At 40.5% G+C, this 57,671-nt stretch carries 47 protein-coding genes, 1 tRNA gene and 1 pseudogene (2 of these 49 running past the window's edge); 27 read left to right on the plus strand and 22 right to left on the minus strand.

Features of this window, described 5'->3' with window-relative positions:
• The 3 genes in view from H9N25_RS00540 to H9N25_RS00550 are tightly spaced (at most 10 nt apart) and all read right to left on the minus strand, a layout consistent with a single transcriptional unit that may run on beyond the window.
• On the minus strand, positions 1 to 171 hold the 5' portion of the coding sequence (locus H9N25_RS00540) for a DUF2147 domain-containing protein (RefSeq protein ID WP_190327576.1). 264 nt of this gene lie to the left of the window's left edge; the window shows 171 of its 435 coding nt (coding positions 1–171); the start codon lies at positions 169 to 171; its stop codon lies beyond the left edge, outside the window.
• A gap of 10 nt (positions 172 to 181) precedes the next feature.
• Positions 182 to 964 carry an SDR family oxidoreductase gene (locus tag H9N25_RS00545; protein WP_190327577.1) on the minus strand — a complete coding sequence of 261 codons (783 nt, stop codon included), beginning with the start codon at positions 962 to 964 and terminating at the stop codon, positions 182 to 184.
• Between the two features lie 3 nt (positions 965 to 967).
• Entirely contained in the window at positions 968 to 1,141 is a 174-nt protein-coding gene (locus tag H9N25_RS00550) for a hypothetical protein (RefSeq protein ID WP_190327578.1), read from the minus strand.
• A gap of 61 nt (positions 1,142 to 1,202) precedes the next feature.
• Between H9N25_RS00550 and H9N25_RS00555 the strand changes: the two genes are divergently transcribed.
• The 7 genes from H9N25_RS00555 (at position 1,203) to H9N25_RS00585 (ending at position 11,094) form a co-directional block, all read left to right on the plus strand.
• The gene (locus tag H9N25_RS00555) at positions 1,203 to 1,796 is read left to right on the plus strand and encodes an RNA polymerase sigma factor (RefSeq protein ID WP_190327579.1); all 594 of its coding nucleotides are present in this window, start codon (positions 1,203 to 1,205) and stop codon (positions 1,794 to 1,796) included.
• An 86-nt stretch (positions 1,797 to 1,882) separates the two neighbouring features.
• Complete coding sequence (locus H9N25_RS00560; protein ID WP_190327580.1) at positions 1,883 to 2,902, plus strand: FecR family protein; 1,020 nt, start codon at positions 1,883 to 1,885, stop codon at positions 2,900 to 2,902.
• Positions 2,903 to 2,939: 37 nt separating this feature from the next.
• On the plus strand, positions 2,940 to 3,653 hold the full coding sequence (locus H9N25_RS00565) for a carboxypeptidase regulatory-like domain-containing protein (protein WP_190327581.1): 714 nt from the start codon (positions 2,940 to 2,942) through the stop codon (positions 3,651 to 3,653).
• Positions 3,566 to 6,532, plus strand: a complete 2,967-nt coding sequence (locus tag H9N25_RS00570; protein WP_190329057.1) for a SusC/RagA family TonB-linked outer membrane protein — start codon at positions 3,566 to 3,568, stop codon at positions 6,530 to 6,532. Before H9N25_RS00565 ends, H9N25_RS00570 begins: the two co-directional genes overlap by 88 nt.
• An 11-nt stretch (positions 6,533 to 6,543) precedes the next feature.
• Positions 6,544 to 7,941: a RagB/SusD family nutrient uptake outer membrane protein gene (locus tag H9N25_RS00575; RefSeq protein ID WP_190327582.1), complete on the plus strand. Its 1,398-nt coding sequence runs from the start codon at positions 6,544 to 6,546 to the stop codon at positions 7,939 to 7,941.
• A gap of 67 nt (positions 7,942 to 8,008) precedes the next feature.
• Positions 8,009 to 10,009 carry a TlpA family protein disulfide reductase gene (locus H9N25_RS00580; RefSeq protein ID WP_190327583.1) on the plus strand — a complete coding sequence of 667 codons (2,001 nt, stop codon included), beginning with the start codon at positions 8,009 to 8,011 and terminating at the stop codon, positions 10,007 to 10,009.
• Positions 10,009 to 11,094, plus strand: coding sequence for an alpha/beta hydrolase family protein (locus tag H9N25_RS00585; RefSeq protein ID WP_190327584.1), 1,086 nt, complete (start codon positions 10,009 to 10,011; stop codon positions 11,092 to 11,094). The genes H9N25_RS00580 and H9N25_RS00585 overlap by 1 nt, the downstream gene beginning before the upstream one ends.
• A gap of 241 nt (positions 11,095 to 11,335) precedes the next feature.
• Here H9N25_RS00585 and H9N25_RS00590 read toward each other — a convergent pair whose 3' ends face one another.
• Positions 11,336 to 11,845, minus strand: a complete 510-nt coding sequence (locus tag H9N25_RS00590) for a GNAT family N-acetyltransferase (RefSeq protein WP_190327585.1) — start codon at positions 11,843 to 11,845, stop codon at positions 11,336 to 11,338.
• Between the two features lie 244 nt (positions 11,846 to 12,089).
• On the minus strand, positions 12,090 to 12,650 hold the full coding sequence (locus H9N25_RS00595) for a Crp/Fnr family transcriptional regulator (protein ID WP_190327586.1): 561 nt from the start codon (positions 12,648 to 12,650) through the stop codon (positions 12,090 to 12,092).
• Positions 12,651 to 12,763: 113 nt separating this feature from the next.
• Here H9N25_RS00595 and H9N25_RS00600 point away from each other — a divergent pair, with 113 nt between their 5' ends.
• The 3 genes from H9N25_RS00600 to H9N25_RS00610 all read left to right on the plus strand — a co-directional run bounded on the left by H9N25_RS00600 (position 12,764) and on the right by H9N25_RS00610 (position 15,146).
• A complete protein-coding gene (locus tag H9N25_RS00600) occupies positions 12,764 to 13,096 on the plus strand; it encodes a DUF2147 domain-containing protein (RefSeq protein ID WP_169501910.1) in 333 nt (110 codons plus the stop codon).
• 53 nt (positions 13,097 to 13,149) lie between these two features.
• Positions 13,150 to 13,692, plus strand: a complete 543-nt coding sequence (locus H9N25_RS00605) for a hypothetical protein (RefSeq protein ID WP_208398845.1) — start codon at positions 13,150 to 13,152, stop codon at positions 13,690 to 13,692.
• A gap of 104 nt (positions 13,693 to 13,796) precedes the next feature.
• Complete coding sequence (locus H9N25_RS00610; RefSeq protein WP_190327587.1) at positions 13,797 to 15,146, plus strand: Dyp-type peroxidase; 1,350 nt, start codon at positions 13,797 to 13,799, stop codon at positions 15,144 to 15,146.
• 187 nt (positions 15,147 to 15,333) lie between these two features.
• Here the strand turns inward: H9N25_RS00610 and H9N25_RS00615 are convergent, their stop codons facing one another.
• Entirely contained in the window at positions 15,334 to 16,218 is an 885-nt protein-coding gene (locus H9N25_RS00615; protein ID WP_190327588.1) for a response regulator transcription factor, read from the minus strand.
• The gene (locus H9N25_RS00620) at positions 16,200 to 19,397 is read right to left on the minus strand and encodes a ligand-binding sensor domain-containing protein (RefSeq protein ID WP_190327589.1); all 3,198 of its coding nucleotides are present in this window, start codon (positions 19,395 to 19,397) and stop codon (positions 16,200 to 16,202) included. Before H9N25_RS00620 ends, H9N25_RS00615 begins: the two co-directional genes overlap by 19 nt.
• 316 nt (positions 19,398 to 19,713) lie before the next feature.
• Between H9N25_RS00620 and H9N25_RS00625 the strand changes: the two genes are divergently transcribed.
• The 6 genes from H9N25_RS00625 (at position 19,714) to H9N25_RS00650 (ending at position 29,177) form a co-directional block, all read left to right on the plus strand.
• Positions 19,714 to 20,982 (plus strand): glycoside hydrolase family 88 protein, encoded by a 1,269-nt coding sequence (locus tag H9N25_RS00625; protein ID WP_190327590.1) that lies wholly within the window; start codon positions 19,714 to 19,716, stop codon positions 20,980 to 20,982.
• Between the two features lie 127 nt (positions 20,983 to 21,109).
• Complete coding sequence (locus tag H9N25_RS00630; protein ID WP_190327591.1) at positions 21,110 to 24,259, plus strand: SusC/RagA family TonB-linked outer membrane protein; 3,150 nt, start codon at positions 21,110 to 21,112, stop codon at positions 24,257 to 24,259.
• A gap of 19 nt (positions 24,260 to 24,278) precedes the next feature.
• Positions 24,279 to 25,970: a RagB/SusD family nutrient uptake outer membrane protein gene (locus tag H9N25_RS00635; protein ID WP_190327592.1), complete on the plus strand. Its 1,692-nt coding sequence runs from the start codon at positions 24,279 to 24,281 to the stop codon at positions 25,968 to 25,970.
• 68 nt (positions 25,971 to 26,038) lie between these two features.
• Positions 26,039 to 26,764 carry a glycosyl hydrolase family 28-related protein gene (locus tag H9N25_RS00640; RefSeq protein WP_190327593.1) on the plus strand — a complete coding sequence of 242 codons (726 nt, stop codon included), beginning with the start codon at positions 26,039 to 26,041 and terminating at the stop codon, positions 26,762 to 26,764.
• On the plus strand, positions 26,728 to 27,627 hold the full coding sequence (locus H9N25_RS00645; RefSeq protein WP_190327594.1) for a DUF4955 domain-containing protein: 900 nt from the start codon (positions 26,728 to 26,730) through the stop codon (positions 27,625 to 27,627). Before H9N25_RS00640 ends, H9N25_RS00645 begins: the two co-directional genes overlap by 37 nt.
• A gap of 74 nt (positions 27,628 to 27,701) precedes the next feature.
• Positions 27,702 to 29,177 (plus strand): sulfatase family protein, encoded by a 1,476-nt coding sequence (locus H9N25_RS00650; RefSeq protein WP_223833522.1) that lies wholly within the window; start codon positions 27,702 to 27,704, stop codon positions 29,175 to 29,177.
• A 559-nt stretch (positions 29,178 to 29,736) separates the two neighbouring features.
• Here H9N25_RS00650 and H9N25_RS00655 read toward each other — a convergent pair.
• Both H9N25_RS00655 and H9N25_RS00660 read right to left on the minus strand, forming a co-directional pair.
• Complete coding sequence (locus H9N25_RS00655) at positions 29,737 to 31,338, minus strand: RagB/SusD family nutrient uptake outer membrane protein (RefSeq protein WP_190327595.1); 1,602 nt, start codon at positions 31,336 to 31,338, stop codon at positions 29,737 to 29,739.
• A 10-nt stretch (positions 31,339 to 31,348) separates the two neighbouring features.
• Complete coding sequence (locus H9N25_RS00660; RefSeq protein ID WP_190327596.1) at positions 31,349 to 34,396, minus strand: SusC/RagA family TonB-linked outer membrane protein; 3,048 nt, start codon at positions 34,394 to 34,396, stop codon at positions 31,349 to 31,351.
• A 903-nt stretch (positions 34,397 to 35,299) separates the two neighbouring features.
• Between H9N25_RS00660 and H9N25_RS00665 the strand changes: the two genes are divergently transcribed.
• Positions 35,300 to 36,124, plus strand: coding sequence for a hypothetical protein (locus H9N25_RS00665; protein ID WP_190327597.1), 825 nt, complete (start codon positions 35,300 to 35,302; stop codon positions 36,122 to 36,124).
• A 414-nt stretch (positions 36,125 to 36,538) separates the two neighbouring features.
• Here H9N25_RS00665 and H9N25_RS00670 read toward each other — a convergent pair whose 3' ends face one another.
• From H9N25_RS00670 to H9N25_RS00690, 5 genes are all read right to left on the minus strand, one after another.
• Positions 36,539 to 37,342 (minus strand): helix-turn-helix domain-containing protein, encoded by an 804-nt coding sequence (locus H9N25_RS00670; protein ID WP_167292866.1) that lies wholly within the window; start codon positions 37,340 to 37,342, stop codon positions 36,539 to 36,541.
• Between the two features lie 6 nt (positions 37,343 to 37,348).
• Positions 37,349 to 37,996 carry an NAD-dependent epimerase/dehydratase family protein gene (locus H9N25_RS00675; RefSeq protein WP_190327598.1) on the minus strand — a complete coding sequence of 216 codons (648 nt, stop codon included), beginning with the start codon at positions 37,994 to 37,996 and terminating at the stop codon, positions 37,349 to 37,351.
• Complete coding sequence (locus H9N25_RS00680) at positions 37,993 to 39,045, minus strand: SDR family oxidoreductase (RefSeq protein ID WP_190327599.1); 1,053 nt, start codon at positions 39,043 to 39,045, stop codon at positions 37,993 to 37,995. Before H9N25_RS00680 ends, H9N25_RS00675 begins: the two co-directional genes overlap by 4 nt.
• A 536-nt stretch (positions 39,046 to 39,581) precedes the next feature.
• Positions 39,582 to 40,343, minus strand: coding sequence for a leucine-rich repeat domain-containing protein (locus H9N25_RS00685; RefSeq protein WP_190327600.1), 762 nt, complete (start codon positions 40,341 to 40,343; stop codon positions 39,582 to 39,584).
• Positions 40,344 to 40,355: 12 nt separating this feature from the next.
• Positions 40,356 to 40,952 (minus strand): prealbumin-like fold domain-containing protein, encoded by a 597-nt coding sequence (locus H9N25_RS00690; protein ID WP_167292870.1) that lies wholly within the window; start codon positions 40,950 to 40,952, stop codon positions 40,356 to 40,358.
• A gap of 231 nt (positions 40,953 to 41,183) precedes the next feature.
• On the opposite strand from H9N25_RS00690, the gene H9N25_RS24235 reads away from it, so the two are divergent.
• Complete coding sequence (locus tag H9N25_RS24235; protein WP_255524534.1) at positions 41,184 to 41,330, plus strand: SDR family oxidoreductase; 147 nt, start codon at positions 41,184 to 41,186, stop codon at positions 41,328 to 41,330.
• Positions 41,331 to 41,357: 27 nt separating this feature from the next.
• Here H9N25_RS24235 and H9N25_RS00700 read toward each other — a convergent pair whose 3' ends face one another.
• Positions 41,358 to 41,705, minus strand: coding sequence for a winged helix-turn-helix transcriptional regulator (locus tag H9N25_RS00700; protein ID WP_167292871.1), 348 nt, complete (start codon positions 41,703 to 41,705; stop codon positions 41,358 to 41,360).
• Between the two features lie 96 nt (positions 41,706 to 41,801).
• Here H9N25_RS00700 and H9N25_RS00705 point away from each other — a divergent pair, with 96 nt between their 5' ends.
• The 7 genes from H9N25_RS00705 to H9N25_RS00735 all read left to right on the plus strand — a co-directional run bounded on the left by H9N25_RS00705 (position 41,802) and on the right by H9N25_RS00735 (position 50,119).
• Entirely contained in the window at positions 41,802 to 42,188 is a 387-nt protein-coding gene (locus H9N25_RS00705; protein ID WP_190327601.1) for a DoxX family protein, read from the plus strand.
• On the plus strand, positions 42,185 to 43,072 hold the full coding sequence (locus H9N25_RS00710; protein ID WP_190327602.1) for a pirin family protein: 888 nt from the start codon (positions 42,185 to 42,187) through the stop codon (positions 43,070 to 43,072). The genes H9N25_RS00705 and H9N25_RS00710 overlap by 4 nt, the downstream gene beginning before the upstream one ends.
• 252 nt (positions 43,073 to 43,324) lie before the next feature.
• On the plus strand, positions 43,325 to 43,648 hold the full coding sequence (locus H9N25_RS00715; protein WP_190327603.1) for a nuclear transport factor 2 family protein: 324 nt from the start codon (positions 43,325 to 43,327) through the stop codon (positions 43,646 to 43,648).
• Between the two features lie 113 nt (positions 43,649 to 43,761).
• Positions 43,762 to 44,757: a hypothetical protein gene (locus H9N25_RS00720; RefSeq protein WP_190327604.1), complete on the plus strand. Its 996-nt coding sequence runs from the start codon at positions 43,762 to 43,764 to the stop codon at positions 44,755 to 44,757.
• Positions 44,758 to 44,785: 28 nt separating this feature from the next.
• The gene (locus H9N25_RS00725; RefSeq protein WP_190327605.1) at positions 44,786 to 45,913 is read left to right on the plus strand and encodes a Gfo/Idh/MocA family protein; all 1,128 of its coding nucleotides are present in this window, start codon (positions 44,786 to 44,788) and stop codon (positions 45,911 to 45,913) included.
• Between the two features lie 682 nt (positions 45,914 to 46,595).
• Positions 46,596 to 47,594: an AAA family ATPase gene (locus H9N25_RS00730; protein ID WP_190327606.1), complete on the plus strand. Its 999-nt coding sequence runs from the start codon at positions 46,596 to 46,598 to the stop codon at positions 47,592 to 47,594.
• A 5-nt stretch (positions 47,595 to 47,599) separates the two neighbouring features.
• The gene (locus H9N25_RS00735; protein ID WP_190327607.1) at positions 47,600 to 50,119 is read left to right on the plus strand and encodes a S8 family peptidase; all 2,520 of its coding nucleotides are present in this window, start codon (positions 47,600 to 47,602) and stop codon (positions 50,117 to 50,119) included.
• Between the two features lie 1,042 nt (positions 50,120 to 51,161).
• On the opposite strand, the gene H9N25_RS00740 is transcribed toward H9N25_RS00735, so the two are convergent.
• Positions 51,162 to 52,124 carry a hypothetical protein gene (locus H9N25_RS00740; protein ID WP_190327608.1) on the minus strand — a complete coding sequence of 321 codons (963 nt, stop codon included), beginning with the start codon at positions 52,122 to 52,124 and terminating at the stop codon, positions 51,162 to 51,164.
• Between the two features lie 394 nt (positions 52,125 to 52,518).
• Between H9N25_RS00740 and H9N25_RS00745 the strand changes: the two genes are divergently transcribed.
• Positions 52,519 to 52,707: a hypothetical protein gene (locus H9N25_RS00745; protein WP_190327609.1), complete on the plus strand. Its 189-nt coding sequence runs from the start codon at positions 52,519 to 52,521 to the stop codon at positions 52,705 to 52,707.
• 420 nt (positions 52,708 to 53,127) lie between these two features.
• Here H9N25_RS00745 and H9N25_RS00750 read toward each other — a convergent pair.
• A pseudogene (locus H9N25_RS00750) lies at positions 53,128 to 54,042 on the minus strand (AbiTii domain-containing protein).
• A 199-nt stretch (positions 54,043 to 54,241) separates the two neighbouring features.
• Between H9N25_RS00750 and H9N25_RS00760 the strand changes: the two are divergent.
• On the plus strand, positions 54,242 to 55,165 hold the full coding sequence (locus tag H9N25_RS00760; protein WP_190327611.1) for an AbiTii domain-containing protein: 924 nt from the start codon (positions 54,242 to 54,244) through the stop codon (positions 55,163 to 55,165).
• A gap of 2 nt (positions 55,166 to 55,167) precedes the next feature.
• On the opposite strand, the gene H9N25_RS00765 is transcribed toward H9N25_RS00760, so the two are convergent.
• From H9N25_RS00765 to H9N25_RS00785, 5 genes are all read right to left on the minus strand, one after another.
• On the minus strand, positions 55,168 to 55,869 hold the full coding sequence (locus H9N25_RS00765) for an AbiTii domain-containing protein (protein WP_190327612.1): 702 nt from the start codon (positions 55,867 to 55,869) through the stop codon (positions 55,168 to 55,170).
• 211 nt (positions 55,870 to 56,080) lie between these two features.
• Positions 56,081 to 56,473: a hypothetical protein gene (locus tag H9N25_RS00770; RefSeq protein ID WP_190327613.1), complete on the minus strand. Its 393-nt coding sequence runs from the start codon at positions 56,471 to 56,473 to the stop codon at positions 56,081 to 56,083.
• A gap of 92 nt (positions 56,474 to 56,565) precedes the next feature.
• A tRNA-Met gene (locus H9N25_RS00775) sits at positions 56,566 to 56,639 on the minus strand.
• 301 nt (positions 56,640 to 56,940) lie between these two features.
• Positions 56,941 to 57,345 carry a hypothetical protein gene (locus H9N25_RS00780; RefSeq protein WP_190327614.1) on the minus strand — a complete coding sequence of 135 codons (405 nt, stop codon included), beginning with the start codon at positions 57,343 to 57,345 and terminating at the stop codon, positions 56,941 to 56,943.
• A gap of 10 nt (positions 57,346 to 57,355) precedes the next feature.
• Positions 57,356 to 57,671 carry the 3' portion of a hypothetical protein gene (locus H9N25_RS00785; RefSeq protein WP_190327615.1) on the minus strand. It continues 107 nt past the right edge of the window, so the window shows 316 of its 423 coding nt (coding positions 108–423); the start codon falls outside the window, past its right edge; it ends in the stop codon at positions 57,356 to 57,358.

Genomic DNA, 57,671 nt, shown 5'->3' on the forward strand with positions numbered 1-57,671 from the left:
CATCACCTTTGACCATAAGAGCTTGGCCGAGTACGTCTTACCTGCTTTGAATACCTCGATCTTATAATCGTCACATTTCCAGATCCCTGTAATTTCATCAGCAGGGAGTTTCTGTGCGAAAGTGGCCAGTGATAACAGCAGCGCAAACATTGCTAATATTGATTTTTTCATAACGGATTGTTTATTGTTTTTTATTGAGTTGTTTAAATTTTTCAAATTCCCTGTGGCCTAACTTCATCAATTGCTTAGGCATCAGGCGGCTTAAAAATTTGATTACCTGAACCAGGAACGGCTTGATCTCGGGTGTGTCGTTCCGCAATCCTTTAATGGCTACACTAACCAGTTTATCCACGTCCATCATTTGGCTGGGATTAGGTGGCAGTATCCAATCATTCTGGAGATTGGTATTTACACCCGGAGGGATCAGCTCGAATACCTTGACACTGGTTTTGTTCAACTGCAAACGCAAGGCCTGGGAATAGGCATGAACACCTGCTTTTGAAGCGCTGTAAACCGGAGCCGTTGAGTAAGGCATAAAAGCAATGGCAGAGGAAACATTCACAATTGCTGCCGTACGCTTTTTAATCAGGTGGGGCAAAAACTGATGCACCATCCGGATTGTTCCGGTAAGATTGATATCAATCTCACGTGTGATGTTTTCCAGGCCCTTGCTGGCGTCCTGAACATCAAGCAACCGCATCTCCCCTGCGTTGTTAACAATGATATTCAGATCAGGGAATTGTTGGGTCACCTCTTTATACAGGCGCTCAATATCCTGCGGGTTACTTACATCGCTTTGAAAGAGGTGTATATTTGGGAAACGCCTTTTGGTTTCATGTAAGGGCTCTGGTTTACGACCTGTAACAATGATTGTTGATCCTTGTTCGGTAAGTTGTTTAACAAGCTCCAAACCTATACCGCTGGTCCCTCCTGTGATCAGGATGGTGCTATTCTTTAAATCCATATATTACTCACTATTGTTGATACAAAGTTCGGCCAATGGGGGTAAGCCAATGTATCCAAAAGTCGCAAGGTTGTAGTCAAAAGGAAGATGATCGGCTTCGGCAACAGGTAATACCGTATGCCTGAGATCGGTACATACACATTGTTTCCTGTTTGGCGGTATGAAATAAAATAGCATATTCCCATTTCAAATTCTGTTTTGAGCTATTTTTTTTGGTTATTTGAATATTCTTCTCTAAGTGGCAAACGATTTAAATGATATAGACCTTTGGGGCAACCTGGTAAAGGGTAACAGAATTGCCTTGAATAGTATCTATTCGAGATATTTTTCTTCCCTTTATCAGTATGGTATGCGCATGTTGCAGGATGAAGACGCGGCTCGCGACTGCATTCAAAACCTTTTTGTGCATTTATGGGTGAACCATAAAAAACTCCCGCCGGTAAACAACCTAAGGGGTTACCTGATCTCTGCGCTAAGAAATAACATGATCAATTTTAAAAATGTTGAAGGAAGATTTCAAAAAGTAGACCTGGAAGCCAACGAGGTTTTTGATTTAAAATTTTCGGTTGAATCGGCATTTATCCAAAAGGAAGAGCAGACCGAGCAGGTCAGGCAGCTTTCTCTGGCCATGAATAAACTCACTCCGAGGCAAAAAGAGATCATTTACCTGCGGTATTTTGAAGAATTAGACTATGCTGAGATCTCCACGATAATGGATTTAAGCATAAAAGGCACTTACAAACTTAGCGCCCGGGCTTTAGAGGCACTTCGCGAAGTTTTGAATATTGATAAAATGATGCTTTTAGCCATCTTGCTGAGCTTAAAGAATTAATTTTTTAAAAAAAAATAAAATTCCGTGGGGTAATTTCATTTTTTTTCTTGTCTTCATATTGAAAGACCTAAGAGGGGATGATCAATATGACCAGCAAACTTTACCATTCATTTCAAACAGGAGATTTTTTAGCTGACGAAGACTTTTTACGGTTCGTAAAATATAGTTATCCTGATGACGTAATCTTTTGGAGTAACTGGACGGAAAAATCGCCTGAAAACATTCAGGAATACCGAAGTGCGGTGATTCAGCTCAAGCTTATTTTAAGCGATAGCGAAATCGGTGTTTCTCCATCTTTTCGCGAAAATCTTTTAATGGATATAAATGATTCAATTAATGAGTTCGAGCGAAAAAGAAAGAACAAACGGATAAGAACAATCTGGCTTTCGGGTGCTGCAAGCATCATCCTGATGGCAACCTGTTTTTCCTGGTACTTCCTTTCTACTATTGTAGTCCGGGCAGATTACGCTGAAGACCTCCTGGTGCATTTACCTGATGGTTCTGAAGTGAGGATGAACAAAAACTCTACCTTAAGTTATGCCCGGGCCTTTAACTGGAAGGCAAGAAGGGAAGTTCGCCTGGATGGTGAGGCTTATTTTAAAGTTAAACACCTCAATTTAACACCAGACCAAATTAAACGGGGCGAACTTTTCGTAGCGGTTACCAATGGTGTGGCGGTGCAGGTTTTAGGTACAGAGTTTAACCTGAAAGATCGTCATCACAAAACCAATGTCACACTTATAAAAGGCAAAATTCAGGTACAATCTAAAAAGACAGGCAGAAAGTATATGCTTCGTCCCGGAGAACTGCTTGATTTTGATGAGAAGGGAATTGCTGTTCAAAAGATGCAAACCGCTGAAGTCCAGACAGCCTGGTTGAGTGGTAAGATCATCGTAAACCAAACAAAGGTTAGCGATATCCTGCAAGAATTTGAGGATCTGTATGGCTATAAGGTCATTGTCGATAACCCTGCGCTCCTGCAAAAGAAAATAGACGGTGCCATCTCGATCAAGAGTGAAGAAAGTCTGCTCTTTACGCTCAAAAATATCTTAGATGTAGATGTCAAAAAAGAAGGAAAAACAATCTATCTGAAAAACAGGAATTAACTGTTTTATTAATATATCAACTAACAACCAAACAAAAATGAAAAAAAGATTTACCCGATTACTGGGCTGGATTTATCTGTTGTTTATGTCTGTGATTTTTGTTGCGCCGGCAATGGCGCAATCGGGGAAAACCATTTCAGTAGAAGCAGCACTAAATTCGATCTCAAAAAAATACAATGCTAAGTTTGCCTACGAGCACGAAATTGTGCAGGGCAAAACAACGGATGTAGAAAACTTAAAGGCAAAAAATCTTGATGAGGTACTGAAACGTGTATTGTATCCCAATAATCTGTTGTTTCTATATGTGAGTGAAGGTAATTATACCATCGTAAGCAGAGAAACTACAATTTCTTCCAATCAAGGTGGAGCAATAAAACCTAATCCAGCTCCAGGTGAACAAGAAATTTTTGTCCAGGGACAAGTAACGGATGAAAATGGAGACGCGCTTCCCGGAGCAACTATAAAGGCCAATATGTCTAACCGTTCGATCAGCGCTGATGCCAACGGAAAGTTTTCGATGTTGGTGCCAAACGGTACAACTGAGGTTTATGTGAGCTATTTAGGTTATGAAAGCAAAGTCTTCGGTGTTGCCGAACTCCAGAAAAACAGAAGCATTAGCCTAAAACCTGCCTCTTATTCTCAACTGGAAGATGTCAACATTGTATCCAATGGTTATCAGTCCCTTCCAAAAGAGCGCTCAACAGGTGCTTTCAGCACTGTAACCGCAGAGGACTTGAAGAAAACCCCGTAGCCAACTTAATACAGCGTTTGGAGACAACTACTCCAGGTGTGAAAATCAGTTTAACTTCGGGTGATAATAGCTTTGTATATGGTAATAGTCAGATTGCTATTGGGGGTGATACCCGTACGGTAGGCAAGAGCGATTATAATATGCAGGTACGTGGAACAAGTACCTATTTAGGTGAAAGCTTTCCACTAATTGTTGTGGATGGTGCCATCACCCAGCTGGACATATCTACTATTAATCCAAATGATGTAGAAAACATTACATTTTTGAAGGATGCTGCCGCGGCATCAATCTGGGGAACACGGGCTGCCAACGGAGTAATGGTTATTACAACCAAACGTGGAATAAATAATCAGGCGCCAACGGTAAGTTTTTCGGCTACGGCCGCGATATCAAGCGCTCCGAATCTTGACTACCTACGTACAATGAACTCGGCTCAGACCATTGAGTATGAGAGAGAATTAGTGGACAAGGGTTTAATTGCTACACCAAATGCTGCAACGGCACTTGGACAGCCAATTGCTGATGCTACAGATCTATACTTTAAACTAAAAGCAGGTACTATTACCCAAGCCGCTTATCAGGATGCAATTGATCAATATACCTCTAGAGATAGCCGCGATCAGATCAAACAATATTTCTTGCAGCCTTCAGCCAACCAACAATATAATCTAGCAGTTAGAGGTGGTGGCAATGCATCCAACTACTTCTATTCTGCCTCTTACAGTAAGGAAAGACCATATGCCGTAGGAACCCAAGGTGAGCGTTTAACCATTACCCTGAACAATACTTTCAAGTTATTTAAAAAAGCTACCCTGACTACGAGTATCAAAGGTGCCTTTTTCAATCTAAAGAACAATGGTATTTCGCTGAACAGCTTTTACAGTCCAAGTGCCGTGACTTTCATGCCTTACAACCAGGTCGTAGATGATAATGGAAACCGTGTTCAACGCTCTAACCGTTATTATTCTGGATGGCAGAACACGCTTCCCAGTAAAGGTTTTCTGAACTGGGGATATAACGCGCTTGATGAACTTGACAATGCTGACAATACCCAAAAAGATAATAATTATTCGGCCAACATTAACCTTAATGTTCCTATTGTTAAGGGTTTATCGGCAACAGGCTTTTTTGGAACAGAACGCACCTTTAGTAAAACGCGCCGTTATTATAATGAAAACAGTTATTATTACCGCGACCAGGTGAATCTTTTCACGCCGCTTCCGGCAGCAGGTGCAACTACAACGACCAATTCCATAGGTCTTGTACCGGGCGCTGGTATCTTGTCACTGGTCAATACTACCAATAACAATTATAACGCCCGCGCGCAGCTGAACTATGATGATAAGATCGGAACGGATCACCAGGTTACTGCGCTCGCTGGTACAGAAATCCGCCAAACTATAGTTGGACAGGGATTAAATACTTATTACGGCTACAATATGGGAACTGGTATATCACGTGCAGTAAACTATTTTACTCCTTATGCAACAGTTCAAGGGTTTAATCAAAGCCTTTCGGGCGCGCCAACTCAAGGGGACAAAACACGTCGCTACCTATCGTATTTCGCTAACGCTGCTTATACTTATAAACAAAAGTATTCCCTCACAGCCAGCGCAAGATATGATGATTATAACAACTTTGGCGTGGACCGTAAGTTCAGGGCTACACCGCTTTGGTCTGGAGGATTCAAGTGGGATGTGAGTAAAGAATCCTTCTTAAAGAACGAAAGCTGGATATCTAATTTAAGCCTGCGCACCACTTATGGCGTGAACGGAAACATCTCAACCACGCTTTTCCCTTTCACCTATATTTCAATCGGCAATGTGGATTCACCTACAGGACTTCCAACGGCTAGCATTATTGCGCCGGCCAACCCGGAACTGAGATGGGAAAAGACCTATGTTGCTAATATTGGTTTAGATTTCGGCTTTTTCAAAAATCGTTTGAATGGTACCGTGGATGTGTACAATAAAAAAGGAAGAGATTTATATTTTTCTTTCCCACTGAACGGAACTTATGGCTTTACAACACTAACCAGAAACTCTTCTAGAATGACCGGAAATGGTGTCGATTTGGGTATTGGCGGAACCATTATTCAATCTGGTGATTGGGAGCTAACCTCCAGACTAAATTATTCTTATAACACCAATAAAGTGGAAGATGATCGTATGGTAGCCAACTCTCAAACATTTTCAAGCCCAGCATTTTCTCCTACCATCTCGGGATATCCCACTGATAGGCTTTTTGTTTACCAGAATGCTGGACTGGATGCCAATGGATTGACTTTGATTTATGATGAGACCGGAAAGAAAATTCCAGCTAACCAAAACATTACTTCTTTAGCTGCATTAAAATATGCTGGCAGAACAACTGCCCCTCACTTTGGTAGCTTAAATACCGCTCTAAGATATAAAGACTTTACCTTGATGGCGATTGCTACTTATCAGTTCGGAAGCGTATTCTTAAAACCCACCATCTCCGGGTACCCTACATTGCGTAACGGAACCAAATATGATTTGAGTGAAGATGTTGCACTTCGGTGGAGAAAAGCTGGTGATGAACTGACTACAAATGTTCCAGGTGTAGCCGGCACTTCATCTCCAGTAAGCTTAACCAGATATATGCAATCTGATATCAATGTGCTTAAAGGAGATTATATCCGTTTACGTGAGCTTTCTTTAAGTTACCGTATTCCGGTTGATAAGATTACTAAGGCAGTAAAAACTGCGGATTTTGGTTTTGCGGTTAGAAACCTTGGCCTATTGTGGACAGCAAACAAAGAGGGGATCGATCCTGATTTTACAGGAAACTTGAGCTCCACTACGCTTGGCCTTCCTGCAACAGTATCTTATAGCTTTTCATTGAACGTTAACTTTTAATCCAGCAGAACATGAACCTTAAATATTCTTACCCATTGATCATTGCCGGATTATTGGCTTTCTCCGGCTGTAAAAAATATGTGGACATTAAAACCCAGGGAAACCTGGTTCCAAAAGAAACTCAGAATTACCGCTACCTGTTAAACGCTTCGTCGAGTCTCGAACGTAGTCCGAGTCTTTTTGAGCTGGCATCGGATGATATTAATATCGTCGATGCCAGTCAGTTGAATTCTTTGAACTCGCTTTTTTATGGTTATTACCTCCGTGCATATTCTTGGCAGCCAGTAATTTATCAGGTGGGGAACGTAAGTTATGAACAGGACGATAACTGGAATGCAGAATACAGCTTAATTTTTTATTGCAATACGATCATCAATGAGCTTCCAGCAAGTAATGGTACAGATAATGAAAAGGCCGCACTAACTGCTGAAGCTTTAGTTCACCGCGCAGATGCTTATTTAAATTTGGTAAACCTTTACGGTAAACCCTATAATGCTTCAACTGCGGGAACTGATCTTGGCGTGCCTCTGATCTTAACGCAGACCTTATCACAAAAACTAAATAGGGCTTCAGTCCAGGCTGTGCACAATCAGATCATTGCCGACTTGACTACCGCGATCCCTTCGCTGCCTAATAACCAGGCTTATAACACGCTACCAAGCAAGGTATCCGCTTATGCGCTGTTGGCACGTTGTTATTTCTATATGAAAGACTATGCTAATGCATCAAAATTCGCTGACCAGGCATTAGCGGTGAGAAGTACCCTGAATGATTTAAGCACAATTACTGCGGTAACTACTGCTAATTATCCACGAAGAGTATTCGATCCGGAAATCTTACTGTCTAAAACCCCAATCAATGGAACTATTTCATTTACCCCAACGGCATATCGCTTAAGTGATGAGTTGGTAGGTCTGTTGGGTACAAAAGATCAGCGTTATACACTCTTTACTGTTCCTGCATCTACAATATCTGCCGATTATACCGGTAGATATTTCTACCGCGATCGCGCAATAGGAGAAGCGCGTAATGTTGGACCTTCTGTTCCTGAAATGATGCTAATCAAAGCAGAAGCACTTGCCAGATCCGGTGATGCTGCTGGAGCGATGTTATTGGTTAATAACCTTCGGGTTAAGCGGTTTAAACCAGCTGACTATGTTGCTTTAACTGCAGCGAGCGCAGCCGATGCTGTGGTAAAGGTGGTAGAGGAACGTCGCCGTGAATTCTTTGGGCGCCCTTTGCGTTGGTGGGATATGCGAAGACTAAAAAATGAAGCACCTTTCCAGCGCACCTATACCAAAACTTTTTCAGGCATAACCTATACGTTGGATCCTAACAGCGACCGATATGTATTTCCGATCGCAGAATTCTTGACCAATTTGAATCCTGAACTGGAAAAAAATCCCTAAACAAAGCGATAACAACTACACAAATACATGCTGCCGGGCATTTTGTCCGGCAGCTAAACCAATCCCAATGAAAAAAAGAGTTCAAAAATCAGTCCTGTTCTTAATCACGCTCTCGCTATGGGCAGGTGCGGCATTTGCCCAAACGCACACCAGCTTTCGCATTGTTCCGGAAAAGGCTAATCCGGGACAGGATATTGAAATCGTTTACGATGCGGCAGGCACCATATTGAACAACCAAAAAAATGTTAGTGCAGTGGTTTATGCTTATCGAAACTACAAGTGGTATGCATCAGATCTGAGCTTAAGAGGCAGTGGTAAGGTTTGGAAAGCACCATATAAGGTTCCAGCCGACTGCGGAATAATCGCAGTGAAATTTAAGGCTGATACACTGGTAGATAATAACAAAGAAGAGGGGTATTTTACCATGTTTCTGGATAAAGACCGCGCAGGTTTAATCGCAAAGGGTGCCTATGCAGGATGGGGGCTGGCACGTTCCCCGAAATATGGAATGGACATTCCGGGTTACATCAAATTTGAAGGTATTAGTGATTCGGCAACCTACCACTGGTTAAATCAGGAGATAAGCTTTAACCAATCGGCAAAATCAGTTCTTGTTTACCCTTATGCACTTGCAACAAAAGCAACTTATAAAAATAACGCTGGCCCACGATTGCAAAGCGTGCTCAATTATCTTAAAAGAGCCGATGCCAGTGAGGTAGATTTATTAAACGCCAGAAAAATACTCCTTAGGATTGTGCAAGACAAGGCCACTGCTGATTCAGTCGATAAGGTAATGCTGCAACGTTTCCCAAAGGGTAGCCTGGCTCGTTTAAATGCTTTTAAAGCGATGCCGGTAGGGTCGGATGTGAGCCTGCTCTTAAAATCTAACAGGCAGTTTTTGATCGATTTTCCCGAACAAGGGGGCAATGAAGAATTTGCCCGCGAAAACAGAATAGATTATCCAACGATTTATCAGAACATCATTGTTTTGGGCGCTTATGCCGATAAGAACTACGCTGAGCTGGATAAATACATCGGAAAAATGCCTTTTAGCATGTTGCCAACGCTTTACTATAAAATTGTAGAAATTCCCTTCAGCAGAAAAGAAGTAACGGAAAAAGCACTGCTTCCGGTTTCTGAAAAAATAATAAAAAGAATCGAAATGCTCAGGGATAACCGTCCGGATGAATACGCTTATTTTTCTCCGGCAGAATGGGTTAAATTCGTGAACGGATCTATCGCCAAACGCATTCTGCCAATTCATGTTCATTTATTAAATGCAGCGGGTCGTTACCAACAGGCATTGGGTTATGCCAACCAATCTAAATTATTGCTTGGGTACACAAGTGCTGCCCTAAATGCAGAGTTGGCCAACATTTTAGTCCATCTTGGCGACAAGCCAGCGCTCAGGATCCTTTTGGAAAAAAGTGTTTTTGAAAACCAGAGCAGTGCTGAAATGTTATCGATGCTTAAGGATATGTACATCAAAAGAACCGGTGGTGAAAAGGGCTACGACCAATATTTAAATGGTTTGAGAAATAGCGTTAGAGGGGTGAAAATGGCTGAAGAAATCAAAAAAGAGATGTTCAGTAAGCCGATGGTCGATTTTGCTATGGAAGATTTGAACGGGGCAACCGTGAAGTTGGGTGATCTAAAAGGAAAAACCGTGGTTTTCGATTTCTGGGCAACCTGGTGCGTGCCCTGTAAAGCATCCTTTCCGGGAATGAAATTGGCTGTCGACAAATATGCAAGCGATCCAAATGTTGTTTTCTACTTTGTAGATACCGAAGAACGATCGGCAAATTATAAAGCAGAGGTTGCCCAATATATTAAGGATAACCATTACAATTTCAATGTATTGTTTGATAATAAAGCAAAAGATGCCAAAGCTACCGGCGAAGTATTCGAACGCGTTTGCAAGGCATTTAACATCTCCGGGATCCCACAAAAAATAATTGTCGATTCCAATGGAAATGCCCGTTTTATTACGGTCGGTTTTAAAGGCAGTGCTACTGAACTGGCAGACGAGATTTCTGCTATGGTTGATATTACAAAAACAGGCAAATAATGAGATACTTTGCTTTTATTTTTCTGCTTTTTTCGGCAATTTCTTCAAGTGCGCAGGGGGAAAAGGTTTTTGAGGTGGCATCAGATAGTGTTCGCTTTAAGAGCGCCGATGGTAAAATTGTATTTGGCGGCACCTTAAGCAAACCTGTTGGCAAGAAATCGTTCCCAACTGTGGTTATGGTATCGGGCACGGGCAAGCAGGACCGCAACGGTACGATGGCCGGACACCGGATTTTCGAGCAGATTGCCACCTATCTTGCAGCACATGGAATTGCAATGTTACGCACTGACGACAGGGGCGTAGGTACAACAACGGGAGTTTATGAAACGGCAACCACCGGCGATTTTGCTACAGATGCACTCGCCGCAGTAGCCTACCTAAAATCGCGAAAAGATATTGAACCTGATAAAATCGGTTTGATGGGGCACAGCGAAGGCGGAGCAGCAATCTCCATTGCCGCCGCTGAAAGTAAAGACGTTAAATTTTTAGTGAGTATTGCCGGTTTGGCCATGAGCGGATTGGATGCCCAGCTTAAACAGAACGCAGATCTTATTGCTGCATCGTCATTGCCGGATTACGACAAGAAACGGTCAAATGAAATTAATGCCATTATGTTTAAAACAGCTTATCGCTATGCAAATTCCGATAGCCTGGAAATGAAGCTTAACGATGTTTACCAGCAATGGAAAGTTAAGGACGATGCCTATTTCAAAACCTTGAATATCCAGTTTGACCATTTCCGTTTTCCAATTTATAGTTATGTACAAAACTCCAAAGGGGTATGGTATCGATATTTTATCCGGTACGATGCCGAAAAAACCATTGGACAGATCAAGGTTCCTATTCTCGCCATTAATGGAGATAAAGACTTAATGGTAGCCGCCGATGATAATCTGGCCAATTGGAAAAAGTTCGCGCTGGCGGGAGGAAACAAGAAGGTAACAACAGCGAAAATTCCGGGGCTGAACCATTTAATGTTGCCTTGCAAAAGTTGCGACAATAAAGAAATTTCGAAAATCCAATCTGGCTTTTCAATGGAAGTACTGACCTTAATCAAAGATTGGCTTTATAAAACGGTTAAGTAATCCTACAAATGAATAGAAGTATAGTTAGTTAATGATGATGGTCAGGATGGATATCCTGTAGTTAATGACGAAGGCCAGGATGGATATCCTGGCTCTTTTTACCGCTAAACATAAGCAGGTCGAAACGATTCCTAGTTCATTCTACTCCAGGGGATTAGCGTTAGAACATGGATCAGCTGATGGATTTCCGAATTGTCAGGGTTAGGGAAATCCGGGTTGCACAGATAGAAATCGGCTGGATCTAAACAAGGATCATTTCTTCACCGATCGATAAGTCATAACGTTGCTCATTCACCAGTTTTCCTAAAGCTTTGGATAATTTTTCTTCTGTAAGTTTAAAGCCATGCCTCGTATACAAGGAAATGGCAGTGTCCAAGCCCTGGAAAGTCCACAGATAAGAAGATTGGTAGCCTTTTTCTTTGAAAAAATCCATATAAAGCTGCATGAGTTTTTTACCCAGGCCAAGGCCCCTGTACTCAGCATCGATATAAAAAAAACGAAGCTGCGAAGCGTTATTTTCGCGGTGCATCAGTAAAATGAAGCCAATGATCTTTTTCTTGTGCTCACAAACCCAAACCCTGTCTTTTTCAGGGTCATAACTCTCACAAAATTCATGCATGCCGGCAAAGGCATAAGATTCAAACTCAATCCCCAGGTTGTGTTCTTGCTGATACAGCAGCGTTTGTTTGTAGATCACATACGATAAATCTCCTGGCCTTAGTTCGGTTCTGATATCGATTTCATCTAACATTCTGTTTGTTTTATTTATTTATAACCTAATCCTCAATAGCATTTAGCAGGGAGCCAATTGATTGATATTGTAACTACAGGAATACACTATAAGAGGCCATTTTAGCAGGCCTGTAGTACCTGTCTTCTTCGATATATTTTTGCGTTGGCTTTTTACCATATCGCAGCATTTTAAATAAGTCATAAATAAGCTTTTCCCCAAGCCTATTAGCTTTACGATTGAAAATTTACTTAAAACGCCATTGCTATTTTCCAGCTCTTATTACACTTAATGTTTGCTGCGTAATGCCCAGGTAAGAGGCAATATGCCCTAATGGAGCACGCAGTAAAATGTTTGGCGTGGTATGTAGTAAATCTTTGTACCGCTGATCTGCCGAATGGAACTGTAAAGAATAAATCTTTTCCGACAGTCGACTTATCATCTTTAGGGCCACCAATAGCTTGTGATCCTTAAATGCAGGAATGGTATTACATAATACATCCAGTTGTGCGTAAGAAATGGTTCGCACGTTGGACGGCTCAACAATCTCCAACCCATATGGATGCGCACGATTAAAAAAAATGCTTTCAAAAGCCACCAGAAAACTATCTTCATCAAAGAACATATGCGTGATGTCTTTTTCTTCTTTGTAATAAAAAGCTCTTACCAGCCCCTTTTCGATAAAATATACCTGCTTAGAGAAATTTTCCGGCCGTTCCAATAATACATTTTTCGCATACTCCTTTTTTGAAAATGATCTGTCTACGTGTTCCGCTTCACCAGGGGAAAGTTTTGTCGCTGTATTTAAATATTTTATCAATTCCATCCCTAGCTGATCTGGTTAAAGCAAATCTATCAATCATTTTTTAAGATATATTAAAAACACTGCAGATTTTTTGAATTTACTTTGCAGTATCAAAATCATTAAAATAATAGATCATGAAGAAAGTATTATGCTGCCTTATAGCGATGTTTATAACAGCTATTGGCTTTGCCCAATCTGCCAATGATAATTTTGCAGGCAAATGGAAAACCGAAGATGGTGTCATTATCACCATTTCCAATAATAGCGGAAAATTTTCCGGTGTTGATCCCAAAGGCCGTCCAACACTTTATAATGTACGTTTTGAAAAAAATGAATGGAAGGGAACAGCGGAAAACCACGAAACCGGCCAGAAAGGCAATTGCGAAATTTACCTGGAGGGAAAAAAACTAAAAATTGTAGCGCATAAAGGCATTTTTTCAAAAACCATGTATTGGGTAAAACAGTAAGCACGAAAATTATTTGTTTCTAATTAAATTTATTTATCTCTAATTCAATGTATATGAGCATCAAACAACTCACACAGGATGCGGCACTAAAGCTGAAATTATATTTAGCTACGGTTGGTGAACCGCTGGACAAAGCACACGATGTAACCAGCGCCGGGGATGCCGGGTTGCGTAGTGGCGAACTCTCTGAATTAACTATCATCACAGATTTGAAACCCGATGGAGCCCGAAATCTGCGGTTGATTTTTGAAACCTTAAAAGGTAACCTTACAGGGGCAAGAAAAGTAGGAACACTACACGATATGCGTTTTGTGTTTTTGGAAAATGATACAAAATTGCTTTTCTGTACTTGCTATGATGGCGATTGGGATACCTATATCAACGACTTTGCGACCAAAATACCGGAGATGATGGATTTGATTTTTGGAAATATTGAAGGATGGCCTGGTATTAAATCTCCAACCGTAAAAGAATTTATACTTAGCAAACAAATTACTGCTTCTGCCTGGTTTGTCAGCCATCCGAACCTTACGGTTGCCGATACAACACGTTTGGAAAAAATAGGTGCAGGACTGAACAAACTTTTGGAATTGTAGATTTAACGCCTTCTTAATGAAACGGGAATATATTTTGTTTTCGCAGGAAGCCGAAGATTTTCCGCCAGGTTTTGAACATCAAATTCTCTAACTTTAATTGTCTTATGTTCTTAAAAAATTTATTTAAACGCACTGCCGAAAAAATAGAGCTGCACGACATACAGGCCATTATATTGCGCGATAGACCTCTGCCTTATCATGGTGTAAATGTTTTTCTGGAAATTCTAAATGCTGCTTCCGCAAAAGCATTTTTGAAAGAAATAGTGCCTTACGTTACCAATGCCAAAAATTGGTGGGATAATGATGACGCCTGGCTTGCAATTGCCTTTACTTACGAGGGACTAAAGAAACTTGAACTTCCACAGTCTACAATGGAGAGCTTTCCTGATGCCTTTAAAAAGGGAATGGCTGCCCGCAGTGAAAAACTAATGGATATTAATGAGAATGCCCCCGAAAAATGGGACGCCGTTTTTAAAGCAACCGGTAACCACATTGCCGTTTCCATCTTTGCAAAGGGGGTGGATGACCTGAATTCCAAAAAAGCGCTTGCCCTTCAGGTATTGGAAAAACACCGAGGTGTTAAATTGTGTTATCAAGCCGATTTTGATACGCCGATAGAAGGCAATTTCAACCATTTTGGCTTTCGCGATGGCATCAGCAATCCGGAAATTGAAGGCAGTGGGGCAGCGCATTTAAATTCAAAAGAACGGCCAATAAAGGCAGGTGAATTTATTATGGGATATGCCAACGAAGCAGGCAACCATTATCCTATGCCGCAGCCAATGGAGTTTGCCAAGAATGGTACATTTGTAATTTTTAGAAAATATCACAGTCACGTTGCTGCATTCAATAAATACCTTAGCGAACAAGCAAAATCGACAGCTGAGCAGGAATTGCTGGCGGCTAAAATGGTAGGCAGATGGCGAAGTGGTGCCCCATTAAATATGTGTCCATTTAAAGATAATGCAGCATTAGGTGCAGATGCCAGGAAGAATAATGATTTTGATTTTAGCAATGACCAAAATGGCAAAATAGTTCCTTACTCAAGCCACATGCGCCGGATGAACCCGCGTAACAGTAAAATGGCTGTAATGTCGGACGTGAACCTGCACCGCATTATACGCAAAGGTGTAGGCTACGGTGTTCCGCTGGCAGAAGGCAGTACCAAAGATGACGGTAAAGAGCGAGGGCTTTATTTTATAGCATTCAGCGCAAAAGCAATGGAGACCCTTGAATTTTTGCAAAAAGAATGGGTGAACAATGGAAACTTTGTTAGCCTCAAAAATGAAAGAGATCCTATAATAGGACTAAACGAAGGCAAAGGAACTTTTACGATGCCTGGCGATCCTTTACCAAAGCGCTATATTGGAATGCCCACTTTCAATACATTAAAGGGCGGTATGTACCTTTTTATGCCAGGAATCAACGCTATAAAGTGGATGAGTGGCGTATAGCTTAACAATAAGGCAATTAATGATCACTAGGGGTAGTTTTTCTACATCAATCTCTTGGTATCTGACTGGTAAAAATTCTAAAAATTGCTCACATATCTTTTTCAAGTCCTTCTTATTGCCCCTAATAGGAGTAATTATTTCCTGATTAGCTATTTAATAATTTGCTTCCGAACAGTCAATCAGCATATTAATTTTTGAGATAATGGCTTGGGGTGATCCCATATAGTTTTTTAAACTCGCGGCTAAAATATTTTACATCGTTAAACCCTACCTGTACCGCTACGGAAAGAATAGAAGTTTCGCCCTGCTGCAATAGCGTAACGGCATGTTTCAAACGCTGTGTTTTAATAAACTCATTTAGCGAAAGGTTGGTGAGCGCACTAAATTTTTTATAGAGCACAGATTTGCTCATTCCGATCTCCAGGGTTAATGCAGCGATATCGAAATCTGCATTGGCCAGATTCTCATCAATGATGAGCTGTAGTTTGGATAGCAGTTTTTCATCGGCGGATGCATTTGGCGGATGGATAATGGGAGGTAACAACAGCTGTTCGCTGTATTTCTTTTGCATGGCTGTTTTTAAAGCCAGCATGTTGTGGATATTGAGCTGAAGGATTTTGTTGCTGAATGGCTTGGTAATATACACATCGGCACCGTGCTGCAGACCTTGTATTTCATGTATCTGAGCCGATTTAGCCGTGAGCAGAATTACCGGGATGTGAGAGGTGCGGACATCAGTTTTAATTTTTTTGCAAAAGGTTAGCCCATCCATAACCGGCATCATGATATCGCTGATAATCAAATCTGGCAAGCTCGTACTGGCCGTTTCCCAGCCCTGCAAGCCGTTTTCACTTAGCTGAACCTGGTAATCGTTTTCCAGTGATTGCTTAATGAAATCCCTCAGCTCGGCGTTATCTTCTACAATAAGTACTGTAGGCTTGGTTTGGTTAGGGCCTGCAATAGTTTGCCTGAATGGGGTTTCGGTACCATAATCAGGTTCATGTTCCAGTACATAACGCTCTGATGTTAAAGGGGGATCGGTAGAAGTATCTCTTAAATGACTATTGCCCAATTGTAACAATACTTTAAAAGCCGTGAAACCCGTTCGTTCTCAGTGGCCAGCCTGCTGTTGACACTAACTTCTCCCTTGTGCAGTTCTACCAGTTTTTTTGACAGTGCCAAACCGATACCCGTACCCATACTTTGGTCTTCCTGATAAAAATTCTTGAAAATATCGTCGATGTTATAAAGCGCAATACCTTTCCCGTTATCGTTAACCGTAATACATACCTGTTCAGGACCGTTTAGCTCAATCACCAGGCTTATTTCTCCATCGGCCGGGGTAAATTTAAATGCATTGGATAGCAAATTGAAGAATACCTTTTCCATTTGGTTTTTGTCAAAATAAACGGGTATTGCTTCGTCTGTAGTTTTAAATGCATAGCGTATGTTTTTGGCTTTGGCCAGGTGCCTGAAATTTTCAAATACCCCACGTAAAAAAGCCACTATATCTGTTTCCGCAAAGTATAAACGCAGGTTTTCCGAATCGGCCTTTCTAAAATCGAGCAGTTCATTTACCAGGCGGTATAGACGCTCCGTATTGTTTTTAATGGTTAGCGCGTATTGGTGTACAATGGTGTTATCGCTCGTAATCTCTTCCAGTTTCTCCAGCGGGCCTAAAATAAGTGTAAGTGGCGTTCGTATTTCATGTGATATATTGGTAAAGAAATCCAGTTTCATCTGGTAGTTTTTCTTCTGGTGTTCGGCTTCAATATGCTCCAGATAGAGTTCTTGCTTCAGTTTGGCCTTCGCCCTGAAAAACTTAATGATGTAGGCCACAATAAAGTAAATGGCTATGGCATAAAGCAAATAAGCCCAGATGGTTTTCCATATTGGCGGTAAAACCGTAATGGTAACCGATTTGATTTCCTTGCTCCAAATGCCATCGTTATTGGTTGCCTTAACCAGAAAGGTATAGGTTCCTGCCGATAAATTGGTATAAGTGGCAGTAGGTACATCAACATTGTTCCAGTTGCTTTCAAAACCTTCCAGCTTATAGGCATATTTGTTTTTACTCGGTTTTATAAAGTTTAGTGCCGAAAACTCCAAGGTAAAATTGTTCTGCAGGTGGTTAAAAGTAATGTTTTTGCTCAGGTTAATGTCTTCGGTAAGCAGCCCGGTTTCATCGTTAATTTTGACGGGGTTATTAAAAAGCTTTAAGTTCGAAAGCACCACTTTGGGGGCGGTATTGTTTTTTTCTATTTTTTGCGGATCGAAGGTAACCAGACCGTTAAAGGTGCCGAAAAACAGTGCTCCGTTGGCAGCTTTGTAAAAAGAACTGGTGTTAAACTGATTGTCGGGCAGGCCATCCAGCATGTTAAAACTCCTGAAAAAGCGGGCTTTGCGATCGTATTTAACCAGGCCATTGTCGGTACCAATCCATAAATTGTTTTGATTGTCTTCAACCAGGCTTAAAATATTATCGCTGGGCAGGTTGTTTTTATAGTTAAACAGCTCGAAGGTTTTATTGCGCTGATTGAGCAGGGCTAAACCTTTGTGGTAGGTGCCTAGCCAGATATTCCCTTCACTATCCTGCTGAATGCAATTAATATTCAATTTAAGTGCATGATCTGGTTCATCTTTGTAATCCTCAGGCTTTATGGTCAGGTTAGGCGAGAGGCTATATAAACCTGCTGGCGTACCGATCCAGATCTTGTTCTGACGATCCTGAAACAGTGCCGTAATTTTTTTATTAAACCCGGTGTTGCTCCCCGCTAAATTTAACAGCTGAAAACGTTTGGTTAAAGGATCAAAAAGATTTAACCCTTCATTGGTACCAATCAGTGCCTGCTGCTCACGGCTCACCAGCAAGCAGTTCACCTCGTCTGATGCGATATTGTTGCTGTTATTTCCAATCCCCTTGCGCTTGTACACTGTAAATTTTCCGGTTTGGGGTTCAAAATAACTCAAGCCTCCAATCGATGTTCCGATCAATAGGTGCTGATATTGATCAATTGCTATCGCCTTAACCAAATTGGAGCTGAGGCTGTTTGGATTGGATGGCGAATTCTTATAGCTGGTAAATTGATTGCGCTGCCTGTTGAAATAGTTTAAACCACCTGCTTCTGTACCGATCCACAGATTGTGCTGCTTATCTTCAACTATAGCGCTTACTATACTGCTGCTGATGCTATTTGGCGAGCGGTTATTTTGATAGCTTTTAAAAGGAGTGTTAACCGCATACACGACATTTACGCCGCCAAAAAAAGTACCTATCCAAACCGAGCCGTCTTTATCCTGAAAAATATCATGAATGGAGTTTTGGCTTAAACTGCTTGCATCGGTAACATCGTGCTGGTAATGCTGAAAAGTAAACGAATCCGGATCACCGATAGAAAGGCCATCCTGTGTGCCAATCCACATCATGCCATTTTTAACTGAAATGATTTTCCGGACGTTATTGTTGATCAGGTTTCTTTTATCAGGACCGTTTTTGGCAAAGTGACTAATCTTTTTGGTGGCCGTATTCAGGATTTGTATGCCATTGCTTTTAGTGCCAAACCACAAATTGGCATTTTTATCCTGTGCAATGGTTTTAACCTGGTTGCCATAAAATACATCAAACGCAGCCTCCTGATGAAACAGCACCTTTAGCTTTTTGTTGCTAAAGAAAAGCTCGAATAAGCCAATCGAAGTACCTACCCAGATATGCTGATCCTTGCCTTCAAAAATCTCGCTAATCTCGGTACTGCCTTTACCCAGCTGGATGGGAATAATTTTTTTACTGTTTGCTGCAATAAATTTTAATCCGGTTAAGGTGGCTATCCAATATTGCTTTTTTGTATCTGCTACAATTTTGGTTATACCCGTACCTATTGGCATAATATGCTCAAAAGATTCGTTAGCGGGGTTGTAGAGGTCTAAACCACTATTTACCACCCACATGTGCTGGTCGTTCCTTATGACCAGGCTTTTAATGAAATCGTTAGAGGAGATTGACCGGGTATTTTGCGGATCGTTTTTGAAAATCCTGAATGCACGTCCATCAAAGCGGTTTAAACCATATTTTGTGCCCAGCCAGATATAGCCCGTAGTATCCTGATTAATGGATAACACAGAGTTGTTAGATAAGCCGTTGCTGATATTTAAATGGTTAAAAATTAGCGGGCTGCTTTGGTCCTGGCTTTTAGCGGCATTTAAAAAAATGCTGCAAAGCCCTATCAATACCAATGAAAATCGAAGCGCCTTCAAATTTTTGTCGTTAAGTTCTGCTTGTTATTTGGTTTAAATGCTATTGGGTAGCGCTATTATTACTGGCAATCTTTCCTAATATCTAACCGGAATGAAGCGATTTGCATTAGCTATAATCAAATTTAGGAATGAAAAGGAAATATTTAACCTTTTTAAGGAAAAAAATTACCCTTCAACTGGCAGAACTACAGCAATTTCGAATAAGACAAAGGGCTGGGTAAATCGTTCCGATAAAGGTTTACCGCATTTATACCCCTTTTACAAAACGAAATGACCGGATACACCTGGAAACAGGCATGCACTAACCAAATTAAAAATGATAAAGAGAAATTTACTGATCGCCGCTTTTACTTTTGCTTCGTTAAGCACTTTAACCAGCACAACCAAAGCCCAAACCGAAGAAAAGTTTATTACGTATAACCTGGCCCGCTGCCAAAAACAGGTAAAAGAAATGTTGGCCAGCAAAAGCCTTTCTGCTACAGCGTTTCCACAAACAACGGATAAAGAAGGGAAACTGCGTAGTGGCGGCCTTTACGAATGGACTACCGGCTTTTTCCCAGGCAACCTGTGGTATGCTTACGAGGCCAAGAAAGATGACGCACTTAAGGCACAGGCCATCCAGTGGACAGAAAAGTTAGCGCCACTGCAAAACTTTACCGAACACCACGACCTGGGATTTATGATGTACTGCAGTTATGGCAATGCCTACAGGCTTACCCGGAACGAAAATTATAAGCAGGTTTTAATTAATTCGGCCAAAGCATTAAGCACCCGCTTTAATCCGGTTACCGGTTGTATTAAATCGTGGAATGTGTTTAAATCGTGGCATGGTAAAGAGAGTTATAATTTCCCCGTAATTATCGATAATATGATTAACCTCGAGTTGTTATTCTTTGCCTCAAAAGTTTCGGGCGATACCAGTTTCAGGCATATTGCCATTACACATGCACTTACTACAATGAAAAACCAGTTCAGGTCCGATAATAGTTCGTACCATGTGGTTTGTTACGACGATAAAACAGGGAAGGTACTGACACGCGAAACCGCACAAGGCTACGCCGATAATTCTACCTGGGCGCGCGGACAAGCCTGGTCTATATATGGTTATACCATGACCTACCGCGAAACCAAAGATGTTCGCTTTTTAAAAATGGCACAGGGTTTAGCCAATTATTTTATCGACAGTAAAAACCTGCCTGCGGATTTGGTTCCTTACTGGGATTTTAATGCCAATCAGGCAGGTTATAAGCCGGGTGTAAACTCCAATGCCAATAACATTAACGTAAAATACCGCGATGCTTCGGCAGCAGCCGTTACCGCATCGGCCTTGTTGGAGCTGAGCACCTACACTACCGGTAAAACTGCCAAAAAGTATAAAGATGCAGCCGTAAAAATGCTTCACTCGCTGGCTACACCAGCATACTTTGCCGTAACAGGTACCAATGCCGATTTTATTTTAAAACACAACGTAGGCTCTATTCCGCACAATAGCCAGATCGATGTGCCATTGGTGTATGCCGATTACTATTTTATGGAGGCATTACTCAGATACAAGAAGCTAAACGCAGGATTAAAACTGTTTTAAAAAAAGCAGCGCAGTGGAAAAGGATAAATTTCACCTTTAAAAGGAAAAAAATACCCCTTAAAGTTAACTTTGAGGGATACATTTGATACCAAACAACCAAGTATAAACAATTTATTGAATGAGTGTTATGAGAAGAATTCTATTATTTTCAGTCTTTCTATTGACTGTTTTTTCGAGTTCTGCCCAGCAGAGTAAGATGATAACCGGAACTGTTACCGATCAAAAAACCGGCGAAACCCTGGCCGGTGTTAGTATAAGTATTAAAGGCACGGCAAAAGGTGGCGTTACCACCAGGGCCCAGGGCGAATATAGTATCAGTGTACCCGCCGATCAACCAGCTGTTCTGGTATTCAGATACGTAGGTTACCATGCCAAAGAGGTAACTGTAAACCAGCAAAAAACGATAAATGTAGCCTTGACCGAGCAGAACAACGACCTGGATCAGGTGGTGGTAGTAGGTTATGGTTCGGTAGCCAAAAAAGACCTTACAGGTTCGGTAAGCTCAGTTAAAATGGCCGAGCTGAACAAAGCCCCTGTACGTTCTTTCGATGAGGCTTTAGCAGGTCGTGTAGCCGGGGTGCAGGTCACCTCAGCCGATGGCCGTCCTGGTTCGGGAGTTGATATTGTGATCCGTGGCAATAATTCGGTTACCCAGGCCAACAGCCCTTTATATGTGGTAGATGGGTTTCCGATCGAAGATCCCAATAACAATGTGGTTAATCCGGCCGATATCGAGTCGATAGATATTTTAAAGGATGCATCGGCAACTGCCATCTATGGTGCCCGGGGTGCCAATGGGGTAGTGGTTATTACAACCAAAAAAGGTAAACAGGGCAAACCGGTATTCAGTTTTTCCAGTACGCTGGGCGTACAGCGCATGACCAAAAAAATGGAAATGATGAGCCCTTATGAGTATGTAAAATATCAGCTCGAACTTACCCCTGCTCTGACCGGAACACCCGCTACACCAACGCAGATTTATCTTGCAGATGGAAAAACCCTTGATTATTATAATGGTGTTAACGCGATTGACTGGCAGGATCTGGTTTCGCGTACAGCTTTGTACAACAACAACGATTTTGCGGTAAGAGGTGGAACTAAAAAACTGAAATATGCCGTTTCTACTTCAACAGTTAATCAAAACGGTATTTTATTAAATTCAAACTATCAGCGTTATACCGGTCGTGCTGTGCTCGATTATGCCATTACCGATAAGTTAAAGATAGGTGTCAACGCCAATTACAGCTTCCTTAAACAAAAAGGGATTGACCCAACCAGGGGCGAAAATGGTGCTACCACCAACGTGATGACATCAATCCTGGGGATGAGACCAGTTCCTTCCGAATTGTTTGATCTGGAAGATGCCTTTCAGGATCCGGACATGAACGCCGCCAACGATTACCGTATCAACCCGGTTATCAACCTGCAGAATTCCTACAATGTAACCAATACACATAACATTACGGCCAATGGTTATGCAGAATATGCAATCCTTAAAGATTTAAAGTTGAGATCATCTTTTGGTATTGTCGAAAATAAGGCTGAAAATGATGTGTTTAACAACACCAAAACCTCTACAGGCCGCCCGGGAGGTACAAACGGGGTAAACGGAAAAATTACCAATAATAACTACAGTAACTGGTTAAACGAAAACACGCTGACCTGGGATAAAAAAATAAGTAAAAAATCAAAATTAAACCTGTTGGGCGGATTTACACTTCAAAAAAGACACACCTGGAGCAATGGACGCTCGGTAACCCAATTGCCTAACGAAGACCTGATGTTTGATGGTTTTGACCAGGGCGTACAGCAAAGGGTCGATCCTTCTGCATCTGACTGGACTATGGCTTCATTTTTGGGCCGTATCAATTATAATTACGATTCTAAATACTTGTTTACCGCCTCTTACAGGGCCGATGGATCTTCTAAATTCCCAAGCCAAAACCACTGGGGCTATTTTCCTTCGGCGGCTATTGCCTGGAGGTTTGATCAGGAAAATTTCCTCAAAAAATCTAAAATATTATCAGAAGGTAAATTGCGTGTGAGTTACGGACAAACCGGTAACAACCGCGTAGGCGATTTTGATTACCTGACCAATTACTTCAATCCGATTGTAAATACCTACACTTTCAACAACGAATATGTGCCGGGGGTAATCCCTACCAAACTGGGTAACTCCGATTTGAAATGGGAAACTACCGAACAGGTAGACGCCGGGATTGATTTAGGCTTTTTTAAACAAAGAATTAGCTTCAGTGCCGATGTATATAGAAAAACAACCAAAGATTTATTGTTAAATACCCAATTGCCACCATCGGCAGGTTTTGGTACCGCATTAAAAAACATTGGTAGTGTAGAAAACAGGGGGCTGGAGTTAACCTTAACAACTCAAAACATCGTTACCAAGGATTTTACCTGGAGTACCAATGCCAACATTGCCTTTAACCGCAATAAACTAATTTCGCTTGCCGAAGGTCAGAAGACCCTCGAGAGTACCATTAACTGGGATGCCGCCTGGCGTAACGTAAGTGCTTATGTTGCAGAAGTTGGTCAGCCTTTAGGTTCTATGTACGGCTACGAATGGTTGGGTACTTATAAATATGCCGATTTTAATACATCCGTTAATGGCAGCGGCGTTACCGTTTATACCTTAAAACCAGAGGTAGCTACCAATGGCAATACCAGGACAGCCATACAGCCCGGCGATATTAAATATAAAGACCAAAATGGTGATGGCGTGGTAAATGCCCAGGATTATGTTAAAATCGGAAATGGTTTACCCGCGCATACGGGAGGTTTTTCTAATAACTTTACTTATAAAGGTTTTGATCTGAACATTTTCTTCCAGTGGTCGTACGGCAATGATCTTTTAAATGTCAATAAAATGCTTTTCGAAGGCAATTCAAATAACCTGGGTAATTTTAATCAATATGCGAGCTATGAAAACCGCTGGACGCCGCAGAATTCAGAAGCTGAGATGTTCCGCACCAGGGGCTTTTTTGGTGGCGGATATTCATCCAACTACGTTGAAGATGGTTCTTACCTGAGGCTAAAAACCGTTTCGCTGGGCTATAACTTAGATCCGAAAGTTCTCAAAAAAGTATACCTTAAAACATTAAGATTCTTTGTATCGGCACAGAATTTAGCCACCTGGACCAAGTATTCGGGAGCAGACCCTGAGGTGAATACCTACCGTTCGGTATTAACACCTGGCTTTGATTTTTCTGCCTATCCGCGTGCCCGTACCGTAGTTTTTGGTACAAACCTTACATTTTAATCAAATAAATTATTTCAAGATGAAAAAGATATATGTATTATTAGTTTTGGTGGCCATTGCCAGCAGCTCTTGTAAGAAATTCTTAGATACTGAACCAACCGATAAAATTGCACTTGAACAATATTATACGGATGAAACCGGTTTAACCCAGGCTTTGGCAGGGGTGTACGATCCGCTGGGTTCGGGTAATGTTTACGGCAATTTACCAAACGGTTTCGAAGCCTGTACTGATGAGGGGTATTATGCCCGTTCTGGTCAGGTAACCGGTATACAGGTATTTAATTTCGATCCTTCGAACACCAATGTAACGGGTTTATGGACCGATCTTTATACCGGTATTAACCGTGCCAACGATTTGATTGCACACGTAGACGTACCTCAAATGGATGAAGGAAAGCGGCAGATCATATTGGGTGAGGCTTTATTTTTAAGGGGCTACTACTATTTTATGCTGGTTACCCGCTTTGGCGATGTGCCGCTAAGGTTAGCGCCAACAACAAGCCCCAACGGTGTGCAACTAGCCCGAAGTAAAACAGCTGATGTTTATGCCCAGATATTGAAAGATATGACTACGGCTGAAACAAAGGTAGCGACCTCTACGGCAATCGGTTATCCCAGCCGTGTATCCAAAACAGTAGTGCAGGGTATTCTGGCCAGGGTCTGTTTGCAAATGGCGGGTTATCCGTTAAACGATACCGGCAAATATGCGGATGCACTTGCCTGGACGAAAAAAGTGATCAGCTCAGGAGAACATGCTTTAAACACAACTTTTAGTTCAGATGCTACATTTAATGGTTTCAATGAAACCCTGCCATCGGTACCGGCCAACTCCAATAATGCCTACCGCCAGATATTTATCAATGCTGCGCAAGAGGTTTACAACACCAAAGAGAGCATGTGGGAAATTGAATTTAAGGGCAACCGTGCTGATGGTTATTTCGATCTTGGCCCCTTAGGAAGCCAGGTGGGGATTACCATGACACCATCGGCAGCCAATTCGCCATTGTATAACTATCCGGGTTATTGCTATGGTTTTATAAAGGGAACAGCACGTTTATTTAATAAGTACGATGCAACCGGAAAAGATCTGCGCCGCGATTGGGTACTCACCACCTATACCTGGACGGTCAACAATACCGCCAATACCGCTACCAAAACGGCCATCGCCAAAACTGTTCAGTATGGCAGGGATATGGCCAAATGGAGAAGGGAGTACGAACTGCTTACGCCTAAAGATAAAAACCAGACCGGAATTAACTTCCCGGTGCTGCGGTATGCCGATATCCTTTTAATGTTTGCTGAAGCCGAAAACCAGGTGAACGGCCCGACAGCCGAGGCTTTCGATGCCATTAACCAGGTACGCCGCAGGGGCTATGGGCTACCTGTTGCTGCAGCTAGTGCAGTGGCCGATTTGACGGGGCTTAACAAAGCTACTTTTCAACAGGCTATAGAAGACGAGCGCATGCGCGAATTGTGTTTCGAGGGGTTACGCCGCATGGACCTGATCCGCTGGAATAAATTTGTATCGACTATGAATTCAGTTGGTGCCGAAATGGGTGCTGCGCCTACCAGTGGTGCACTTACTTCAGGCAACCAGCAGTACGGTGGCTTGGGCGGTAAAAATGTGACCGCAAGAAACTTATTGTTTCCGATCCCTTCTTTGGAAATGGCATCTAATAAACTCATTACAGAAAATAACCCAGGCTGGTAACAAGCTGCAAATAAATGAAACCTGCCGGGCTTAAACGGCAGATTTTAGTGCATCGTAATCATAAATGTATGGCTATAAAAAGAATTATTTTAGGTTTAATCACTATCGGGAGCTTATCGCTCCAGGCACAGGAAAGCGCGATATGGCAGGATTTTAAAACTGCAAAAAGTACAGGTGTCACACCTGTTTTGCCCGATTTCTCCTATGCCGGTTATCGTTACAGCGAGGTTCCCATTCCAAAGGTAAATTATAAAGTTTTCGATGTAACCAGCTTTGGGGCTGTTCCAAATGATAACCTGTCCGATAAAAAAGCATTTATCCGTGCCATTGCTGCGGCAGAGGCCAATGGCGAGGGGATTATTTATTTTCCCAAAGGACGATACGTTTTTAATACCGGCAACGACGACCAGGAGGTTATCCGCATCTCGGGATCAAAGATTGTGTTAAGGGGGGAAGGAAGAGGTAATGGCGGTACCGTTTTGTTTTTTGATAAAGATTTGCCACCTGCCAATCCTCTGGAAATGTGGTCGGTACCTATGGCGATAAACATTGGCGCAAAAGGTACGAATAAAAAACTGGCTGATGTGACCGCCAACGCTCCGCGAGAAAGTCATATCATCGAAGTGAACAATGCCTCAAAAATTAAGGCTGGCGATTGGATTATCCTGGAGGTAATCAATAACAGTCCTGAACTGATTGATTATGATTTGAGGGGCATAAAACCCGATACCAGCTGGACTTCCCTGGTTAAAAAGGGGTGCAGGTTAATGAACGCCACCAGGTGGCCAAAGTAAATGGTAACAAGCTTACGCTGGTAGAGCCTATTCACTATGACGTGCAGGCCAAACACCATTGGACCATTTTAAGCTTTGTCCATTTAAGCGAGGTAGGGGTCGAGAATATCGCATTCGAGGGCAATTGGCTAAAGAAATTTGTGCACCACCGCTCTGCACAGGACGATAGCGGCTGGAGTATCCTGAGTTTAAACAAATCGGTAAACTCCTGGGTGCGAAACTGCAGATTCCGCAATGTAAATAACGGTTTAACCATCGGCGCATCGGCAGCCTGTACTGCTATTGATTTGGTTTTTGAGGGCAACATGGGGCATAACTCTGTGGATGCCGCTGGTGGTTCTACTGGTGTTCTGCTGGCCAATATTACCGATCTGACCGGAATGCACCATGCTGTGGGCGTAGGCGGCGGAAGTACTACAGCTACGGTAATCTGGCGTTCAAGCTACCCTGAAAATACCTGTTTCGAATCGCATTCCTCGCAGCCCCGCTGTACCCTGCTCGATCAGGTAACCGGAGGCCTGTCTGACGGAAGGGCAGGAGGGGCCATTTTTAATATGCCCAACCATGGCCGTAATTTGGTTTTATGGAACTACAACCAGCTAGGTGCCGCCAGAAAGAATTTCGAGTTCTGGCCGGCCAAATCAATCTGGTGGAAAATAGTGCCACCCATTATTGTGGGATATCATGGTGCCGGGACTACCTTTAATAAAGACCAGGTGCAGGTATTGGAAAGTCTGGGCAAAGCCGTACAACCCGAGTCGTTATTCGAGGCACAATTGGAATTGAGATTAGGTAAATTACCCGAGTGGATAGCCGAAGAGAAAAAGAAAATTAAGGCACAGGGTATTTTGGCCGAAAAATAAGATGCGCAATACAAAGGAATGAGCTATACCTGGCACGACTGTCTATAATGAAAACTTATAAAAAACCAAGGCGAATGAGCAATAAAAAATATCCCACTTATATCCTGTTTTTTCTTTCCCTGTTAGCTGCGTTTTCGGTTATGGCACAAAAGGGCATGAAGGCTAAAACCACCCCAAATTTATTAATTATCATGGCCGATCAGTGGAGAGGGCAGGCCATGGGTTTCGAAGGCCGGGAGCCCGTAATGACCCCGTATTTGGATCAGTATGCCAAAGAGAGTTTGGTGCTGAGCCAGATGGTAAGTAATTACCCAGTTTGTTCGCCAGCCAGGGCCATGCTCATGACGGGGCAATATCCGCTCAAAAACCATGTGTACAGCAATGTAAATTCCAGTTCGGCCCCTTTCGGCATCGAACTTCAAAAAGATGCCGTATGCTGGTCGGATGTATTGAAACAGAACGGTTATTCGAACGGTTACATCGGTAAATGGCATCTCGATTCGCCGTACCAACCTTACATCCCTACCTCAAACAACACCGAGAAATTAGCGTGGAACGAATGGACTGCACCCGACCGCAGGCACGGGTTCGATTACTGGTATGCCTATGGTACCTACGATGAGCACAACAAGCCCATGTACTGGGACACCAACGATAAACGCGATGATTTTAAGTACGTAAACCAATGGGGGCCGGAGCACGAAGCCGATAAAGCATTGGCTTACTTTAAAAATGAAAAGGGAAAAATCCGTAAAAGCGGTGCCCCTTTCTCTTTGGTGGTTTCCATGAATCCGCCGCACTCTAATTACAAAACTGTTCCGCAGAAATATTATAACCTGTATAAAGATATCCCTTTAGCCGATCTGGTAAAAGATCCCAATATACCGCCAGCGGGTACCCCATTTGGCGATCAGTACCGCAAGGATGTGCGTTATTATTATGCCAATATTACGGGCGTAGACGAACAGATTGGCCGCATTTTGCAGGGCTTAAAAGATCAGCAGCTGGCCCAAAATACCATTGTAGTCATCATGGCCGACCATGGCAACTGTTTAGGCAAGCATGCAGAAGAATCGAAAAACAATATTTACGAAGAGTCGCTGAGGATTCCGTTTATCGTAAACTGGAAAGGCCATATTTTACCGCGTAAGGATGATACCTTTCTGGGGAGTGTGCCCGATATTTATCCAACGCTTTTAGAACTGATGGGGCTGAAAAACAAAACGCCTCAAAATGTAGATGGCAAAAGTTACGCGCAATACTACCTCAACGGCAAAGGCGAAAAACCTGCCGAACAATATATTTTAGGTGCCATTGGCAGCAACAATGTAAATATCAATACCGGTTTTAGGGGCATCCGCACAAAAGATTATAAGCTGGCTTTTGTGAAGAAAAAAGGAAAAGCAGCCTACGAACTTTACGATTTAAAAGCCGACCCTTTTGAACTGAATAACATTTACCGGGCCGATTTGCCTATTGTTAAAAAGCTGCAACCCGTTTTACTACAGTGGCTCGAAAAAACGAAAGATGCCTTTGTGCCGGGCCAATAATGGTGTAGCGCAAAAATTAATAACTGATGCGTAAACGCCATAAAATATCCGCTGCTACCTGATGCTGTAGAACAGGCATGGCTACGGTCCATCACAAGAACTAATTATCTGGGTAAACTGAAATGGATTAACATCAGTACAAAATAATTTGATTTTTATTAGCTATCTAAACTGAAAAAGGGGCAAACCGTATTTTCGACTTGCTGCACTCTTGCTGAGCATCCCTGAATTTATCTCATACAGAATTTTTTCTTTAACACCCTCACTTAACCGACCCCAAGGTTTCTTACTTGAAATTTTTGTCTTGTCTTTGAATTTTTGTTGCCATTTTTTTGTTTTTAATGATAAGCTATAGCAGTACGGGACAGATGAAGGGCACCTTCGTCTAAGTATACAAAACGACAAGTAAATTCACGACTTGGATAAATCTTTAAAATACCCCAAAAAAATGGACCGGCATTGAAACGAGTAGCATTGATGAAGATTAAAAGGCTATTAAACAATGACGCTCAGCAGAATTAACTGCTGAGCGTTCTTTTAAATTAATTTTAACAGTTGATCATTGCTTAACCGGAGCAGATCCTGGTGCTGGTGGGTTAAAGTCTAATTCGTTTAGTGGAATATCAAAATAATCCATGAAATTATAATCAATAAAGCAACTTCTAATCTGAGATCCTGTAGTGCCCAGCGTTGAGCCCTGAATTAGCACATTGGCCGCAGCACGTCCACCGCCTGAAGCCGCAGGCTGTGTAACGCCCCATCTTCTTGCATCATAGAAAGCCGTTCCGCGTTGAAAAAGCGCAACCCTGCGTTCGCGTTTTAAAATTACTATTGCATCAGCCTGAGTTAAGCCTCTTCCTGCAGTTGTTGCAACATTTGCCCCTTGGTAAGCCCGGATCTGGTCAATAATCGTTAACCCTGCCTCTACAGAACCCGTTCTTATATTTGCTTCGGCAATATCCAAACGGGTTTCTTCATAAGTTGCGCCGATCTCCATAAATCCGCGGTTATCACTGGTGGCAAATTTACCTCCCGATTCGATCGGAACAGCGCCATATCTGGTGCCAAAATTAAAACCTCTGTCGTTTCTTAAGTTAGGTGAGGTAAGCAGATAAAAGTTTGCGGCTAACCTTGCATCATCTGCATCAAACTCCTGTATCAACCTCTCGCTTACAAAGGTAAACTGAGCACCTAATCCCAATAATGCAAAAGGATGGTAAAACGCACCAGAAAGATCATTCGTGCCGTTCGGATCCATACCTATCCTGAAGTTATTATCTGTAGCCAACATACCTGCATTGGCCAAAGTTGTAACTGCAGCCCAATCTGTGGCAGTCATAGAGGCTACTTTTTTATTAGCCATGAGGTTGCGGGCTTTGTAGCTATTGATCTGTCTTTTCCACATATCGGGCGTAATCCTTGCAGAACGGGCAGCAAAATCAGGGATAACTGCGTCAATGGTAGAGTTGTATGCATCAATATTTGCTGCAGTAATTGCATTCAGTTGTACGATGCATTTATCAAAATTGCTTGTTGCTTCAGCTATTATCGCATCACGGGTTATATAGTCACCGTTTGTTGTTCCGTCAGAATTATTGTTGACTATGCCCGAAACATACATTGAGCCAATGTGAGAATAAGCGTAACCCTTCCACCAATAAGCCCAAGCCCTTAAAGTTGCTTTTTTAGCTGCAGCATCTCCGGTAAATTTTGTTTCTGGCTTATCGATTGATGCAAGTAATAAATTACAACTTGCATTTAACAAATTCATTGATTCCCATTCATATTTAAATACATTTAAATCACCAGCTGTTCTGCTATTTGTGCTCTGCAACTGTGGTTTTTGTTCCGGTCCGATCGGATTTTTTAATACTGTGCCATTAGGTAAAGTAATGGCAGTAACCTGTTCCGCCCATCTCCAGCCCCAGTTTCCGTAGGGAGAATAAAGTTCATCACCCATAAAGCTGTGTAGGGACCATGCAATAACGAAATTGGCACCAAGCCCTTTAACATATAATCCTTTAGAGAAGGCTAATATTCCATCTTCAACCGTAAGTGAAGCGTCAGGAGTCGGCGAGTTAGGATTAATAAGTTCCAGGTCCGTTTTCTGACAACTGCTCATAAAAACGACCAATATAAATATGCTTATAATTTTTTTCATGATTTCAGATTTAAAAGCCAATGTTAACACCAAATTGATATGATTTTAAGTTGGGGAAACCAAAGCTGTCTACACCCCTGTCCAATGTTCCGGTACTGCTGGATTCTGGATCTAATCCGCTGTATTTGGTAATTGTTAAAATATTTCTCGCTGAGGCCGTTACCGAGACTGTTTTGGCCCATTTGATATTTAAGGCATTGCGAAGGTTATATGTTAACGATAAATCCCTTAAACGAAGAAATGAACCGCTTTCTGCAAACCAGCTAATTGGGTTTGTTGAATTATACAAACTGCCATAATAAGATGTAAATGCACCTGTTTGACCATTGATGGTAACTTCTTTGTCAAAATCGGCAGCAAGTTGGTCCCTGTATAACCATTGACGGGTTAAATTGTAGACCTTATTGCCATAATTCCAGTCAAACTGAAATGACAGACTCAAATCCTGATAGATATTGAAGCTATTGATAAATGACATTGTGAATTTGGGAGTCGGGTCACCCATATTTTTCTTATCGTCACTGCCGGTCACCACAACTTGTTTAGTTGTTTTATTGGTTACAAAACCGTTTACCAGTTCATAATCGCCAACATTTGCTGCTGCAATATAACGTGAACCATTAGGCTTTAACTGGTCAACAGAGGAAAGTGGGACCTGTCCATAAAAAATACCAAAACGTTCTCCTGCTTTTAATGCAAAATTGCCTGAAACAACATCCTGACCGTTTGCAATTTTATCAACCATAGTCTGAGAATGCGCAAAACGAACCCCAAAATTCCAGGTTAAATTCTTTTTCTGGAGCATTGTTGCATCGGCACTCAATTCATAACCTTTAGATTTTAATGACATTAGGTTATCGTTGATAGCAACATAGCCTGTAGATGGTGATAGATCGGCAGCTTGAATAACATCGCCACTTTCTCTCTTCCAGTATGTTGCGGTAATTGCTACGCGATTTACCCAAGCTTTATTATTATTTGTCAACACGAAATCTGTTCCCGCTTCAAACTCTTTTGATGTTTGTACACGTAAAAAAGGATTACTGGCCGTTCCCGGCAGCGTTAAATAGCTGCCATCGCCTAAAGTACCTGCGTCCAAAGTAACCTGACGAGCATATCTTCCGGGTTGAATACCAGCTTCACCGTATGCTGCACGGACTTTCCATTGGGGCAACCATGATAACTTCAATAAATCTGAAGGGTTAAAATAAGCTGTTCCCCTTGGAAAGGTAAAAGCTTTACCACCTGCACCAAACTCTGATGAATAATCAGATCTTACACCTGCAGAGATACCAGCCAAGGTACCCCAGTCGATACTTTGGTTAAACAACAGACCATAACTTAAAAACTCGTTTGAATTACCTGTTGAGGTTTTAGTAGTTGCAACATTAATGTTGTATGGAGGATAAGGAGGTAAACCGACGCCTTTGCCGTTAAAATAATTATAAGCCTCCTTCCTAACATCATAGGAAACCTGTGTTGAGGTGGTAATTGGTAATTTAGAATTGAAATCTTTTTCAAAATCGGTTCTGAAAAACACCGAGCCTATTGAATTGAATTTGGTGTTTCTTGTATTACTCTGCTCGTAAGAACCCTCTCTGGTACCAAAATATAAATCCTGACCGGTAGAAGTCTGATTTTTATAATAATCAAGATTGTTCAGTGCATAATAATCTAAACCCGCTTTGTAATCCAGTTCTACAAATTTTGGAAACTTATAATTCAGATTTAAACTCTGCACAAAACGGGTAGACTTATCTTTTCTTACATGCCAATCGTTTTCGGCCAAAGAGTTGCTCTGATTTTCTTCTTTAGGCTGAACAATTAAATTGCCCAAGGCATCCCTGTAGGTGAAATCGATAAACTGATAAGAGTTTAAAAGTGGAAAACGGTTACCTGAAATCAGATTTTCATTTTCGATTACAGCCTGTGAGATAGAACGTAATGTGAAATTTTTGAACAACTCTACGCCTAGGTTTATACCAGCGGTATTTCTGGCAAGTTTGTTGTTCATTACGTTTTGCTGGTCTAATCTGGATACATTGATAGAATAATCGGATTTTTCTCCTCCCCCTGAAATACTTAAATTATTGTTATATGTTGAAGCAGTTCTGTAAGCCTGTTTAAGGTGGTCATATACCGTTTCTACATATGGTTTATTGTTTAATATAGTAGGCCCTGATAATAAAGCAGGCTCTGTGTATTTTCCATCTGTACCCCTTGCAATCCTTACGCCATTGTTGTCCAGGATATAGCCTTGAGCATCGGTAACATAATGATGATACTTGGCCATAAGGTTATCTCCGGTTATAATTTGATCGCTACTGAATTTAGAACTAAGGTTAACAGTAGGCGCAGTACCTTTTGATCCTTTTTTAGTAAAGACCTGAATTACACCATTTCCACCCTGGGCACCGTAAAGCATACCTGCCGCAGCACCCTTAACAACCTCAACCCTTTCAACTAAAGTTGGATCTAAACCATTTAAATCAGATACCTCAACTCCATCGACCAAGATCATGGGATAGGTGCTTCCTAAAGTATTAATGCCCCTAAGGATAATTGATGCTCCATTCCCTGGCTGGCCGGAACCTGTACGGATAACAGCTCCTGCAATCTGCCCCTGTAGCGCTTGTTCTACTGAGCCTGTAACAACACTTTTGGCAAAATTCTTTGACGATAAGGTTGCAACGTCTACCCCGATTTTTCTTTTGTCAGTTGCTGTACCCACACCGGTTACAACAACTTCAGATAACTGTCTGGAATCTGCAGCCAGCGAAACCTTCATCTCCGTAGTACTGATTGCTACGGTTTGGGTAGAATAGCCTAAAAAGCTAAATATTAATTCCGTAGTGCTATTTGGTACGACAAGTCTGAAAGTACCGCTAGCTCCAGTGGTTGTTCCGACTTTTGAGCCTTTGGCTGAAACTGTAACCCCCGGGAGCGGCAAACCGTCGTCTTTTCCCACTACTGTTCCTGAAATTGTACGATCCTGCGCATAAATACCTTGAGCAAGGTATAGCATTAGGAAAGAAATTAAGAATAATTTTCTCCTCATATCAATAAAGTTTAGTTTAGTTCCGCTAATTTATTATAAAAAAGGTAATTTATGTAAGTTTAAAAACGTTAAAGGTAATTTTTTGCTATAAATTATTAATTTTAGGCTATAATTATTGAGTTAAAATTGATATTTTAAAATATTAATCAATAATTATGTTGATTTTGGTTGATGATTTATTGTGTTTATTAGAATTATGTATGTTTTTTAATGAATTTTTTTAAAAAAAATACATATTTTGTGTTTTATATATTAATTGTGTTAGATATAAGATGTAAAAATTGTAATTTTCGGTGTATTTAAGTGGATTGATAAGCGTTTTCTTATGGGTAATTGATATTGTTGACAATTATGAAAGAATCGAACACCCGGAAAGAGGAATTCAGTTTAATTCTATTATTTAAGGAAAGGTTGGGGAAGTGGATATTGTCTAGAACAAGATCCGATTGGCATTTTGGTTTTATAGATATTGAAATGGCTGAAGGCGTTTTACTAACTCTTTATAAGAGGCAAAGATCAAAAATCTGCGGCAGTAGATGCACCAACAGGCTGTAGATTTATCAAGCAAAAATTCTATATAATGGCAGAGAAAAGGTTATGATTGAAGTAAGCAGAAAATACTTTTAATGCGATAGAAAACCCACTTAATGCACCCTTTAAACAAAAAAAAGCCCATCTTTCGATGAGCTTTTAGTCAGTAGCCATTGCTGGGCAATTCTCGAACTATTTTTTGGATGATTTACGTGAATTAGCTTTCTTAAACGATCGGCCAAAATTAGAAATATAGTTTTTATAAATAACGATCTAAAAGTTTGAAACCAATTCGTTCTATTACAACCGCGTTACACAAAATCCGCAAGGTTATTTATATTCACAAAATATTCACCAACCTTTTCGCTATTAATGAAAAAACTGTTAACATTGATTACCCTATTTATCCTGGTGCAAAACGCAACAGCACAAAAAAATGCGCTTAGACTGATTGCTGATAGCATTAATGCAGAGGGGGAAACGCTTTATCGTTCTGAATGGGCTTCAGGTCATGGTACACAGATTTTCACCTCCAGTTTCGGAGGGAAGAAGCGTTTATCTGGGGGATATTTTTCTTATGAGACAAAAAGAGAAATGACCACTATCTTTTTTTCTAAAAATAATGATCCGGTAGTGTTAGCGACAGTTAAGTTCGATCATAGTTTTGACTCGTCTAAATATAGTATAGACACCACAACAAGAAAATTTACCGAAATTGAAAAAGACTTGTATGCTATCCGGTTAAAAGCTGCACAGGCTGTTTCTAACGACACGCTTTTTAAATTTTATCAAAATACCAGTTTAAATCTTGTTCCTGTCATAAAAAATGGAGCAAAAAAAGTATATGTCATCACTGCGCAAACGACACCGGATGAAGTGTTATTAGGAAATGATTACCTGATTAATTTTGACAAAGACAATGATATAATTAAAAAAACAAAGCTTCATAACAATCTTATTCCCTTGGGAACTGGTGGTAAAGAGGCGATAAAAGCATCCTCACATCAACACTTAGGTGAAACAAGTCCTTTTATTACCGCGACAGATATTTGTGCATTTAAATTATGGAAGGCAAAGACCACTTGGGTAATCAGTTTCATTGTTTCAGCTGGCTATGTATCTGCATGGCACTTTCGCAATGAATTTTTAGAAATTCTAACCCAGACCGAATGGGAAAAAATAATGAAAAACAAATAGCATAAGGTATTCACGCTTTCTAAATTCGAAATAGAAAATCTACTTTCACAAAACGATCAAGGTCGCCGCCTGCACTCGTACCGTCGCAGCCCTTGCATGGAAAATGTTACCCTTCAGCCTGCCGTCGGTATATCACCGAACCACAATATACAAAACTCGCTAAACAACAAAAGCCACTTGCAAGAGTGACGTTGTTAGTAGGGGCGAGCTTCGCTATGTCGGCCTTTTATGAGCATTGTAAGGCGGTGGTAAATTTTGAGAAAACGGTAAACAATAAAGTTGAATACCAGTATAGGAAAAAGAAAGATTATAAAAATAAAGTTAGGTAATTTTAGAGAATGTATCGTTTAAGATTAAGACCACACGAATAAGTTCAAAAATCCTTGATAACACCCCCTATAACGCCCAATCCCATTAGCGGCTTGTGTTCTTTGATTCGGTCAGTTTTGTTGGCGAATGTCCGAACAGCTTTTTAAATGCAAATGAAAAATGTGATAAGTCCTCAAAGCCTAAGTCAAGGTAAATCTCAGATGGCTTTTTGTTTTTTTTATCAATTAAATGGTAGGCTTCTTCCAACCTTTTTTGCACCAGCCAATGGCTTGGTGTCGCATTAAATATTTTTTCGAAATCCCGTTTAAAAGCGGATAAACTACGTCCGGTCAAATAGGCAAAGCGTTCTATCCTTACATTGAATTTGTAATTGCGGTTCATATATGCTTCAAGGTCTATTTTTTCAGGGGTGCTAAAATCAAATAAAATATTTGCCAGTTCCGGGTTGTTTTTCAGCAATACTAAAAGCAATTCGCTGCGCTTTACGTTCAAAAATTGTTCGTCAATTGTTCCGTGTTCATTGAAATAAGGTGTAAGCGATTGGATGAAATTTTTGACTAATGCATTTTTTTTTAACGGTATAATACCACCAGGTGTCTTTTTATCTTCTACCTTAAATTTATAAGTTTCTTGAAATTCTTTCAAAAAATCCTGTTCAAACAAAATGTAGATTTTTTTAAACGCTCCGTTATCAGGCTGTTTAGTGTATTTTGCTAAATGATTTCGCCTTGCCAAGCCATAATCCCCACCCTTTATTTTATATTCTTTACTTCCGTCATAAGCAAGCATGGTGCCTGCAATGAGGTACATAAAACAATGATCGGGAACAAACTGTTCCGTTGATAGTGAGGGGCTTACATAGCAGGCGGATATAGCAGTTTCTTTCATTTTAAATCAATTTTTTGCCAATTGTATGATATCATCCACTTCAAGAATTTGCTTTGGGTATCCTTTTAATACAGCATTAATCATCGCCTGCCCAACTTGTTTAAGTTTTAAAGTTTTTGCAGGGAAAAATGGCGCTATTAAGGGGCCCAATATTTTATAAATCGTCTTTACATTTTTTTGTCCTTTGCTTCCCGTCATTATCGCAGGTCGGAAATTATATTGACCTTTAAAAGGTATTTTCATTAGCGCATTTTCGGTTCGTCCTTTTACCCTTGCCCACATTACTTTTCCTTTTTCCGTACTGTCAGTGCGGTTTCCCGATACATAAATAAAGACCATTGCCGGATTAATTTGCAATAATGATGTGGCAAATGGGACTACAAAGTCGTAGGTCTTTTTGGTAAAACTCTCTTCGTTTTCACCAACTGAACTTACGCCTGCACAAAAAAAACAGCCATCATAATTTTTTAATAGTTTTGAATGATTGCTGATTTCCGAAAAATCTTTTACAATTAGCTCATTTAGTTTTGGATGGATTAAATCATAGGGTTTTCTGCCTATAATCAGCACTTCTGTTACTGCTGGATTATCTAAACATTCAAACAAAACGCCCTCGCCCACCATTCCAGTTGCACCTGTTATGATTGTCTTCATTTCTTTATTTTTTTGATTAGCCCTAATTTCAACAAACTTTCAGCTGTTGCCACTATCGCCTCTTCATTTGTGCGGGGAGACCAATTTAGTAATTTTTTTGCCTTGTCGCCGCTGGCTTGCATATATTGACCCAATAAAGCGACCAGCATTTTTAATTCGGGCTTGCGCCATGCGGCAATGCGTAATACAAAATTTGGAATTTCTTTGGTTGGAACTTTTGTTGCATCATCACCCAATCTTCGTTTAAGTATTTTTGCGACATCTAACATTGATAGGGCATCGCCAGATGTTGCCAAGAATCTTTCGCCGTTTGCTTTTGGATGTGCCATTGCCAGCAAGTGTAAATCGGCAACATCACGGACATCAACATAACAAGAAGTAATTTTTGGACAAGCCTTAATTTCGCCTTCCAGCATCTGTCTTATGGATTGATTGGAATGTGAATAATCCGCTCCTAAAACCGGCCCCATAACACCAACCGGGTTTATAACAGAAAGTTCAAGATTGCCTCCTTCATTTTTTATAAATTCCCAGGCAGCTTTCTCTGCAATGGTTTTAGATTTTTGGTAAGGAGGGATGTTACTGTTTATGTTTGTCCAATCGTTTTCAGTGTATGGCGTAGTGCGGTTTTTATGTCCCATTCCAATTGCACCGAAAGCAGAAGTCAGCACAACTCGTTTTACATTGGCATCTCTCGAGGCGCTCAAAACCCTTAGTACACCATCTTTTGCAGGGATGATTAATTCATCTTCGTGCTTAAATTTAATTGCCGGTGTAGGCGATGCAACGTGTAATACATATTCACAACCTTCAACTGCCTTGTTCCAATTTTTATCGTCAGAAAGATTTGCTTCAATAAATGAAAGATTGTCAAAAGAACTGATGCCACCAACTTTCAACATGTCTTTTACTTCATTCTGTCTGCTTAACGAACGAAGTGTTGTTCTGACAGTATAGCCTTGTTGCAGTAATTTTAAAATGCAGTGAACTGCTATAAATCCAGAACCGCCCGTTACTAAAACTGTTTTGTCTTTGTTTGAATTTGTCATTTTTTTTAAATTTTGTACTGCAAAGTTCTATCTAAAAAGAATAACTCATTTTGTTGTAAAGTCCATAGTTGTTGTGTTGAGCAGTCCAGGTGTTGAATGATTCGGTTTTTCTGCAATGAAAGATTCTGCCGGGAAGCAGCTTGAAGACCATACATTGTTTAATGTGGTGACTATTCCAAAAGTGGCCACTTGTTTTTTAGCACAGCAGAAAATACTTTTAATGCGATAGAAAACTCACTTAATGCACCCTTTAAACAAAAAAGCCCATCTTTCGATGAGCTTTTGATCCTGTTTGGGGACTTCGCTAAAAGTGGTTCTTCCCCGCTTTTGGTGGTTAGTTGATAATAGCTATGAGGATCAATATTTGGTGGCGTAAATTACCTCTGAAATCTAATCATATTAATGTAAGACAAAAAGCCACTTCACATGGGCTTTACTATATATTGTTGTCTCTGCCTATACTCCATAAACCATCTCCGGAACTTCCGCGTATAGCAGGTCCGTGTTTTGTACCTTGGTTAACCTATCTACTTAACCTACCATATTAGATCGATCAGGTTCTCAGCTCCGCTTAAATTTAATGTTGTAACATTACAATACAGGCAGGAAAAAGACTCCAGTTTTTTTAAGCCATGGATATTTACAGATGAAAGCAAATTGTTGTCTGCAGAAAAAATTTGTAGCGCAGGAAATCCAGTAAGATCTAAATTCCCTGCTATTTTGTTTTTCCGGATGAACAGCGATTGCAGTTTGGGGCAACCACTAATCTTAAAATCGGTAATACTATTGTCAGAAACGTTTAGTGTCTTCAGCTCAGGATAATTGCTTACCTCTATCCTGGTAAATTGGTTGTAATTCAAGCTAAGCTCTGTCAGTTTTTTAAACTTCGTTATATCTATGTCCTTAAGCCTATTACCTGTCAGCGATAAGTGCTCAAGATTCAGGCAGCCTGTTATATTCAATATTTCTATTTCACTGCCCACAAGGTACAGGCGCTTAAGGCTGGTCATCCCTTGCAGATCCACCTGCCTGATTTTGTTTTTGTAAGTGCCGAATTCCTCAAGGTTCCTAAAGCTTTTTATGCCTTCCATAGATGAAAAACCAGTCTCTTCCAGGTATAATTTGGTAACCTTCTCCGCTTCGGCTACCTGTATCTCCCCATCATTGTTGGTATCCACTTTCTTTTTAATGAGAGCCTGTTTGAAACTCGGGTCAGGGAAATTTACGATTTGAGCGCTGGCCGAGGATAGGCTTAGCGAAAATAAGATACAGCCAAACAGTATTTTAATGGACATCATAATTAGTGTTTTTTAAAGCTTAACATTTACAACCTGTCCCTCTGATGTAATTTCAACAAAGTTTTTCACCAGGTCATTTGTCTCATAGAACAACTTAAAGTCCTCATATATAGGTCGGGAATAAGAAGTGACCGCCTGCCCATATATATTATAACCAACAGAAGTCGAAGTACCTACCTGATTCCACATTTCTTTCATCTTACCTTGACGTACCATTGTTTGCAAGTAGTACCTTCCAGGTTTTAAATTCCGGAACTCGAACCTACCATCCTTATCCGAGGCTTTTGTCAGTATGCGGTAGGAGTAAGCATCGGGTGACATCATTGCAAATGTTTTGCCTTTTTTGTTCTTCTTTTGCAGCTCATACCATTCATCAAAATAGGGTGTGCAGGGGAAAAGTATTACGACAATACCCAAATAGGTATTGTCCGGGTTCTTTTTCTTCTTAGTGACCACGCCATGTAACATAGCTGTTCCTGCATTTAGCATAGCATCTGCTTGATCCCTATTGAACGGCGAGGAAGGGAAAACAGGGACTGGTTCTTCCTGGGCCATTACAATTACACAATAAAAATTTAACAGTGTAAATAAAATACCTATTCGCTTCATAGCTATAATTTTAGATAGGTAAATTTAACTAATCCGAGATAAAAAGAAAATACCGGAAAACTAGAATTTTTCAGGCATCAATGGTTTTTTTACGATTTGGGAGGTGGCTTCGAAAGGTGTCAGGGTGTTAACGGTATCTCCGGGTTGGATCATGACTGATGGTGCCAAGAGAATGATGGAGCGAATATCGCAAAGCTCAGCAATTCAATTGAACAGGCTACCCAAGGTGTGATGGATGTTTTGGGCGGGATTCCGTATGGCAGACCCGCCGAGCCGGAAGAGGTAGCGGAACTGGTAAGCTTCCTTGTTTCTCCAAGGGCAGGTTATCTAACGGGTACAGCATTCGTAATCGATGGCGGCACCATCCCTACCATTTAGTACACCATTCCCGTAACCAGTTCGTGATTATTTTATACCTTGGATGATGTTATTCCTGTGCTGGAATCCCCATTTTTCCATTGCTGTCAATACATCATCCAGGGTTTCGCTGTAAGGCGTGAGTTCGTACTGGACAGTAACGGGTTTAGTGTCGCATACCTTTCGGCTTACCAGTCCGTTCATTTCCATTTCCTGCAATTCCTTGGACAGGATGCGAGGGGATATGGCCGCTTCCCTGGATAACTCATTGAATCCTTTTTTGCCGCTCTGAAGCACTGAAATCAAGACTAATTTCCATTTTCCGCCCACTATATCCAGCGTATCACGTATTGCCATTTTGGCTTTTGCACAACTTTCGATCGTATGTTTTGCCATATACTATTCTTTTTGTAAGTACTATCCTTTTTGTAACAGATAACAAATGTATAGTATTTGTTCGGAAATTTGTGGCTTAATCAACAGTTGATAGTCATGTCACAGAAAACAATCAAAGTTACAGGGTGGATTTTGACGGCCATATTAGGCCTGCTCCTCACGATGAGTGCCACAATGAAAATTACGCTGAATGATACTGCCCTGGCCCAGGCCGTTGCGTTCGGCATCAATACGGCGACTTATCAGTTTATAGGTGTGATCGAAATCCTCTCGCTGCTGCTTTTCATCATTCCAAGAACAGGGATGCCGGGAACAATGCGCTTAGTGGCCTATCTGGGCGGAGCCATTGTAACCCACCTGCAGCACCAGCAACCCATAGCAATGGTAGTTTCTGTCCAGGCTTTACTTTGGGCCACGGTTATCGTGCGTTTTCCTGAACTGGGACAAAGAATTTTTCCGGCAAAAAATATTGAACAATTATGAGAAACAGAAGCATATCAATAATTACTGAGAACCACTGGCACAACGGATTTTTGGGCAATGGACACAAAGCGATGGCTGTCCTTGATGGTGTAAGCTATAAAAACAGCGATCCTTTTATCCTGTTTATGGATGACGTATTGGACCTGCCCGGTGGAGCGCCAGTTGGTGGAGCACATCCCCACGCTGGATTTGAGACCCTGACCCTGGTGCTGGAAGGTAATGACCGGGAATGGAAAACGGGAAGTTTTGAGCTGATGACGGCTGGAAAGGGAATTGTCCACACCGAGGAGATCACCTCAAAACAAAAGCTGCGTATCTTACAGGTGTGGCTGGTATTACCACCTGAACAGCGGCATGCCCAGCCTTTTTTGCAAAAAATATTACTCGAAGATGTGCCAACAATTAGGACCGGCGAATACGAAATCCGTGTTTACAGTGGCAGTAGCAACGGTTTGGTCTCTTCCTTGAAAACCCATACACCATTTACCCTGATTGACTTCAGGCTGAAAAAGCTTGCGTTGGTAAATCAGGAAATTCCATTGCAGTATCATGGCCTGGTCTATGTGCTTCAAGGCCGGGTAAAGGTGGGGGGTAAAATTATCAGTTCTGGGCAAGCTGGCTGGCTTGAAGGAATGGATGAAAAAGGCAGTGGCCGGCTCACCCTGGAGGCACCGGATGAGGATACCCATTTTGTGCTGTATGCTGGACAGCCGCATCACGTTCCCGTTGTCCAGCACGGACCTTTCGTAGCCGACTCGATGGAAGAAATCGCTTTGCTGTACCGGAAGTTTAAAGATGGACAGTTCCCACATTTGAACGACTTGTCAGATGAGCAGAAGATTACATATCATTCAGATGGGGGCATTGATTCAAAGGCTACTTAACAGAAAGCCTTCGTTGATGAACCACAAAAGCCTGATCTTCCACTTGCCATAAAGCACTTCAGCTACCAGGTCCAGTCCGCAGTTGAGGTTCGGAAAAGTCTTTTTTTCATACATGTATCAAAGATATGTGTAGACCAGCTACCAATCAATAGGGATAAATTATTCCCTATCTGAATCGTAGTTCCCTTATTGCAGGTTATACAGGTACTATCGAAATTTGTACATCAATATGTTAATTTAAAAATAAATATTATGAACCTACCAAAATTAATATCAGACTTAGTGGAAGCACAGAACATCCACAACGGAGCAGCTTATGCTTCCCTTTTTTCAGACGATGCCGTAGTATTCGACGAAGGAAAGACACATAACGGAAAACAGGAAATCCAGAACTGGATAGAAAAATCAAACCAGGAGTATCAGAGCGTGCTAAAACCGATCAGCTATAATGATAGTGCAAATGGCTCGGTACTTGAAGCGGAGGTTTCGGGAACATTTCCCGGTAGCCCCGCGGTACTTCGCTTTAATTTCACGTTTCAGAACGGGCTGGTCGGATCACTAAAAATCACCGGATAGCTGGTGTTAAAGCGCATCTGCCTGAACACAATTGCCAATCACCTGAACAAAGCAATGCAGCAATGGAAGTTGTTCTTCTCCGGCAGCATTGCTATTTTTTCACCATAATCCAAATGTCAATCAAAACAAATACCTGCACCACAATACTGATACTATTCAGCACACTTTTCATTTCTCCCCTGATCATCAAGGGCCAATCGGCAAGCCTTGATCTGAGTGATAAAACAGTTGTTCAAAAAAAGTACGGGCTTGATCCTTCTAAACCACTTACCGCAAGGATCGGGAGTACACCGCCCGAAATAATCAATAAATTCCGGGATGCTGGGATGTCCCCGACACTCCACAGACTTAGCAAAGCCGACAGTCTTAAGGTCGTCAGGGCCTTTAAAATGCTTCCCCCACTGCACACCCGTGTCTTGAAGGACCACCTGCTGGGTATCAGTTTTCTGGATAACATGCCCAATACAGCGCTGACTGCAACGATGAACCCGGAGAGCCCATTCCCCGTTTTCACTATCACTTTTAGGGCAGAGATTTTAAAACAGGATGTCTCCCAGTGGCTAACCTGGAAGGAAATGGGCTATTATGAAAAAGATAACCCAAGTTTGCAGGTTTCCATCGATGCAGGCAGGCTTGACGCGATAATTTATGTACTTCTGCACGAGGCGACCCATGTTGTAGATGGCTCCCTTGACCTGCTGGGAATGAATAAAACCAGGGGGACATTTGACAGGGAGGCAGACCTGAAAAAAAACTTTAGACAAGGCATCTGGACAGACCGGACTCAGCTAAATGCAAACCTCGCTGACACCCTCACCTCGCAGAGCCGCTTTCGCGGCGGGGCCAGGTTATTGCCTGTACATCTCGCACGGGAGATCTACGAATCAGCTGCCAAAAAGCCTTTTGTCTCACTATATGCTACCTCCAGCTGGCACGAAGACCTGGCGGAATACCTCACCGTTACCCATTTTACCAAAAAACTTAAACAGCCTTTCAGGATCACGATTCAGAATGGGGGCAAAGAGATCTTCAGCTACGAACCGATCAAATCTGTCGCTGTCAGTTCGCGCATTCCCCTTATGCAATATTTTTACGCGAAGGCTGAATAATTTATGTTTTAACAACACCCATCATCATATGAATAAGCAAAAAATCCGCATAGGGTTCATCGGGCTTAATCCCGACAGCCACTGGGCAGCAGCAGCCCACTTACCCGCTTTGAGGTCATTGTCTGATGACTTCGAGATCATTGGAGTGGCCAACCGAAGTTACGAGAGCTCAAAAAAAACAGCACAGACCTTAAATCTTCCCCTTGCCTTTAAGGATGCGCAATCACTGGTTAGCTCAAGCGAGATTGACCTGGTCGTGGTAACAGTAAAAGTCCCATATCACTTTGACCTGGTCAGTGCAGCACTGAATGCGGGCAAACATGTTTTTTGCGAATGGCCTTTGGGAAACGGACTAGTGGAAGGCAGGAAACTGGCAGCGTTGGCCAGGCAGAAAGGCGTTATCGCTGCAATCGGAACACAGATGCGCTACGCGCCGGAGGTGACCTACCTAAAGCAACTTATAGCAGATGGCTATGTAGGTAAGGTATTATCCACTACGCTGATCGGTGCCGGGGGTAGCTGGGGAAATGAAACGACAGCGGATCTTTATTACCTCCATGATCAGGCTAATGGTGCAACAATGCAAGCCATACCTTTAGCCCATACGCTGGTGGGCTTAACGGAGGTATTGGGAAGTATTGAACAGCTGTCGGCCCGGATGCTGACCCAGTTTGACCAGGTCAGGTTGACCGATACAGGAGTGTTAAAGCTTAAAAATGCCCAGGACCAGATATTGATACATGGTGCGCTTAAAAGCGGTGCCGCCTTATCTGTGCACTACCGTGGCGGCATAACACGGGGAACTAACTTACTATGGGAGATCAACGGTACAGCCGGTGATTTGCAGGTAACAGGTGAAAATGGTCATGGCCAAATTGTTCAACTGGCTATCAGAGGCGCGAGGGGAGAAGAAAAAGAAATGAAAACACTTATGCCGCCTGCCAGTGCCTACAGCGGATGGCCGTCTTTTTCAGGAGCCCGGAATGTTGGCCATCTGTATGCCTTGATCGCCGAAGATATCCGTACGGGTTCAAGAAAAGCGCCGGATTTCGAGGATGGTGTTGCGCTTCATGAATTGGTTGACCGTATCGAGAAATCCTCGCAAGAGAGAAAAGAAGCGTGGATGAGGAGTGATGATAAAGATGTCGAATCTTAATTGCTTGATAATCATATAAATCATATATATGATCCAATATTGCAGGTTGGGTTAATTCAAGCAGGATCGAACTCTTAATTGCTTTATTTTCAATAAATAACAGGTTTATGCCTGTTATTTTATTTTCATAAGAAAATATCATAAAAAGAAAAAGCCTTGAAATTGAGCTCCTTTTAAAGGAAAGGCTCGACTTTCAAGGCTTTTTGCTGTCTTGGTAGCCGTTACTGGACAAATTTCGAACTTTTTCTTGTCTGATTTGCAGGAGTTGGCGAAAGTTGCAAATTATTTTAAGATTTGAAAGATGGTTACTAGGCAATTGTCGAACTAAAATTTTGATGAAGATTGTTGTATGATAATGCAAATTCCATTCTCTAATTAGTTTTAATAATGAGGATTTGGAGATATTGCTGGGGATTTCAGGGATAGTGATTCTTTTTCACTTTTTGTACCGTACTGAATTTACTTTCCCACTAATAATTGTTTGCCAAATATTTTTGAAACTCTATTGACTGCTGGCTAATTTAGCCTACAGGAGTTGGTATATGTCTATTTGTAAACCTTATTGAAAATGAGACTAAGATGAGTTTGGATGATATAAAACTTAGGCATTTGCAGTATCTTTGTCTAGGAGATCAAAAATATTTTTCTATATTTATTAACATAATACTCTTAAGGTAAACCTATGAATCAAGACTTGCTAGTCCGTCTTTTCCGTTCTATTGATGGCGATCAAAACGACGATATTGTAAAGGTTGCCGAGACGATCATTGAGGATGAACGTACAAAGGGCCACGCAAAGTTAGCGGACAGACTAAAAACTATACTTGCTAAAAATGTTCAAAGTAACCAACATTTTAAGGGTGAACTCAAAAATATTTTCGGTAGTTCAACAAATATTCCAACTGATAAACGGAATAACATTCCTCTTGCATTCGAAATAAAACGTGATGATCTCCGTCACGAAATGATCCTCAATGTGCCCACAGAATACAAGATCAAAAGAATTGAACAGGAGTTTGTAGCAAGGGAAAGACTCGCGCAGTTTGGATTAAAACATCGATGTCGTATTCTGCTACATGGTGCGCCAGGTTGTGGCAAAAGCATGAGTGCTGAAAGGATTGCATGGAATATTGGTTTACCGTTTTTAAAGGTCCGATTTGAAGCAATAATTTCCTCCTATTTGGGTGAATCTGCAAGTAATTTGAAAAAATTATTCGAGATGATTATTAACTACCCATGTGTTCTGCTTTTGGATGAATTTGATTTCATCGCAAAATCTAGGGAAAATAAACAGGATGTTGGAGAAATGCACAGAATAGTAAACATTTTGCTAAATGTTCTTGAAGATTATGAAGGCCCTGGGATTGTTGTAGCAACAACTAATTTAGAGGGGTCGCTAGATAAAGCCCTTTTCAGACGGTTTGATGATATTATCGAAATCCCAAAACCCGGGGTGCCTGAAATTGAGAGAATATTGAGATCCACTCTTTCAAGTATCAAAATTGACAAGGATATATCTTGGAGCCAAATTGCCTCGGATATGGAGGGATTTTCAGCTGCTTTAATCGTCAAAATCGCGAATGATGCAGCTAAAAATTCTGTTATTCATGGAAATGGAGTCGTGTCTAAAAAGCACTTTAGTACATCTTTATCAGAGAATCAACTATATAATAAACCCTAAACCAAATGCCTGAATTTCCGCATCTCAACCTCACACGTAAACTTTTCGGCGCGTACAATTTTCCAGTTGGAGGAAGCTCAAATCCTAATCCACTAACAGTTGCCAATCTGAAAAATAGAAAAAATCATGGCAACATGCTCAAGTCCCAACTAACCCATTTGCAAAGCTCTTGGGATAACCATTTGGAGACGAGAAGAGAAGCAGGGTTGCCAGAATTGTATGATTCAGAAATTAGACCAATATACCTTCAGATAGATTTAGATGCGTTTACCTTAGAGTCGATTAGACACTGGGGAATTGAAATTTTGTCAGAGCAGGAAAATGGCTATATCATTGGGGTTTCGGTTGATGATTTTAATTCCCTTAGAAAGAAAATTGAACAATTCCTCGAAAGCAAAGGAAGATACAAGGACAAGGCCGCACAGATGTGGCAGATCAATGACGGATTACAGTGGCGCTTGGATCAAATACTTACACCTCAATTAAGTAACAAGTGGGACCAAATTCTCGATGAAGAAGAATATGTGGTTTATGCAGGAATTGCATGTTATAAATTTATTAATGATTATCCTGTTAGAAAGGAAAACCAATCAGAGGATGATTTTTTAGGGAGAATAGCTAACTGGGAAGCTGAGAGGGATGCGGCGAGGGAGGCTAGAGATGATGAAGCTTTTGCCAGACAGGACAAACTTGATGATCTTATAGCTTTGTATGGAGGCGAACAGATAAGTGGTTATATCGATTTTGAGGACAGCTATTACGTTTCGTTTCGGATTGTTGGCAAAGGATTAAAAGATATAGCTCTGTCATTTCCTTATTTGTATGAATTGGGTGAAATTGACTCTTATAAATTGCCTGAAGGCTTAGCGGATGGGCTAGTTGAAATCGCTCCAGAACTGGAACCACCTGAGGCAGATGCCCCAAAAATTTGTGTAATTGACAGCGGGATACAAGAACAACATCGACTTTTAGAACCAGCAATGGATGCTGGAACCTCTTTTTCATTCGTGCCAGGGGATGTTTCCGTTGCAGATAGGGTGAACGGAGGTGGACATGGCACAAAGGTAGCTGGAGCAGTACTTTATGGAAAATTAATACCTAAAAATGGAACACACCAACTTCCTTTTTGGATACAGAATGCGAGAGTATTAAACGCAAACAACGAATTACCATCGGGTGTGGATCCAGCTCAATTGATGATCGATATTGTTGAAAAATTTCATCCTACGCGAGTTTTTAATTTATCAATTGCAAGTGATACTGCCTTTGCAGGTACGCACATGACACCTTGGGCTGCCACTATAGATAAGATAAGTTATGAAAAAGGAAAGTTGTTTATTATTGCAGCCGGAAATATTTCTCGATCCTCACCCTTACCCAATCCCGGATTAAAAGAGCTACTTGCTTCTGGGCCAGTCTACCCAAAATATTTATTTGGTTTGAGTTCCTCCAAAATTTCTAATCCAGCGATTTCCGCATTCAGTTTGACGGTAGGCTCAGTATGCCATGGAAATTACGATGATTTGGATAAAAAATCCTTCGGAACCAGGGACTTACCTTCAAGCTTTTCTCGTGCTGGGCTCGGGTTGTGGGATATGATTAAGCCAGATGTTGTGGAATATGGAGGTGACTTCGTTCATGAAAAAGCCGGGGCTAAACTTCTGACAAATCATGAATCTGTAAGTCCCGAACTAGTTTCTTCAACCTTAGGAGGTGGGGGCGCTATTTCCAAAAGTTCTGTTGGAACTTCTTTTGCCGCACCAATGGTCACACACATCGCTGGTTGGCTTCTTAAAGAGTTTCCTTTGCTCAGTGCTATTTCTTATAAAGCATTAATCGTACAGGCTGCTCGTTTGCCAGAAAATAAGTTTCGTCACCCTGACCTTAATGACCTAAAGTGCATGGGGTACGGAATTCCGACCCTACAACGTGCTACTCAAAATTCTGAGAATCGTGTAACGTTTTTGACAGAGGGTATTGTTACAGCGAAAGGTGCTGATGTATTTATGATCAAGGTCCCCAAAGCAGTTAATCGTCCTGGTCTTGATAATGAAATTCTTCTTGAGATAACCTTGAACTATAGATCCACTGTTCGACGTACACGAAAATATACTAAATCATACCTAAGTTCTTGGCTTAGCTGGGAAATTTCAACGCCAGATGAAAGCTATCAGGATTTTTGCAACCGCGTGATAAAATCAATAGACAATCCTAAAGTAATAAATGGCGGGGGTAAAAATGGGCTTCCATGGACTATCTTTAATCGTGGTAATAATGGGATTGTTCGTGATGTAAAACGGCAAGACAGTACCACCCAAAAGGATTGGACGATAGTCAGTTCAAATAAATTACCTGATGAATTCTGTATTGCTGTCGTTGGTCACCACGGTTGGGATAAAGACTTAAAGTCAGAAACATCATACTCATTGGTTGTTAGTTTTGAGGCATTAGATAAAAATATTCCTATTTATCAACAGTTTGAAGTTGAAAATAGAGTAGAGCTTGAACAGGAAATAAATGTCTAAGTAAGCATGCTTTATAAGTAAGGTGATTTTTAGTAAACACGAATTGCGGATTCTATCTATTTTAAGGTAGGTGTCCCAGCCGATTTGTTATATGATTAAAAGCTGGTTGAAAGGTCTGCTTGGTGGTACGTCCATTGGATTAGAAGATCGGCACTATATAAAATGGACACTGGATAAATAAGTTTGGTAAAGGGCAGAGTGGTCTATAAAATCTTTAACCACCGCTCCAGTTTTACATAATCCACTAGGCGCAATAGATGCTTCAGCTTCTGTGAATATTCTATGGCTGGGGATTTCGCTAACAGTATCCACCTGTTTTCGCTCATCGTGGCCAGCTTTTTCGGTCAATATTTTTCACTATACTTCGTTCCAAAATTGCCAATCGATTCATTTTAAGTGGCTTTAAGATTTTTGGAAGATTGACCGGACTCATTTTGTTTTACATGGAGAAACTAAATTGTCAATGCGCTACTGGCCTTAAAATCGAAACTTATAAATCTTTTGTTGGGGTATTTTTATCGGGGGGATATTTTTCATTAGTCGGAGTCGAAAAGTCCTTTTAGGTCCTGAATATTGCCTTTTAGAGAATTAGGGGAAGGGGGATGAACCAAAGACTGTAAATGCTGGTTGAAAAATGACCAAGTCAGATTGGACCGGATTGGATATATTCGGGTTAGTCTTTAAGATACCATCAAGACCAGATGGCAAAAAAAGAGGTGTACAGCCTGAAATGAGAATCGGTGCATACTATCAGCGAAATCCCCAAGGGTATCTGATTTTTTCGAAAAGAGAAAATGTCTAGCTTGGGCTGAAAACGAACTCCGGTATAGGAGAAAATCATCTCAGTGATGCTAGCGGTGAAATGAAAGTCTCTCAGAAAATTTGAGAATATTTTGAAAAGGTGTCAACAATAAAAATAACGCGCCTATTTTCGGGGCAATGGGAAAGACCGTTGTCAATCAATAGCTAGACTCTTAAGCTAAATACTCTTTATAACAAAAGGCCTTATTTTTAACTGGTTATGAGGTCTAAGCATGTCAATCTAAAACCACAATAAATCGTTGCTTTTTTTTTCGCAATCGTTACAAATTCCACTTTCGTTAGAAGTTAACCTATCTTCACAGGAAACGCAAGCCTTATTGATGGACTCATTTGGAATACCTAATGCATTTAAAATTGCTAAATCTCGTGTATTCAACTTGCAAAACTTACAAATCAAGGCGGTAACATCGTATCTTAAAAGTATGTTTTGTTCTAAAAATGAATCATACTCTGAAATTGGTTTTAATTGTACTATTGCAGTTTGCAAGCAGGCAGGACATTTTATTGTTCCTGTATATTTTGAAAGAGCTAAAGAAGAGGTGACTTTCTTTTGTTTTGTAACATACCCTTCATGATTTTTATGTTCTTCCCAGACAGATTTATGATGGGCGATGAGTTTATCAATCTTCAAAAACAAGTTTTTTTCTGATAGAATAGAAATTTTTGAGAGCTTACTTTTATTGCCACCGACAAATTTCACAAGAGGAATTTCTAATTCTTTTGAGAAATCTTCTATAACATTTATAAAATCGACTTTTATAATGCTTTCTAATAGATTCAAATCTAGATATTTAAGTTCTGAGTGCGCGATTATATCTCGAGCTTTAGAAATAGCAAATAGTTTACTTTCATTTCCCAGGACAATTTTTGAAAATGACTTTGCCCTAATTACGCTGGTTCTGAAAGTGATAGTATCCTGATTGCCATCTTTTTCTGGAGTTTTTTTATTGTCTTTTACATATAAAGGCAGATCCTGAAACAAGGCTTTAAAGGAATTTTCAAAGCTAGGGTCTACTAGTATAAATATTGGGTTTTTGTCAACCAAGATACCTTTAAGCAACCTTTCAAAACCTAAAGCAAGATTTAACGAAATCTGAATAATTACTTCTTTTGTGATGTTTTCGTCCATCTTGGAGCACGCTTCTCGAAAGAATATAAAACTGTCTTTGTAATATGAATTCATTTGTGAATTTTTAACATCGATTAAGATATCTATTTTTCTGTAAAATTATACACTGCACAATCTAAATAACTAGTCATCCTTAATGTACTTTTGGTTTGTAAAAGCAACAATATTCAGTTTTTTTTAGATGTGAAAAGTATTATAGAGGCCACTGTCTCGTCCTACTATAGCTTGTCATTAAAAACTGAAAAATGGCGACAAAAAACAAAGACAAAGCAAAAAATTTGACTAGGAAACCTTGGGGTCGCTTAAGTGAGGATGTTAAAGAAAAATTTTTCTGTGCGATAAATTCAGGAATGCTCTGCACGTACAGAAAGTCTAAATATGGTTTTAGTCATTTAATTCGAGTTCCTTTCACAGTTGTTTTTCACCTAGTTTAGTTCTAAAAATAATTATGGAAAATCAAGATGACTTAAATTTCAGTCGCTTTAATGATATTACTATTCAAGAAGTTAAGGCTTTACCTATGTTTAAACACTTTTCTGACAGTGAAGCTGAAGAGATAGTTCGAACACTAAAAAGATTTTCAAAGATAATCGTTGAGGATCATTTTAAGAAAGAAAATCAACAAAGGAAACCATAGCGGTTTGTTAGTCCGAATCATAAACGTCTGTTAGCCAGTGTTTAATAAAATTTTCACCGTTTGGGTTAACCCAAGCAGGATCGAACTAATAATTGCCTCATTTTCAGTTAATACTGCATTTATGTATGTTTTTTTCTTTTCATGAAAAACCATCATAAAAAGAAAAAGCCTTGAATTTGAGCTTCTTTCGAGGAAAGAGTTCGAACTTCAAGGCTTTTTGCCGTTTTAGTAGCCTACGCTGGGCATGTAACGGAAAACTTTTTGCCAGATTTACAAGATTTAGCGAGAGTAGCTGATTTCTTTGAAAACAAAAAGAAGCTTAAATGGGTAGAAGACGAACTGAGGTGTAAACGTATGTGATCACATAATTGGATGAAATTTTTCGTTCATCAAGAGCATGATTTTCAATTCAATAGATAGTTAAAACGGTAAGCCATAATACTTAGCTAAAATGGTGCTAAGGAGACCTCCGGCATTTCCAAATTGAACATCCCAACTACCATCTAAAGACTTGCCCAACATTTTTTTTATCCATGCATTTACCTCATCGCTATATTTATCAAGATCATCAGGGATCTGCTTGTCAATGACTGCTAAAAGTTCGTCAATGTCTTCTTTTGTAATCGACTTACCATTCATTTCTTCAGCCAAATGTTGATGATTTCCTTTGGTTACATTAATCTTTGCTGAAACGTCATTCTTTGAGCCTGTGGTAATTAGTACACCGTCTCCATTATTAGTAATAGTGTTATTCACAATATTGGTAACCTGAGTATTTTTAGATCTGAGATCTTCAATCTGCGATTCCTGGCCAAACCGATTTTCAATTTCTAACATGAATTCCAAAAGCCGGGACCGCACCGCTGCTAAAATGTTAGATAAAAAAGCAGCAGGGATTTCAAGGTGAACATCCAGAATTTGAAATTGTGGATTGCCCATGTTGACAATCGATTGTTCCAGACTAGATCGTTTATATGCAGTCAAACTCACCTTAACTCCCTTTTTTGTAACCAGATCTTCAACAGCAGATATGCTATCAAGTATAACTATCTTACATAGGTCACTTGCTTCTTACCTTGTGAGATGGCCAATTGGAATAGGGGTATTTTTATACTGCATCCATCCGTTCATAAAGTTTCCTTTTGGAAACCCTTCAGTCTTGCGGTAATCGGGCAGATTCGCCTCTCTTTCATAACCCTTAAGTTCATTATTCACCCAAGTTTGTAATGTTTCGTTCTGGATTCTTGAGGCGAGTACCTTCGTTTTAAAAAGAGCGCTAGACATCGGCGATGCCAAGTCCATAAGCTCGTTAATTATATCACTGACTAATTTCATGGCTTTTAATTGTTGCGAATATATAAAAACTTGACCTTTGACAATTCAGAAATGCTAAAGTATACTTAAGCAAAATTCTCATAAAAAATGAATTTTCAATCTAAAGATATGGGTGCAATAGAAGCCAATCCATTCTGTGGACATTATTAAATTATCTCAATTAGAATCTTTGTATATTTATCGCTTTAACGTTTTTCAAATGAAGCTAATTAGTGATATCCTTAATGATCTGGTCAATGACCAAATTTCTCTTACTGTAGCGCTTAACAAAACGAAAGTATTAGCAACAAGGATTGGCAATAAACGACTTCTGGACTGGGTAAACTCTGAGCTGAAAGGGTATGCGAATTTGAATAGTGTCCCAGAATACAGAATAACTCACGGTACAATAATTGGGGATTTCAACAACGGACGACAAATGGTTACAAATTATCCAATCCCATTACCTGATTTGGGGGAGAAAATGGATGATCAAATTAGGCAGTTTCGTACGGTGGACAGTATTTACACTTTGGAGAGTTTTTTTAAAATGCCTGGGCGAGAGAAACTAGATTCTTTAGTATTTCCATTTTCTGATGGAATGAGAGCAACGCTTGAAGATATTCTCAGAAATTCCAATGGGCCATATTTTCAGCTTATTAGTGTGGGAATCAAAGTTCCCTTTCATTTTGCCACGAGCGTAATAGCAAAGGTCAAAGACATGTTGTTGGAATTTATGTTAGAGATAGAGAAAGAATTTGGAATTGAATCCGATATTGCAGATTTAAAAAATAATAACCTTAAAATCAATTATATTATGAATAACACTATCACAAATAACGGGGACGGCAATGTTGTCAACACTGGTTCCAATTCACAAATCACAGCTAATATAAACATCATTAAAGGCGATAAGGAAGCCCTGACAAAATCCCTTAAAGAAAATGGTGTAGCCACTGAGGATATCTCCGATTTACTTATGGTAATAGATACCGAAAAGCCCAATGGAAATAGTTTTGGAGAAAAGGTAAATAATTGGATGAAAAAAATGCTTGCTAAATCCATAGATGGGACCTGGCAGGTTGGGATTGGTGCAGCTGGGTCGTTGCTGGCAGAGCTAATAAAAGCTTATTATGTAGGGTAATATTATTTCCCTTTCAAAGACGAACCATTTCCTGTATTGACTATATTTCTATCACCTTGATTGATAATCTCATTGCGGAAATAATTATTTATGATTTGGTTGTTCTCTATCTGATTCCCCTTAAACTTAGAAATCTGAATGTCAAATCCGAAACTTTCAGCAATATCCATAGTAAAAGCCAGAAGCCGCGATCTGACTGTACTTGGGATCTGTACAAGGATATTCGCATTTGTAGTTAGCCAAGCTTCCGTTACAGTAGGGCGTAAGTTGGTGCGGTATAATTTACCGGCTGGTCCTTGCAGTAAATGCAAAGATTCCATTGGGAAAGCTACAGTGATAAGATCTGATTTTTGGCCAGATTTTGCGATCATAAATTCTATAACTTTTATGCCTTCCGGGACAGGAAGGTACTTTAGTTGGGAAGCATAGGGTTTTTCAATCATAGATATAGGCAATTCTTTCTTATAGTTATCAATTCCTACTTGTAAATTAATTGTTAATGCCGCAAGTCCTTGTCTATATCTTGGTAGAATTTTTGCATCCTTGTAGCCATTGATTTCTAAATCAGTATATGCTGCAAGCTTGCTGTTTTTAACTAGAAGGGCAAAGTATTTCAGTTTTAAAAGAGGTGCTTCGACTGATAAAGTTGGATCTAACAAGTCGTCTATAACCTGTTGCAGGAGAAAAGTCTGGTTTCGTTCCATTTTTCATAAAAAGATAAAAACAATCTTCAATAATAAATAAATTTTAGCATAAGTAATGAAATCCAACTAATCGTGCAACATAAACTAATGGTAATGCAGGGCAAATTTTATTTTTAGCATTGTGGGAATTATCGAAAACATTGCCCACTGTTTTCGGTCTAAATTGGTCACTGTCCGCAGTGGAATGAGCAGTTCATTGATAAATATACCTTTATCCGAGTTTCAGTTCTTTATATAGCCCATCGATGCATCTCTCGGCTGCCTGTGACATTTCAAAGTAATCGTCTTTTAGGTTTCCCACATCCTGTCCCTGCGCTATATAGAGCTCTGCATTGCATAAGCCTGACATCTGGTTCAATAACTCTTCTACGGCCAACCTACTTTTCAATGAAAAATACATACTGTTGATAGATGCTGTTTGGGCAATTAGACCACGATGTTCTAAGGTTCCACCCTGAGCTTCCATAAAGGGAGAAAATTCGTTACCCTCATAGAACGCTGTTTTTCCAAGACAATAGTTTTTATAATTGGCCAGAGCAATACTCAATTCCTTAAAAGCAGGTAATTTACTTTGGTAATACAGGTCTATTCTTTTGCCTTTCATTAGCCAATAAAAAAGAGTCTCTGACTCGGCTTAGATAAAATGAAATAGCTCTAAACAAAAAAAGCCCATCTTTCGATGAGCTTTTTAATCAGTAGCGGGGAGCAGGATCGAACTGCCGACCTCAGGGTTATGAATCCTGCGCTCTAACCATCTGAGCTACCCCGCCGGGTAATATTTACTAAATAACGTAAATATCGATGTGGTTATTTTTAAGAGCTGCAAATATAGAATAAATATACATTCTATTAAAAAGAAATTTGAAAAATACTTTAAAGCGCTATTGTTCAGTAAATTTGATTGTTTTTGGTGGGGTTTATTAGCAGAGTTTTTATTCAGAAGTCTTATATAACTGGTTAAGATTATGTTTGTTTTGTTTCATTTGTGACACATCTGCCTTGCAGATTATCAGCTTTGATTGTGGGGATTAATAGGTCTTATAGATAATATTAAGGTGGTTGTTTTCTCATTTATTTCTCATTCATTATTTTTTTATTATCGTTCCAGATTTTAGGAATGAATATAATTCCCAGCCCTAATATTATATAAAATATATATTCAGGTAGATTGTACCCAGTAAAAATGCCATTAAAGCTTGGGGTTTTGTCTCTCCATATACCTCGTTTAGGCTTGCCTATTTCATCAAAAATATTTGGGCTATAATCTATATAGCTTTCAGTTTCTGTAAATTTGGTAAAAGGCCAAAAATCATCCTCATAGCTATTTATGGTGAATAGATTTGAATATCCTAATGTTTGCGTTCCTTCATTAATCGTACCATATATACTAGCTACGTTTACAAACAAGGCAAATGAATGGATGCATATCCATACGATTAAGAATCTTTTCTGGTTGAGGGTAACGCTATATTTCATAATTCTGGTATTAATTTAATTTTGAGTATTGAAATATTATGTCTGTTGTACTTGGTATAGGTCTGATGGATATTCTTAGATTTTTAACCTTGTTTTCCCAAATATCGTCCTCGACCATTTTATTGTTAGAATCCTTATTAATTACTTTTATCAGGTCAGGATAATTAACACTAGGCATAATTAAGCCATCGGCAATACAAATTCCTGCCTTATCAAAATGATAGATGTATCTTAACTTAAACCGTTCTGCATCTCGATAAGTAACATAGCTTTGATTGTCTAGTGATTTCCCTACACTTAAGAACTCTTTTGATTTATCGCTAGAA

The sequence above is a fragment of the Pedobacter riviphilus genome (assembly GCF_014692875.1).
In the GTDB taxonomy this organism is placed as follows: domain Bacteria; phylum Bacteroidota; class Bacteroidia; order Sphingobacteriales; family Sphingobacteriaceae; genus Pedobacter; species Pedobacter riviphilus.

Excerpts from the sequence above, each read along its gene's own strand:
- H9N25_RS00545 (WP_190327577.1), bottom strand. The coding sequence starts at position 964 with ATGGATTTAAAGAATAGCACCATCCTGATCACAGGAGGGACCAGCGGT.
- H9N25_RS00550 (WP_190327578.1), bottom strand. The coding sequence starts at position 1,141 with ATGCTATTTTATTTCATACCGCCAAACAGGAAACAATGTGTATGTACC.
- H9N25_RS00560 (WP_190327580.1), top strand. The coding sequence starts at position 1,883 with ATGACCAGCAAACTTTACCATTCATTTCAAACAGGAGATTTTTTAGCT.
- H9N25_RS00565 (WP_190327581.1), top strand. The coding sequence starts at position 2,940 with ATGAAAAAAAGATTTACCCGATTACTGGGCTGGATTTATCTGTTGTTT.
- H9N25_RS00575 (WP_190327582.1), top strand. The coding sequence starts at position 6,544 with ATGAACCTTAAATATTCTTACCCATTGATCATTGCCGGATTATTGGCT.
- H9N25_RS00580 (WP_190327583.1), top strand. The coding sequence starts at position 8,009 with ATGAAAAAAAGAGTTCAAAAATCAGTCCTGTTCTTAATCACGCTCTCG.
- H9N25_RS00585 (WP_190327584.1), top strand. The coding sequence starts at position 10,009 with ATGAGATACTTTGCTTTTATTTTTCTGCTTTTTTCGGCAATTTCTTCA.
- H9N25_RS00590 (WP_190327585.1), bottom strand. The coding sequence starts at position 11,845 with ATGTTAGATGAAATCGATATCAGAACCGAACTAAGGCCAGGAGATTTA.
- H9N25_RS00595 (WP_190327586.1), bottom strand. The coding sequence starts at position 12,650 with ATGGAATTGATAAAATATTTAAATACAGCGACAAAACTTTCCCCTGGT.
- H9N25_RS00600 (WP_169501910.1), top strand. The coding sequence starts at position 12,764 with ATGAAGAAAGTATTATGCTGCCTTATAGCGATGTTTATAACAGCTATT.
- H9N25_RS00605 (WP_208398845.1), top strand. The coding sequence starts at position 13,150 with ATGAGCATCAAACAACTCACACAGGATGCGGCACTAAAGCTGAAATTA.
- H9N25_RS00610 (WP_190327587.1), top strand. The coding sequence starts at position 13,797 with ATGTTCTTAAAAAATTTATTTAAACGCACTGCCGAAAAAATAGAGCTG.
- H9N25_RS00625 (WP_190327590.1), top strand. The coding sequence starts at position 19,714 with ATGATAAAGAGAAATTTACTGATCGCCGCTTTTACTTTTGCTTCGTTA.
- H9N25_RS00630 (WP_190327591.1), top strand. The coding sequence starts at position 21,110 with ATGAGAAGAATTCTATTATTTTCAGTCTTTCTATTGACTGTTTTTTCG.
- H9N25_RS00635 (WP_190327592.1), top strand. The coding sequence starts at position 24,279 with ATGAAAAAGATATATGTATTATTAGTTTTGGTGGCCATTGCCAGCAGC.
- H9N25_RS00640 (WP_190327593.1), top strand. The coding sequence starts at position 26,039 with ATGGCTATAAAAAGAATTATTTTAGGTTTAATCACTATCGGGAGCTTA.
- H9N25_RS00650 (WP_223833522.1), top strand. The coding sequence starts at position 27,702 with ATGAGCAATAAAAAATATCCCACTTATATCCTGTTTTTTCTTTCCCTG.
- H9N25_RS00655 (WP_190327595.1), bottom strand. The coding sequence starts at position 31,338 with ATGAAAAAAATTATAAGCATATTTATATTGGTCGTTTTTATGAGCAGT.
- H9N25_RS00660 (WP_190327596.1), bottom strand. The coding sequence starts at position 34,396 with ATGAGGAGAAAATTATTCTTAATTTCTTTCCTAATGCTATACCTTGCT.
- H9N25_RS00665 (WP_190327597.1), top strand. The coding sequence starts at position 35,300 with ATGAAAAAACTGTTAACATTGATTACCCTATTTATCCTGGTGCAAAAC.
- H9N25_RS00670 (WP_167292866.1), bottom strand. The coding sequence starts at position 37,342 with ATGAAAGAAACTGCTATATCCGCCTGCTATGTAAGCCCCTCACTATCA.
- H9N25_RS00675 (WP_190327598.1), bottom strand. The coding sequence starts at position 37,996 with ATGAAGACAATCATAACAGGTGCAACTGGAATGGTGGGCGAGGGCGTT.
- H9N25_RS00680 (WP_190327599.1), bottom strand. The coding sequence starts at position 39,045 with ATGACAAATTCAAACAAAGACAAAACAGTTTTAGTAACGGGCGGTTCT.
- H9N25_RS00685 (WP_190327600.1), bottom strand. The coding sequence starts at position 40,343 with ATGATGTCCATTAAAATACTGTTTGGCTGTATCTTATTTTCGCTAAGC.
- H9N25_RS00690 (WP_167292870.1), bottom strand. The coding sequence starts at position 40,952 with ATGAAGCGAATAGGTATTTTATTTACACTGTTAAATTTTTATTGTGTA.
- H9N25_RS24235 (WP_255524534.1), top strand. The coding sequence starts at position 41,184 with ATGGATGTTTTGGGCGGGATTCCGTATGGCAGACCCGCCGAGCCGGAA.
- H9N25_RS00700 (WP_167292871.1), bottom strand. The coding sequence starts at position 41,705 with ATGGCAAAACATACGATCGAAAGTTGTGCAAAAGCCAAAATGGCAATA.
- H9N25_RS00705 (WP_190327601.1), top strand. The coding sequence starts at position 41,802 with ATGTCACAGAAAACAATCAAAGTTACAGGGTGGATTTTGACGGCCATA.
- H9N25_RS00710 (WP_190327602.1), top strand. The coding sequence starts at position 42,185 with ATGAGAAACAGAAGCATATCAATAATTACTGAGAACCACTGGCACAAC.
- H9N25_RS00715 (WP_190327603.1), top strand. The coding sequence starts at position 43,325 with ATGAACCTACCAAAATTAATATCAGACTTAGTGGAAGCACAGAACATC.
- H9N25_RS00720 (WP_190327604.1), top strand. The coding sequence starts at position 43,762 with ATGTCAATCAAAACAAATACCTGCACCACAATACTGATACTATTCAGC.
- H9N25_RS00725 (WP_190327605.1), top strand. The coding sequence starts at position 44,786 with ATGAATAAGCAAAAAATCCGCATAGGGTTCATCGGGCTTAATCCCGAC.
- H9N25_RS00730 (WP_190327606.1), top strand. The coding sequence starts at position 46,596 with ATGAATCAAGACTTGCTAGTCCGTCTTTTCCGTTCTATTGATGGCGAT.
- H9N25_RS00735 (WP_190327607.1), top strand. The coding sequence starts at position 47,600 with ATGCCTGAATTTCCGCATCTCAACCTCACACGTAAACTTTTCGGCGCG.
- H9N25_RS00740 (WP_190327608.1), bottom strand. The coding sequence starts at position 52,124 with ATGAATTCATATTACAAAGACAGTTTTATATTCTTTCGAGAAGCGTGC.
- H9N25_RS00745 (WP_190327609.1), top strand. The coding sequence starts at position 52,519 with ATGGAAAATCAAGATGACTTAAATTTCAGTCGCTTTAATGATATTACT.
- H9N25_RS00760 (WP_190327611.1), top strand. The coding sequence starts at position 54,242 with ATGAAGCTAATTAGTGATATCCTTAATGATCTGGTCAATGACCAAATT.
- H9N25_RS00765 (WP_190327612.1), bottom strand. The coding sequence starts at position 55,869 with ATGGAACGAAACCAGACTTTTCTCCTGCAACAGGTTATAGACGACTTG.
- H9N25_RS00770 (WP_190327613.1), bottom strand. The coding sequence starts at position 56,473 with ATGAAAGGCAAAAGAATAGACCTGTATTACCAAAGTAAATTACCTGCT.
- H9N25_RS00780 (WP_190327614.1), bottom strand. The coding sequence starts at position 57,345 with ATGAAATATAGCGTTACCCTCAACCAGAAAAGATTCTTAATCGTATGG.